Origin of the sequence: Streptomyces polyrhachis (assembly GCF_042663125.1) — a bacterium.
Classification (GTDB): Bacteria; Actinomycetota; Actinomycetes; order Streptomycetales; family Streptomycetaceae; genus Streptomyces; species Streptomyces polyrhachii.
Genome location: NZ_JBHSZO010000006.1, coordinates 113,538 through 171,208 on the forward strand (window position 1 = coordinate 113,538; position 57,671 = coordinate 171,208).

Below are 57,671 nucleotides of genomic sequence, written 5' to 3' on the forward strand. Positions count from 1 at the left end.
ACATGGGTGTCTCCCTGGACGGATAGTGCGTCCGTACCGGCCGGTGGGGGGTGGCGGCGGTCGTTGCGGACGCTTGCGAGAGGGCAACGGGCTGGTGCACTGGTCGGTGCTGGTGCCTCCGATAAACGGAAGTTGATATTCCGATTGATCGGACAGCTGTCACGAGTTGTGACGTGGAGTACATGTTGCTTTTACAACGCTAGGATATTTCTTGTCAGTTGGCACTAGGCGTGCACACAATCAGTTGCCAGACGGTAACGAACCGCCCATTACCCCCCTGCCGTGCGGCCCCGTGGAGCCGGGAAGTCCCGGTACGGCACCGGCGCGGGCCGCGGTCCTTACGTGGCCACCCCCGGCACCTCGCCCCCGTCCGCCGCCGGATCGGCCGACTTCCCCTCCAGCAACTCGGCCGCGTGCAGTGCCACCTCGATGGCGAAGCGCCGGTCCCGGTCGTCCAGTTGGCCGCCGAAGAGGCTGCGCAGGCTCCGCAGCCGGTAGTACACCGTGTACTGGTGGACATCGAGCAAGTCGGCGATCTCCTGCGCCGTACCCCGCGTCCTGAACCACGCGTTCAGGGTCTCGCGCAGCGGCTGCTCGCGCCGCCCGGGCAGTTCGTCGAGCGGCGCCAGCTCCCTGCGGGCGAGCTGCTCGGCCAGTTCGGGGTCGGAGAGGACGAAGAGGGTCGTCAGATGCTCCTCGCAGCGCAGCAGCCCGTCGGGGGCCGCCGGGGACGGGCCGCCGCCTTCGCCGTCGCCCGCGAGCGCGCCGCTGGCCGCCACCGCCAGCAGCTGCCGCGCCCAGCGCAGGGAGTCGGCGCAGCCGCCGGGCACCACCGTGAGCCCGACGGCCGCCGGAGCACCGGCCAGCGCGGTACGCAGCCGAGCCAACCGGACGTCGTCGGGACGCCCCGGGACCAGCAGCAGGGGCTGCTCCACGCCGGTCTCCAGCAGGATGTCGTCGTCCAGCGCGGCGGGGTCCGGTACCCCTCCGTCCGTCAGCGCCACCGGCGTGACGAGCGCGGGCAGCGGCCAGCGCGCGGCCTCGGCTATCTCGGCCACCGAGGGGTGGTCGATGGAGGCGTCGGAATCGGCCAGCAGCCTCACCAGTTGGGAGCGCTGCATCTCTGATCTCGAATCCGGCTCGGACGCGGCGGTCTGGTACCCCTGCCGGCAGAGCGCCTCCATCCTCTCGATGTGGGAGAAAAGGAGGTCGGCGAAGAGCGCGACCGTTTCGGAGGGGATTCCGTAGCGCTCGGTGGCGATGCGGGCCCGGCGCAGGCACACCCGCACCCCCACCCGCACCGCGGTGCGCAGCACCTCGAAGTCGCGCCCCTCCAGGGCTTCGAAGCGGCCCATGCGCCGAAACAACTCGTCATGCTCGTCGGTGCTGCGCCCCGGATCGGCGACCTGATCGGCGAAGGAGTCGAGGTTGCGCTCGACACCGGTGCGGAGCATACGGCCGAAGGGACCCTCGACGAGGACGGCGTACTCGGGGACGGCGCGGATGATCTCCTCGAAGATCTCGTCGATGAGCGTGGGCAGCTCGGGCCGGACGATGGCGGCGAGGGACTGCGTAGGGAACAGGTCGGGGTCGATGCCGGCCGCGGGGCCCGGGTCGGGATCGGCATCGGTGTCGGTGTCGGGCTGCGGTGCGGGCTGCGGCTGGGGCTGCGGCTCCGAAGGGGGACCGGCTCCTGGCATGGGCTCTCCTCGCGCGGCCTGAGCCGTGGGGTCGTCGGGGTGCGGGTGGACGTGCTGCGCCGGCGGCTCCCCGGCCGCACCGGGCGCTGGTTCGCGGCGGCTCCGCGGGGACCGGGGTCGCGGATCATCATGCGCCGTGGAACGGCCGACGGGCAGCGTCGGTAAGGGAATTGCGCACTGAGTGACAGACCGGCGGGCGGAGTTGGGAACGGGCGATAGACCTTCGACGGGGTGGGGGACCCGGGGAGGTTCAGGAGGCAGGGTGGTGCACGTGCCCGAAGCGCCGCAGTCACACCGGCCCCTCACCGGGGGACGTGGGGCCGCTTGTGATCGAGAGGAGGGCGGATGGACGGCGTCCGCGAGGAGATGTGCACTTCTTGGTAAACCGACAGGACGGCTTTTATCGCTTCTCGGTAAGGGAATGGCGTCCCGAAAAAATCATCCTGATTCTTTTGTCCGATAGCTTGCGCAGTCGCATTACTGGCTCGTAACTTCCGTGTTGAACTTCAGGAAATGATGCGAGGGTGCGCGGCCTCATCCACTGGGTGGGGAGTGATCCGCTCCCTTCGCGGAGTTCCCATGCCGATGTGCGCACAGGCACCTGCCCGGCGCGTACGCAACCAGAAAGTCCTACCGAAAGGGATGTGGACGGCGTAATGAAGTCAATCATCAAGAAGGCAGCAGTAACCGCTGGTGTGGGCGCCGCGGCGCTCGTGTTCGCCACCCCGGCGAGCGCGACGCCGTTCCCGGCGGCGACGTGGACGGTCACCCCGGCCAGCCCGAGCCCGCTGCCCGTGAAGGGCATCAACACGGGCAATGTCGTCCTCACGGCCGGCAGTATCCAGCTCACCTGCACCGCCGCGACGGCCACGGGCACGATCGCCAGCACCACCGGCAACCCGGGCCAGCTCGGGACCATCACCACGAGCACGTGGGGTCCCACCTGCACCAGCCCGCTGGGCCCGGTGAGCGTCGTGCACGTGGGCGGCTGGAAGCTCTGGGGGTCCACCTACGACCCCGCAGTCGGCTCCGGCACGACGGCGGGCTATCTCAACACCATCACCGCCAACGTGACCGCCGGTGCCTGCAAGTTCACGGTCATCGGCAAGGCGTCCGGCAAGTACACCAACAGCACCGGCGCCCTCGCGGTGAACTCGCTGGCCGGCGAGCTCTCCGTGGCGGCAAGCCCGGCGCCGGTGGGCTGTGGCGCAGTCATCACCACTGCCACGAAGCCCACCTTCAAGGGCACCTACCTGGTCAAGGTGACCAACACCACCACGATCCCCAAGATCGTCGGTAGCTGAAGGTAGGAAGCTCCAAGAGTTCAGCGCAACCGCACGACTGCACTAGCCCCGCCCGTTCGGCAGTGATGCCGGGCGGGCGGGGCCCCGCTTCAGCACCCGAGGAGTGAATCCCCTGATGGTTGGCCGTCGTACAGGTATCCGTCGTCCGCTGCGCGGTAGCGCGCGCTTGTCGGTTGCTGCTGCGTTCGTGGTGCTCGCTGCCACGACACCGGGCGCTGGCGCGGCTCCTGCTGATGCCGCTCAGCAGGTGGATGTCGAGATGCTGTACCGCTGCCAGTTCCCGATGGGGGAGCGCTCCGTGCCGGTACGAATACGTGCGGAACTGCCAGCCCGGGTGAAGCCAGGAGAGCAAATCCAGCCTACTGAGGTGACCACAGAGGTGGAGTTGGGAGAGGGAATCGCAGCGGACTTCCGCGGACGTGGAGTGACGAGCATAGCGGCGAAAACCCATCTGACGGTTGACTTCAGGCAGGGCGCGGACGAGGCAGAGGCCCAGTGGGACGGAGAAGCCGAGGTCGCTTCCCTGCCGACTGCGGGAGCGATGACCCTTAAGGCTGTTGGAGCAGTTCCGACCGCAACCCCGGGCGCAGCGGGCAAATTGACGTTGTACGCAGCAGCGTTGCGAGTGGAAATCGCATCTGCCATGCAGGCGCAGTTGACTGATCCGATTGGTATTGATTGCATGCCGGATGTCGAATTGATACTGGCCACTCTCTTGGTAGGGGAAGATTCGGATCCGGAAGTCACTCCGAGTGATGATTTCAAAACACGGCACCCTTCGAAAAATTCAAAGATCGACCATGAGTCTGCTCCGATTGGCTCTCCCATGCGCACGGGCGATGATGCAGATATACCGCCCTGTCGATATACGCAAAGCAGAATTCCGGAGCGTGCGGCTGATCCAACATTCTTGTTGGCCACATCCTATGTTGTCGGCTATGCGAATGTTCAAAAGCTGAAAGGGGCTGCCCTCCTTCCTCTTTCATGTGTTCAAATTGATTATCCACCGAAGATCGACTTCCCATTCGTACCAGAAGGATGCGATGCAGACCTCGACATGAGCGACTGTGAAGCAAATCTAATTATCGCGTCGGAAGGGATTACGTGGTTTGAGCATAAAGGGAAGTTGCGGACGGCTCCCACGCAGGCAAGTTTCCTTGCCTTTGGATTTGCGCCTGTTACTGCGACTGTGCAGTTGGAGCAAGTTGGCGAGAGCTCGCTAACGACAAAACTTAGATTTCCTCTTGATTTCAGCAATTCGTCGGGGGCTGCCGATATTGATGTGCCGTTCATCATCCGGACTTCTGCTGCTTCAGTGAACGGGACTCCAATAAATATTGGTCCTGGATGTCGGACTTCAGGGCCGGCGTACTCGCGAAATGCCAATCCGGGTCCCGGGGGGCAGGCTCGCGCTAGAGTCTCCGGATTCGCCGTAGGGGATTTCGGATACACCCTAAATGGTGGCGGAATGCTTTCCGGTGAAATTACGATACCTCCCTTTATCGGATGTGGCAAGGATGGAGAATATAATGATCTCTTCACGGCGTTGGTTTCTGGACCTGGGAATCGCGTGAAGGCGAGTCAAGGTCTGCTCTGTCTGGAGCAGGAATCCCCTGACCCTGCATTCTGTGGGACTGAGCCATGGAAGATCCCGCAGCCATTCACGGAATGGACGGTGACGCCGAATGCTGCAAGCCTTTCAATGCGCAACATCGGCCCGGTCGAGTACGGGGTTGAGGGGAGCGCATGGACCTGTCCGACTGCGAGTCTGGATGGATCGGCGTCCAGCGCCGAGGGAGCTCCTGGCGACATTGGACGGGTCCACTCCGACAAGTTCGGAAAATCGGGGTCTCCATGTGTCGGACCGATGGGTTCGCATGTCATTAAGAGCGATGGTACCCCTTGGAGGTTCCGGGCCTCTAAATATGATAGTGCAGCTGGAATCCTGACAGGTTATTTGCGGTCGGATGCGCAAATTCCTATGAATTATGAATCCTGCACTTACTGGGCGAATGGAACTATTCCTGCCACTTATGATAACTCGACCGGAATTTTGACCTTGGATTCGACGGGTGGGGAAATTGATCCGAATTCACGCCTTGCCGTATTTAATTACGAGGGCGAATGTTCCGAAGAGTTTTCGAAATCCCCACGCATTGTTTGGAAGGGGAAATATAAGGTCAATGGACCTGTCGAAATCGTCGGGCATTGAAGGTTTTTTCTCCTTTCGCTGCTCAAGTCAAGTCTGCATCTTGCGGAGTCTTGAGAGAAAGAACGCCCGGTTCGAACGGTTTTACCCTCAGACCCAAGGGGTGAAAGGCTTAATGTCCAGTCCCAGGTTCGCTGCCACCGCCGAGCGGGTGGCGACGGTGTTCGCGGCTGGTGCTGCGGCTCTTGCGCTGGCGGCGCCGGCGAGTGCGGCCCCGTTCGCGGCGACGACCTGGAAGGTCACTCCGAGTTCGCCGACCCCGCTGCCCGTGAAGATGGTCAACTCGGGCAACGTTGTCTGGACTTCCGGCGGGATCCAGCTCACCTGTACCAGCGCGACGACCACGGGATCGGTTATCAACGCCGCGGGCAACCCGGCGCAGATCGGGACCCTCACGTCGAGCACGTGGGGCCCTACCTGTACTACCCCGCTGGGTCCAAGTTCCAAAGTGCACATTGGCACTTGGAAAATATGGGCTCAGACGTACGATCCTGCAACCGGGGTGACGGCTGGCTACGTAGGTGACGTCAAATGGAATGAGACATGGGGGAGCTGCAAGTTCACCATCCTGGGCAAGATGTCCGTGAAGTACACCAACAACACCGGTGCCCTCGCGGTCAACTCGTTGGCAGGTGAACTCTCGGTGGCCGCCAGTCCGGCCCCGGTCGGCTGCGGCAGCGTTATCACTACCGCCACCAAGCCCATCCTCAAGGGCACTTACCTGACCAAGGTGACCGGCACCACAACGATCCCCAAGATCGTCGGCAGTTGACCTCTTCCACCCCAAGTTCAAGGAGTGAACGCGCTCATGGCGAGTCTTGGTTTTACTGCCGGTGTCAAGCGGGTGGTGACGGTGTTCGCGGCTGGTGCTGCGGCTCTTACGCTGGCGGCGCCGGCGAGCGCGGCCCCGTTCCCGGCGACGACCTGGAAGGTCACTCCGACTTCCCCGACCCCATTGCCCGTGAAGATGACCAACTCGGGCAACGTCGTCTGGACTCTCGGCGCCTTCCAGCTCACCTGTACCAGCGCGACGGTTACGGGGTCGTTTATCGGCGCCACGGGCAACCCGGCGCAGATCGGGACTTTCACGGCGGGCACCTGGGGGCCCACTTGCACCAGTCCGCTGGGTCCATTCAGCTTGGTTCATGTGGGTGGTTGGAAGATCTGGGCGAAGTCGTATGATCCAGTGACGGGTGTCACTGACGGGTATATAAACAACGTCACCTTGAACTGGACTGGCGGGAGTATGAAGTTCACTGTCATCGGAAAGATGTCCGTGAAGTACACCAACAGCACTGGCGCCCTTGCGGTGACCCCGTTGCCTGGGGAACTTTCGGTAATTAATCCGGTCAACTGCGGTGCGCTCTTCACCACAGCCACCAAGCCCACCCTCAAAGCCACCTACCTGGTCAAGGTGACCAACACCACTACGATCCCGAAGATCGTCGGCAGTTGACCTCTTCTGTCCTCCAGTTCAAGGAGTGAACGGCCTGATGGCGAGTCTTGGTTTTGCTGCCGGTGCCAGGCGGGTGGTGACGGTGTTCGCGGCTGGTGCTGCGGCTCTTGCGCTGGCGGCGCCGGCGAGCGCGGCCCCGATCCCGGCGACGACTTGGACGGTCACTCCGAGTTCGCCGACCCCGCTGCCTGTGAAGATGGTCAACTCGGGCAACGTCGTCTGGACTCTCGGCGCCCTCCAGCTCACCTGCACCAACACGACGGCGACGGGTTCGGCGGTCAGTGCGACAGGTAATCCGGGGCAGGTTGGGACCTTCACCGCAAGCACGTGGGGCCCCCCTGCACCAGTCCGTGGGGTCCGGCGAGCCTCGTGCACGTAGGCGGCTGGAAGCTTTGGGCGAAGTCGTACGACCCGGCAACGGGCGTGACGGACGGCTACATAAACAACATCACCCTGAACTGGACCTGGGGATCCTGCAAGTTCACCATCCTGGGCAAGATGTCCGTGAAGTACACCAACGGCACCGGCGCCCTCGCGGTCAACTCGCTGCCCGGTGAGCTCTCGGTGGCGGCCAGCCCGGCGCCGGTCAACTGCGGCGCCCCCATCACCACGGCCACCAAGCCCACCTTCAAAGCCACCTACCTGACCAAGGTGATCGGCACCACCACGATCCCCAAGATCGTCGGCAGCTGACCCCACCCCCACCCCACCCCCTCAGCCACCCACGCTCCACCCGCACCTCCGCACACTCACGCCATCCCTCTCCACCCTCAACGCCCAGGAGTCCACCATGAATTCTCGCCCCCGTACCAGACTCGCCGCTCTCTGCGGAGTCACCGCCCTCGCCACCCTCACGACCCTCGCCACCGCGACCGCCGCCACCCCCGTCCTCAACGGCGGTTGGGCGCCCTACGACCGCTGTCCCGTCGACGCCGCCGCGATGCTGGCGGCCGACGGCCTGGACCAGACGCCGCAGTGCGTCGTCGCCTCCTCGACCGGCGGTTCGATCAAGCTGGGGCGCACCGTCGTCCCCGTCGGCAAGGTGAACGTGCAGTTCGGCGCGATCCAGCACTCCGACGGCACCACCTCCGTCGTCGCCCCGACCAGCGGCGCGATAACCGGTGACACCGCGACCGTGCCGGGTGGCCTGCTGGGCCTCATGTGCCCGAGCAGCATTCCGGTGATCGGCCCCATCTGCAAGGCGCTGATCGAGGACAACTCCCTCAACAAGATCACCGCCACCGTGGTCTCCGCGGGCGCGCCCCGGGACTTCAACCAGTACGCGGCGATCGTGCCGGGCGAGCCGATCGTCACCGTGCCGATCAAGATCAAGCTCAAGAACCCCTTCCTGAGCGACAACTGCTACATCGGCTCCAACTCCAACCCGATCCTCCTCAAGCCGCGCAACGCCGTCGAGCCCGCCTTCGCCGGCGAGATCTTCAACGGCAACGGCACGCCCGCCCCCGAGGGCGAGGCCGGCGACCTGACCCGCCTGTCCTTCTCCGGCTCCCCCCTGACGGACAGCACCTTCTCCGTCCCGGGAGCCAACGGCTGCGGCCTGCTGGGCGCGATCGACCTGGCGGTCAACCTCAAGACCGGCATCCCCGCCGGCTCGGGCACCAACAGCATCACCCTCACCAACGCCCAGCTCGGTGTCATGGCCCCCTACGACGCCACCTCCACGGCGCCCAACGCGGGCCAGGCGTTCTCCGGTTACTGGCACTCCGCGGCCAACTGAGCCGGGGCGCCGCAGCAATTCCCGGCACCCCGCACCATCGCGCCCCGTGCCGTGGCCGTCCTCCCTCCCCGGCGGACGGCCACGGCCCCCGGCGCGAGCACATCCGCCGGCGTGCGAGCGCGAGCCGGCCCGGCAGCAGAAGGAAGGTAAGAGACGATGAGGAAGTCACTACTGGGACGGGCCGTGCTGTCCACAGCCGTGGGCGCGGCGGCGCTGACCTTCGCGACGCCGGCGAGCGCGGTGCCGTTCCCGGCGACGGTATGGACCACCACCCCGGGGTCGGGGCCCTTCACGGCGACCACCACGTCGGGGTTCGGACCGTCCCTGACGGTCGGCGCGGTATCGCTGAACTGCTCCATCGGCACCGCCAGCGGATCCCTGTCCAGCGCTTTGGGCAACCCGGCCCAGATCGCGGCCATCTCCCTCACCTCCTGGGGCCCGAGCTGCACCAGTGCGCTGGGTCCCGTGAGCGTGACGCAGGTCGGCGCATGGAAGGTGTGGGCGCAGACCTACGATCCGGCGGTCGGCTCCGGCACCACCGCCGGATACGTCGGATCGATCGCCGCCAACGTGACCGCCGGGAGCTGCAAGTTCACGGTCACCGGCAAGGCGTCCGCCACGTACACCAACAGCACCGGGCTCTTCGTGGTGAAGTCGCTCCCCGGTGAGCTGATCGTGTCCCCCGTCCCGGCGCCGACCGGCTGCGGCGCGGTCGTCACCACGGCCAGCAAGCCTCTTTTCAAGGCGACCTACCGGGTGAACGGGAAACCGCAGGTCGTCGGCAGCTGAGGCGCGGGCCTTCGTCACCCGCAGCCCCGGTGCGTTACCGCACACCCCCCTGAACGCCCGCCCCCGTCCCGCGCCGAAGGCAGAGCGCCGGGCCCGGGGCGGGCAGCCACTCGCCCGGCGAGTGGCCGAGCACAGCGCAACGCCCCTTTGTGGGCAGCCCGTCGCAGCCCCCGCCCGTGCTTCACGGGCGGCGGGGGCCCGTACCCGTGCGGCGGTGGTACGCGGCTTTGCGTCTCCGGGAACGGCGGCTCCTCCTTCTTCGACGCCCTCCCGGTCGGCAGTGAGCGGTTCGACGCGTGCCCGTGGCCTGCCCACGCCTTACGCGCCCGCGAACGGTGGGCGCGTCCACCCAGGCCGAAGGAGCCGTCATGAGCCACCGATCAACCTCCCGTACCCGACTGGCTGTCGTCTGCGCCGGCACCGCGCTGGCGACCTTCGCCGCCGTCGGTACCGCGACCGCCGCCGACCCCGTCATGAACGGCTCGTGGGGGCCGTTCAACCGCTGTCCCGTGGACGCCGCCGAGCTGCTGGCGGCCAACGGGGTGGAGCAGACGCCGCAGTGCGTGGTGGCGTCCTCGCCCGGCGGCACGTTCAAGATGGGCCGCATCACCGTCACCACGGGGAAGGTCAACGTCCAGTTCGGCGCGGTCCAGAACGCCGACGGCACGACCACCACCGTCGGACCGGCGGGCGGCGCGATCAAGGCCGACGCCGTGACCGTGCCGGGCGGGCTGCTGGGCATCATGTGCCCCAGCGAGGTCCCCGTGATCTCCGCCATCTGCGAGGACCTGCTGGAGAACAACACGCTCAACAAGATCACCGCGACTGTCGAATCCGCGGGCTCCCCCCGCGACTTCAACCAGTACGCGGCGATCGTGGCCGGCGAGCCGATCGTCACCGTGCCGATCAAGGTCAAGCTCAAGAACCCGTTCCTGAGCGACAGCTGCTACATCGGCTCCAACTCCAACCCGATCCTCCTCAAGACCCGCAACGCGGCCGAGCCGGGCTTCAACGGCGCGGTCTCCCTCGGCAACGGGACCCCCGTGCCCGAGGGCGAGCCGGGCGACCTGACGACGCTGTCCTTCGGCGGCACCTCCCTGACGGACAACACCTTCGCCATTCCCGGCGCGAGCAACTGCGGCCTCTTCGGCGCGATCGACCTGGCGGTCAACCTCAAGTCGGGCATCCCGGCCGCCACCGGCAACAGCATCAACCTGGGCAACGCCAAGACCGCCGTCACCAGCCTCTACGACGGCTCCACGGTCTACCCGGACGGCGGCCAGGCGTTCTCGGGCTACTGGCACTCGGGCGTCACGGGCTGACCCGGCGCGGCGCGGCTTTGTAAGCGCGCGTACCCGAAGAGCGTGGCCGCCCGGACGCCCGGGCGGCCACGCTCTTCTGCCGTGCGCCCGCCGCCGACCGACGCGAGCCGCCGCGCGGTCCCACCCGCGGGCTACCGCGCGGTCTACCAGTGGGCGACAAGATACGGGCCTGACTGCTCGCTCAGCGACAACGAAAATCCGGCCCTCCAAACGTGTTTCTTTTTCTCTGCTGTTTCTATTGTCGTCCGGGTTACCCGTGCGTAATGTCCGTCCCGCAAGTCGGCGTTGAAGCCACCCTGCCGAGCCGGGCGAATCCTCGGACGGCAAGGGATTTTCCGCTTTCGTTGTCCGCAGCCCGGACGGGCGTGCCCAGTTCCGCCGCGTCTGTATTCCCTACGGAGGGATTTCCTCATGTACCACGCGCCTCCGCGTCGCGTGCCGTGGCGGTCACGGCCACGGGTGGCCAGACGCTCATTCAGTGGTAGGAACGGGTCCCTTTCCTGTCACTCGTTGATAAGCACCGTGCACGGCCGGTGCATTGGGCGGGCCGGCGTGCTGAGCTGTGGCCGGCAGCCGTCGGGAGGGGCGTGACATGGGTATCGAGGTGCGGGTGGAGGGACTGACCAAGTCCTTCGGTCAGCAGACGATCTGGCAGGACGTCTCACTCACCCTGCCCGCGGGTGAGATCAGCGTCATGCTCGGGCCGTCCGGCACCGGCAAGACCGTCTTTCTGAAATCGCTGGTCGGACTGCTCAAGCCCGAGCAGGGACGGATCGACGTGAACGGCGTCGACATGGTGGGCGGACGCGAGCGCGACGTGATGGAAGCCCGCAAGCTCTTCGGGCTGATGTTCCAGGACGGCGCGCTCTTCGGCTCGATGAGCCTCTTCGACAACGTCGCCTTCCCGCTGCGCGAGCACACCCGCAAGAAGGAGCGGGAGATCCGCGACATCGTGCTGGAGCGCATGGAGCTGGTCGGCCTGGGCGGCGCCCAGGACAAGCTGCCCGGCGAGATATCCGGCGGCATGCGCAAGCGGGCCGGCCTGGCGCGGGCGCTGGTGCTGGACCCGCAGATCATCCTGTGCGACGAGCCCGACTCGGGCCTGGACCCGGTGCGCACCGCGCTGCTCTCGCAGCTGCTCATCGACGTCAACGCGCAGATCGACGCGACGATGCTGATCGTCACGCACAACATCGACATCGCCTCCACCGTCCCCGACAACATGGGGATGCTCTTCCGCCGCAACCTGGTCACCTTCGGTCCCCGCGAGGTGCTGATGACCAGCGCGGAGCCGGTGGTCTCGCAGTTCCTCAACGGCAGCCCCTACGGGCCGATCGGGATGTCCGAGGAGAAGGACGCCGCCGCCCTGGCCGCCGAGGAACTCGCGGGCAACGGCACCGCGTTCACCCCCCGCGAGATCGTCCCCCAGCTGGAGCCCACCGCCGGACTGCCGGCGCGCCAGGCCGTGCACCGGCGGCGCGAGCGCGTACTGGCGCTGCTGCACACCCTGCCGCCCGCCGCCCGCGACGCGATCACCGCCCAACTGCGGCCCACGCAGCAGGCGGGCGGCGAGGCGCAGGCCCCCACCCAGCCGGTCGCCCGGCCCTACATCCCGCCGCCCGCGCCCGCCCAGCAGGGCGACACCCTGGCGATCGACCAGGACCGCGTCGACCCCGCCAGCTGGGGCCGCAGGCCCGCCGCGCCCGAGGAGTCCGCATGACGGCCGCCGTGCCGCCGTCGCCCGCCGTGCCAGGCCCCCCGCCGGCGGGCGACGGCCCCCATCGGCCCGCGGGAGGCGCCGCGAAGGCGCCCGCGCGGCCGGTCCCCGGACTGGGCGGCCTGCGCCAGACCGGGCAGCTCTTCGCCCTCGCGCTCTCCGTGATCCGCCTCACCTTCAAACGGCCCTTCCAACTGCGGGAGTTCGTCGGGCAGTTCTGGTTCGTGGCGAGTGTGTCGATCCTGCCCGCCGCGCTGGTGTCGATCCCCTTCGGCGCGGTCATCGCCCTCCAGGTCGGCTCCCTCACCCAGCAGTTCGGCGCCCAGTCCTTCACCGGCGGCGCCAGCGTGCTGGCCGTCATCCAGCAGGCGTCACCGCTGATCGTGGCCCTGCTGATCTCCGGGGCCGCCGGCTCCGCGATCTGCGCCGACCTGGGCTCGCGGACCATCCGCGAGGAACTGGACGCCATGGAGGTGATGGGCGTCTCGCCCGTCCAGCGCCTGGTCGTCCCCCGGGTGCTGGCCACGATGGGCGTGGCGGTGCTGCTCAACGGCCTCGTCTCGGTCGTCGGCACCCTCGGCGGCTACTTCTTCAACGTGATCATGCAGGGCGGCACCCCCGGCGCGTACCTCTCCAGCTTCTCCGCCCTCGCCCAGCTGCCCGATCTCTACGTCGGTGAGATCAAGGCGCTGATCTTCGGCTTCATCGCCGGCGTCGTCGCCGCCTACCGGGGCCTGAACCCCAAGGGCGGCCCCAAGGGCGTGGGGGACGCGGTCAACCAGTCGGTCGTCATCACCTTCCTGCTGCTCTTCCTGGTCAACACCATCCTCACCGCGATCTACCTCCAGATCGTGCCGGCGAAGGGGAGCTGAGCCGTGGCGATACTCGACAAGGACAACCAGCCCGGCCAGCCCCCGGCCCCGCCGCCCCAGCCACCGCGGCGGCCCGCCCCGCCACCGCGCCGCGGCGGGGGCGCCGGGCGCTGGCTGGGCTGGTTGGACGCCATGGGCGACCAACTGCTCTTCTACATCCAGGCGCTGCTGTGGATACCGCGCACCTGCCGCCGCTACCTGAAGGAGATCCAGCGGCTGCTGGCCGAGGTGGTCTTCGGCAGCGGCGGCCTGGGCGTCATCGGCGGCACCGTCGGCGTGATGTTCGCGATGACCCTCTTCACCGGCACCGTCGTCGGCCTGCAGGGCTACGAGGCACTCGACCAGATCGGCACCTCCGCCTTCACCGGCTTCGTCTCCGCGTACTTCAACACCCGCGAGATCGCCCCCCTGGTCGCCGGGCTCGCCCTCTCCGCGACCGTCGGCGCCGGCTTCACCGCGCAGCTGGGCGCGATGCGCATCAACGAGGAGATCGACGCACTGGAGTCGATGGCCGTGCGCTCGGTGCCCTACCTGGTCACGACCCGCATCCTGGCCGGCGTGGTGGCGATCATCCCGCTCTACGGCATCGGACTGATCAGCTCCTACCTCGCCTCGCGGATGGTGACCGTGGTCTTCAACGGCCAGGCGACCGGCACCTACGACCACTACTTCAACCTCTTCCTCTCACCCACCGACGTACTGCTGTCGATCATGAAAGTGCTGATCTTCAGCGTGATGGTGATCCTCGCGCACTGCTACTACGGCTTCCGCGCCACCGGCGGCCCCGCCGGCGTCGGCGTGGCCGTGGGCCGCTCGGTGCGTACCGCGATCGTCCTGATCTCCGTCACCGACTTCTTCCTCAGCCTGGCTGTCTGGGGCACCACGACGACCGTGAAGGTGGCCGGATGAACACGCACACGCTCGGCCGCCGCACGGCGGGAGTGGCCTTCGTGCTGGCGCTGGCACTCCTGGTGTGGCTGTCGATCGCGGTCTACGACAAGCAGTTCACCGACACGGTGACCGTCACCGTCGAGACCGCCGAGGCCGGCAACGAGATGCACCCCTACGCCGAGGTCAAGATGCGCGGCGTCGTCGTCGGCGAGGTCCGCGAGATCGACGCCCTGCCCGACGGGCAGGGGGCGCGGCTGACCCTGGCGATGAAGCCGGGGACGGTGGACGCCATCCCCGCCGACGTCTCCGCGCGGATGCTGCCCACCACCCTCTTCGGCGAACGCTACGTCTCCCTCGTACCCCCCCAGACCCCCGGCGAGCGGACCCTGCGGGCGGGCGACACCATCCCGCAGGACCGCAGCTCCAACGCCATCGAGCTGGAACAGGTCCTCGACCACACGCTGCCGCTGCTCACCGCCGTCAAGCCGGAGAAGCTCTCCGCGACCCTGACGGCCATGTCGCAGGCCCTGGAGGGCCGCGGCGGCCAGCTGGGCGACACCCTGGTCACCCTCGACCGGCACCTGGGGAAGCTCAACCCGCACCTGCCGGAGCTGAACCGGGACATCCACGAACTGGTGGAGTTCGGGCACCTGTACGCCGAGGCCGCGCCCGACCTGATCCAGGCGCTGCACGACGCGACGGTCACCAGCGCCACCCTGGTCGAGCAGCGCGGCAACCTGGGCACCCTCTACGGGGCGCTCAGCGGCACCGCCGTCGACCTGGACACCTTCGTACGGCAGAACCAGCGCAACATCATCCGCCTCTCCGCCGACTCGCGGCCCAGCGTGGAGCTACTGGCGCGCTACTCACCGGAGTTCGGCTGCGTGCTGCGCACGATGGCCGACTTCGTGCCCGTGATGGACAAGGCGCTCGGCAAGGGCACCAAGCAGCCCGGCCTGCACGTCACCGTCCAGGTCCGCAAGGAGCGCGGCAAGTACGTACCCGGCCGGGACACCCCGCGCTTCACCGCCTCCGGCGGCCCGCGCTGCTACGGCGTCCCCTACACGGGCAAGGCCGCACCCGCCACCCGCACCACGCCCGACGAGACCGCACGGACGCTGACCGTGAAGGTCGACGGCGGACTGGGACTGCCCAACTCCCCGGAGGAGAACAAGCTGGTGAACGATCTGATCACCGCCGGTATGAAGCAGCCCCAGGAGCTGCCCGACTGGTCCAGCCTGCTCGCCGGGCCCGTCTTCCGCGGGGCGGAGGTGAGCGTGAGATGAGCACTCGGGGCACACCCGGCATGACCGGGCCGCTGGTGAAGTCGGCGGTCTTCGTCGCCGTCACCGCGCTCGCCACCACCGGCCTGGCCTTCTCCATCGCCAACACCGACGTGGGCGACACCGACACCTACCGGGCCCGCTTCACCGACACCATGGGACTGAACGCGGGCGACAGCGTCCGCGTCGCCGGGGTGAAGGTCGGCGAGGTGGAGTCGGTCAAGGTGGTCGACAGGCGCTACGCGCAGATCTCCTTCACCGTCCGCGAGGGGCGCAGACTGCCCGCCTCCTCCACCGCGGCGATCAAGTACCTCAACATGGTCGGCCAGCGCTTCGTCGAACTCGAGCCCGGCGACGGCCCGTTGGACAAGCAGCTGGCGCCCGGGGCGACCATCCCGATCGAGCGCACCAAACCCGCGCTCGACCTCACCCAGCTCTTCAACGGCTTCCAGCCCCTCTTCGCCGGCCTCTCCCCGGCCGACACCAACAAACTCGCCGGGGAGATCGTGCAGGTGCTCCAGGGGGAGGGCGCCACCGTGGAGTCCCTGGTGCGCACGGTCGGCTCCCTGACCTCCACCCTGGCCAAGAAGGACAAGGTCATCGGCGAGGTCATCGACAACCTCACCACCGTCGTCGACACCGTCAACGAACGCCAGACGGAGTTCAACGACCTCCTCGTCACCCTCCAGGAACTCGTCTCCGGCTTCGCCGGCGACCGCAAGCCCCTGGGCGACGCCCTCCAGGCCATGGGCGACCTGACCACCTCCACCGCGGACCTGGTCGGCGACGGCCGCGCCCCGCTCAAGGAGGACATCCGCCAGGTCGGCCGGGTCAGCGACCGCCTGGCAGACAACGCGCCCCTGCTGGAGGACTTCCTGGCCAAGGCGCCGGTGAAGATGCGCACCCTGGGCCGGCTCGCCTCCTACGGCTCCTGGTTCAACCTCTACCTCTGCGAGGCCAGGGTCTCCGGGGTCACCTCCACCTACGCCGACCAGAAGTCCCCCACCGGGATCGCCATCACCCAGCCGAGGTGCACCCGATGAGACGACCGGAGATCAAACCGATCCGCGAGCGCAACCCCGTCGCCCTCGCCCTCGTCGGACTGCTGGTGCTCACCCTGCTGGCGCTGGGCGCCTACCGGGTCGACGCCCTGCCCGTCATCGGCAGCCAGGGCACCGCCTACAGCGCCGACTTCAAGGAGTCGGCCGGCCTGGACGCCGGCGACGAGGTCCGTATCGCCGGCGTGAAGGTCGGCGAGGTCACCGGCGTCGGCCTGGACGGCCCGAAGGTACGGGTGGACTTCCGGGTCGAGGGCAGCTGGGTGGGCAACGCCTCCACCGCCGGCATCGCCATCAAGACCCTGCTGGGCGGCAAGTACCTGGCACTCGACCCGCGCGGCGACGCCCCCCAGGACCCCGGCAGGCGCATCCCCCTGGACCGCACCACCTCCCCCTACGACGTCACGCAGGCCATGGAGGGACTGGCGAACACCTTCGGGGAGCTGGACACCGCCGCCCTGGAGGCCGGTTTCCAGGCCATCGCCGACACCTTCCGCGACACCCCGCCCGACGTACGCAACGCCGCCAACGGCCTCGCGGACCTCTCCCGCACCATCTCCAGCCGCGACACGCAACTGGCGCGGCTGCTGGGCGGCAGCGACGAGGTGACGCGGACCCTGAAGGACCAGAACGCCCGCTTCCAGCAGCTCCTGACCGACGGCAACCTGCTGCTGGAGGAGATCCGCTCCCGGCGGGCCGCCATCCACGCCCTCTTCACCGGCACCCGCGACCTGGGCGTGGAACTGGCCGGACTGGTCGAGGACAACGAGCAGCAGATCGGCACCACGCTGGACGCCCTGGACCGGGTGACGGGCGTACTGCAGCGCAACGAGAAGAACCTGGACAAGGTGCTGGCCACCGTCGGCCCGTACTACCGGCTGCTGGGCAACACCCTGGGCAACGGCCGGTGGCTGGACGCCTACCTCTGCGGGATCGTCCCCAAGGAGTACGCGCCCAACGGCGTACCGGACCACGGGTGCATGTCGCCCAAGCGGAAGGGAGGCCGGTGATGGCGCAGGCCACGGGACTCAGGGCCCGGATACACGACGCGGCCGGCGGCTTCGCCGGGCGCGGACGCACCGTCGTCGTCACCGGCACCGCGCTGGCGGTGCTGGTCGCCGGCGGCGTGGTGTGGAGCGCGGTCGCCGACCCGGGAGGGGAGAAGGTCACCGCCTACTTCCACTCCGGTGTCGGCGTCTACGAGGGCTCGGAGCTGAAGGTGCTGGGCGTCTCCGTCGGCAGTGTGGAGTCCGTCCAGCCGCAGGGCAGGAGGGTCAAGGTCACCCTGCGGCTCGACGAGGGGGTGAAGGTGCCCGCCGACGCGCAGGCCGTCGTCATCTCGCCGAGCCTCGTCTCCGGCCGCTACGTCCAGCTCACCCCCGCCTACGAGTCGGGGCCCGTCCTGGGCGACGGCGACGAGATCCCGGTGGAGCGCACCGCGACCCCGGTGGAGGTCGACGAGATCTACGAGCAGATCACCCGCTTCTCCGACGCGCTCGGCCCCGAGGGGGCCAACGCCAAGGGCGCGCTCAGCGACCTCATCGACACCGGGGCGGCCAACCTGGACGGCAACGGCAAGGAACTCTCCGACAGCATCGAGCAGTTCGGGGACGCCACCGCCACCCTCGCCGGCCGCAGCGGGGACCTCTTCGGCACCCTGAAGAACCTCCAGTCCTTCACCACCATGCTCAAGGACAACGACACCCAGGTGCGCGACGTGGAGGGCCGGCTCAGCGACGTCACCACCTTCCTCGCCGAGGACCGCGACGAACTCGCGCAGGCACTGCGGCAGTTGGGCAGTGCGCTGGGGCACGTGCAGAAGTTCGTCAAGGACAACCGGGGCCGGATCAAGGGCAACGTCGACAAGCTCGCCGAACTCACCGACGTGATCGTGGCCAACCGGGCCTCACTCGCCGAGGCGATGGACGCGATCCCGCTCGCCGCGGACAACGTCCTGCGCGCCTACGACCCCGAAAGCCGCACCATCGACGGGCGCGGCAACCTCAACGAGATCAGCATGGGCGGCCCGCTGCTGGAGGACGACTCCCCGACCGCCGGTCTGGTGGCCGTCCCCGAGAAGCGCCTGGGCGCCCTGCCGGAGCTGCCGCTGCCCACGGTCGGGCAGGTCTACGGAACGCCGGAGAAGGCGGCCCCGCAGCAGGACGCCTCGCCGCAGGACGCCGAGAAGAACCAGACGGGAGCGGACGGATGAGACGCGACGCGAAGACCGCGTTCGTGGGCGTGGCGGCGCTGGCGCTGCTGGCGTCACCGATCCCGATCATGGTCGCCTTCGGGGAGTCGCCGGAGTTCTCCGGCATCCAGGACCTGCCGCTGCCCGGCGGCGCGGACCTGGGCTCCCACCCCTACGAGGTGACGGCGGAGTTCGAGAACGTCCAGAGCCTGGTGCCGCAGTCCTCGGTGAAGGTCAACGACGTGGCCGTGGGCCGCGTCACCGACATCGACCTCGCCGACCAGGGCTGGACCGCCGTGGTGACGATGAAGGTCAACGGGGGGGTGCGGCTGCCCGAGGGCGTCTACGCGCGCATCGAGCAGTCCAGCCTCCTGGGCGAGAAGTACGTCCAGCTCGTCGCCCCGGGCAAGGCCGGACAGCTCGACGCGCAGCCCGCCGCCGCCACCAGCGCGACCGGCGGGCGCGAGGTGGACATCCCGCTGGCCCGCACCAACCGCAACCCCGAGGTCGAGGAGGTCTTCGGCGCGCTGTCGATGCTCCTCAACGGCGGCGGAATCCAGCAACTGCGTACCATCTCGCGCGAGTTGAACAAGGCACTGGAGGGCAACGAGCCCGCCGTGAAGTCGATGCTCCACCGCGTCGACGAGCTGATGCGCAGCCTGGACGGCAACAAGAAGGACATCACCGCCGCCCTGGACTCCCTCAACCGCCTCTCCACCACCCTCGCCGTCCGCAAGACCGAGATCGGCGAGGTGCTGACCGGGCTCAGCCCCGGACTGAAGGTGCTGAAGGAGCAGCGCGGGGCACTGATGGCGATGCTGAAGTCCCTCGACCGGCTCTCCGGCACCGCGGTGGAGACCATCAACCGCAGCAAGGACGACATGGTCGCCGACCTGAGGGCACTGGCACCGATCCTGAAGAACCTCGCCGACGCGGGCCAGGCACTGCCCGACTCGCTCCAGGTGCTGCTCACCTACCCGTTCACCGACGAGGTCCTCAGCGGCGTCAAGGGGGACTACCTCAACGTGTACATGAAGCTCGCCGCACAGCCCGGGACGCAGATCATCCCGCCGATCAAGGGCGGCCCGATCACCTTCCCGACCACCCCGCCGACCTCCGAGGGGGGAGAGCAGCCGATGCGTAGCCCCCGCAGGCAGGGCGCGCCCGCTCCGAGCGCCCCCTCGCTGCCGCTGCCCTCCGTCACCACCCCCCAGGGCGGTGAGGGCTGATGGTCACGCGCAGCGTCATCGTCAAGAACCTCGCCTTCCTGGTGATCGCCGTCCTGGTCATCGGCTTCATCGGGGTCCGCTACGCGGACGCCGGCCGCTACGTGGGCGTCAAGGGCTACTACACGGTGCGGGTCGAACTCCCCGAGACCGGCGGCCTCTTCGAGCACTCGGCGGTCACCTACCGGGGCGTCTCGGTGGGTCGCGTCGGCCCCCTCCACCTCACCGACCGCGGAGTGGAGGCGGAGCTGCGGATCGACGAGGACGCCCCCGCCATCCCCTCCGACCTGGACGCCGCGGTGGCCAACTACTCCGCCGTCGGCGAGCAGTACATCGACCTGCGCCCCAAGACCGACGGCGCCCCCTACCTGGCGGACGGCTCGGTCATCGCCCAGCAGGCCACCAGCACCCCGATGCCGGTGACCAACCTCCTCAGCAGCCTGGACGCGACGGCCACCTCGGTGGACACCGAGAAGCTGCGCACCGTGGTGGAGGAGCTGGGTACCACCTTCGAGGGGCAGGGCGAGAACCTCCAGCAACTCCTGGACACCGGTGGTGAGTTCCTCGACGCGGCCGATGCCGCGCTGCCGTACACCACCAAGCTGATCATCGACGGCCGCACCGTGCTCGAAACCCAGAACCAGGCCGGGCAGGCGCTCACCTCCTTCGCGGACGGCGCCCAGCGCTTCGCCGAGCAGCTGAAGTCCTCCGACGGCGACCTGCGCAGGGTGATCACCGCCGGACCGGCGGCCGCCGAGCAGGTCACCGGGCTGCTGCGGGACGTCGACCCGAGCCTGAGCGTGCTGCTGGCCAACCTGCTCACCACCTCCGACCTGGCACTGGGCCGCCAGGACGGACTGGAGCAGCTGCTGGTACGGGCTCCGCAGCTCGTCGCGGCCGGCTCGACCACCGTGACCCGCTCGGGCGCGCGCTTCGGCATGGCGCTCACCTTCTTCGACCCGCTGCCGTGCACCGCCGGCTACGGGGCGACGAAGTACCGCAACGGCCTGGACACCACCGCCGCGCCGGGCCTCAACACGGCGGCGCGCTGCACGGCGCCGGCCTCCTCGGGCGTCAACGTACGCGGCTCGGCCAACGCGCCGGGCGGCGGCGGGGTCCCGCCCGCCGCGAAGCCGGGCTCCGGCCTCGCGCAGAACGCGACCACCCTCACCGCGCCCGACGCGGCGGCGGACGGCGCACTGCCGGGAGCGCTGGGGCTGCCCGCGCTGCCGGAGGGCGGCCCGACGGACATGAGCGGGCTGCTCGGACTGTGACAGGGAACGTGGCAGGCAGACAGGGAGGGTCCGTGATGACGACGGAGACGGTGGCCGCGAAGAGCGCGGCCGAGGGCACCCCGGATGTTCCGGAGGCAGACGTGCCGGAGGCAGCTGCTCCGGAAGCGGGCGGCGGGGAGCGTACGCCCGCCGCGCCCCCCGCGCGCCGCCGCCGGGCGCTGCTCGCGCTGCTCGTCGCGGCGGTGCTGGCCTTCACCGGGTACGCCGGCTGGTCGTACGCCACCGTCAGCGGCGACGATGACCTCGCCTTCTCCCGCGAACGCGACCGGGTGCTGCACGCCGGGCAGGCCCACCTCGCCCGCGTCAACAGCATCGACGCCGGCGACCCGGCCACCGGGCTCGCGGGCTGGCTGGACGCCACCACCGGCCCCCTGCACGAGGACCTCAGGAAGTCGAAGGGGGCCAGCACCGCCGCGCTGAAGCAGTCCGGCCGCTCGGCCCGCGCCACCGTCACCGAGGCGGCCGTCACCGATCTGGACACCCGCGGCGGCACCGCCAAGGTCCTCGCGACCGTACGCATCGAACTGAGCGGCGGCAGCACGGCGGAGGCCGTCGAACGCAAGCGCTTCGAGGCCGCGCTGCAGCGCACCGACGACGGCTGGAAGCTCAAGTCGCTCACCGCGATCACCGTGGAGAAGCCGGAGGAGGCCAAGTGAGGCGCCGCGCACTGCGGATCGCGGGCTGGACGGCACTGGCCGTCCTGCTGACGGGCGGCGTGGGGATGACGGCGCGCGCCCAGCAGTTGAGGAGCGAGCCGGCGGCGCGCAACACCGCGCTCACCGACCCGGCCGCCACCGCCACCGTGACGGGGGCGGTGGGCGAGTCGCTGTCGCGGGTCTTCACGTACTCCCCGGCGAGCACCGAGACCACCGAGGCGGCGGCGGCCGACCTGCTCGACGGACGGGCGAAGAAGCAGTACGAGACGCTCTTCGGGCAGGTCAGGAAGCGGGTCGCCGAGCAGAAGCTGACGCTCACCACCCATGTGGTGCGCGCCGGGGCGGTGCGGCTGAGCGGTGACGACGCGACGGTGCTGGTCTTCCTCGACCAGGTGACCGAACGCGCGGGGGCCGAACCGTCCAGCGTGGCCGCCCAGGTGTCGGTGACCGCGAAGAGACGCGACGGCCAGTGGCTCATCACCGACATGACGTCCCGCTGACCCCCGACCGACCTGAAGCGAACCGAAGGCAGATGACCGTGAGGCTCACCAAGAACCCGCTGCTCACCGCGGCGCTCGTCCTCTTCGCGCTGGCCCTGGCCGCCGCCGTCTGGACGGGCGGCTCCTGGTACGCGGCGGCGCAGGACTCCGACGCCGGCTTCACCCGCAGCCGCGACGACGCCGTGGCCGCCGCCCGCCACGGCGTGCGGACACTCAACACCCTCGACCACCGCCGGGTCGACGAGGGCCTCGCCGCCTGGGAGGCGGCCACCACCGGCGAGCTGAAGAAGCAGCTCACCGGCGGAAAGGAGCAGTTCAAGAAGCAGGTGGCGACGGCGAGGACCACCACCGCCGCCAAGGTGCTCTCCGTCGCCCTGACCGAGCTCAACGAACGCGAGGGCCGGGCGAAGGCGATGGTGTCCGTACGGATCACCGTCACCGCGGCCAAGGGGGCCCCGCAGTCCAAGCAGAGCCGGATGCTCGGCGAGCTGACCCGCACCCCGCAGGGCTGGAAGCTCAGCGAGCTGGCCCAGGCGCCGGTGGGGGACACCGGGGACAGCGGGGACAGCGGCGGGGACACGGGCGCCACGCCGTGAGCACCGCGCCCAGGAACGTACCGGCAGAAGAACGTGATCGCGAGAGGACGCCGCAGCCATGTCGACCACCCGTCATCTGATCAACCGGCAACGCCGGACGGCGGCCGTGGCGGCTCGGGGGCGCCTCGGGGCGGACACCCGGGCCGATGCTGCCGAGCCGCTTGCCGAGCCACTTGCCGAGCAGGCTGCCGAGCGGGCTGCCGCGTCGACTGCCGGACAGGCCACCGAAACGGCCACCGAAACGGCTGCCGAGCCAGCCGCCGAGCCGAAGATCCGCCTCCTCAAGAAGCCCGCGCCCAAGGCCACTTCGCGGCTGCGGGCACCCCTCGCGCTCGCCCTGGCCACGGTGCTCCTCGGCGGCTTCGCCGCCTTCGCCCAGATCCGGGCGGACGAGGCCCGCGACGACTCCGGCGGCAACAGCGCACTCGTTGACGCCGCACTCACCAGCGAGGTCAAGGGCGGCGTCTCGGACGCGGTGAACGCCGTCTTCTCCGTCGACTACAACGACCTCGGCCGCAACGAGGCCGCCGCCGAGAAGTACCTCACCGGTGCGGCCGTCGGCCAGCACCGCGCCATGCTCGCCGAGATCCGCGCGCAGGCCCCCCAGCAGAAGCTGGTGCTCACCACCACCGTCACCGACGCCGGCGTCGAGCTGGCCGGGGGCGACCGGGCCCGGGTGCTGGTCTTCGCCGACCAGCGCAACACCCGTACCGACAAGGACCAGACCTCCTTCGGGGCGGCCATGCTCGCCGTCGAGGCCCAACGGGTGGACGGAATTTGGAAGATCAACGATATTGAGACCTTCGGCTGAGCCGGCTCAGCCGCACCTCCGGTGCCAGGCCACGGCACCGGTTCACGGGAGGAAGGTTCATGACCTTGTTTCGCAGGGCACGCAAAGGTGCTCAGGGCACGGCGGTGTGCGCCCTCGCACTGTTCGCCCTGAGCGCCTCGCAGGCGCCGGGGCTGCTGCCGGCCGCCCATTCGCACCCGTCCGGCGCCGTCCCCCAGTCGCCGGGCACGCAGGCACTTCCACCCCTCACCTCCACCGACGGGCAGTACCACACCGAACTGCCGCCGCTGGTCCAGCCCGCGACGAGCGAGCGCCCCTCCGCCGCCGACCAGGTGCTGGCCGAGCAGTCGGGCATACCGCGCACCCTGCTGGCGTCCTACCACCAGGCCGCCGGCACGCTCGCGCGCACCGACCCCTCCTGCCGGCTGCCCTGGCAACTCCTGGCCGCGATAGGCAAGGTGGAGTCCGGCCACGCGCGCGGCGGCGCGGTCGACCTCTACGGCACGACGCGCGGCACGATCCTCGGCCCCGTACTCAACGGCGACGGCTTCGCGCGGATCACCGACACCGACGCCGGCCGCTGGGACGGCGACCTGCGCTACGACCGGGCCGTGGGCCCCATGCAGTTCATCCCCTCCACCTGGAAGCGCTGGGGGGCCGACGGCAACGGCGACGGGGTCGCCAACCCCAACAACGTCTTCGACGCGGCGCTTTCGGCGGGCGACTACCTCTGCGCGGGCAAGCGCGACCTCTCCCTGGAGGGGGGCGTGCGGGCGGCGGTCCTGTCGTACAACCACTCGGAGAGCTATCTCGCGACGGTACGCAGCTGGCTGTCCTTCTACCGCACGGGCGTCCACCCGGTCCCCGACGGCGCGGGCACGATCCCCAGGTCTCCCGGCGCGGGCAACCCCGCCAGCCAGCAGACCGGCGACTACGACGGCGACGGCGCCGCGGACCCGGGCACGACGGGCCCGGGCGGCATCGTCATCTCTCCGCCGCCGCCCACGGGGAACCCGGCCCCCCGGGATCCGCACTCGCCGCTGCCGACGACGCCGCCACTGACAACTCAGCCACCGTCCCCGTCTCCGACGGACCCGGGCACGGTGGACCCGTCTCCCACCGACCCGGGGACGGTCGATCCGACACCTACGGATCCGGGGACGGTTGACCCGACTCCCACCGACCCGGGCACGGTAGACCCGACACCTACGGACCCCGCCCCGGCTCCCACCCCAGACCCGACCACGGACCCCACGACCGACCCCACCACGGACCCGACCCCCGCACCGGAGCCCACCACGGACCCGACCGCGGATCCCGTCGTGGACCCGACCACGGAGCCCCCCACCGACCCGACGCCCGCCCCGACCGAGGAGCCCACCACTCCCTGACCGCCACCCGGCTACAGCCCGGACATCGCCGCCACGGGTCTCGGCAAACCGGCCGCAGCGCCCGTGGCGGCCGAGGGGTGAGCGCTCGCCGGTACGCGCGTCCCCGACCAGCTCCGGCACCTCCGCCGTGATCGACAGGGCGACTGAGCCGATGAGGGTCGATGAGGGCGGAGGTCTCCGCCAGCAGGTCGCGGGCGGCGTACCGCAGGGTCCGCGTGGTCAGCGGGGGCACGCAGCGGAGCGTACCCGGGCGGCCCGGGTCTGGCGGAAGGCTCGGCCCGCATGGTAAGCAGGCATATCTACGCGTGTCGCCGGCCGGGGGGCCGGGTACGCCGCTTCGGGGCGAGGGCGTGGGGGAGGGAGCGGACCCATGGACACCGAGCTGCGCACCCGGCTCACCGAAGCCCGGCAGACCCTCGCCGTCGGCGACCCGGCGGTCGCCGCCGAGAGCTACGGCGCCCTGCTGGCCGAGGCCCGCGGGCAGGGACTGGCCCAGGAGGAGGCGACCGCGCTGCTGGGGCTGGGCGACTGCGGCCTGGAGAACGGGGAGTTGGAGCAGGCGCGCGAGCATTTCGAGGCCGCCGAGCGGCTGCTCGCGGACGCGCCGGCCGTCCAGCTGGCCCGCGCGGTGCGCGGCCGGGTCGTGGCCCACCTCCTCCTGGGCGAGCTGCGCTACGCCTGCTATCTCGTCGAGACCGAGCTGCACCGCCTCGTCTCCGCCGGCTGCACCGACCCCGACGCCCTCCTCATCCTCAACACCGCGGCCATCGCCCCCCTGATGGACCTCGGCGCCCACGCCCGCGCCGCCCAGGCCGCCGAGCGCGCCCTCGCCCTGGAGCCCCTCGCCACCGACCGCGCCGCCATCGCCGCCATGCACCGCTCCGTGGCCCGCATCCTCCTCGCGGAGGGGCGCTTCGCGGCGGCCGACGTCTCGCTGGCCAGGGCCTCGGAGCTGTTCGAGGAACTGGGCATCCGCACCGACCTGGCCCACTGCCACTGGATGCGCGGCTACGTCCTCGCCCAGCGCGACGAACTCCAGGGCGCCGAAGGCGAGTTGCGCACCGCCCGCGACATGCTCGCCGCCAAGGGCGCGGTGCTCTTCGCCGCCCAGGTCGAGGTGGAGCTGGCCGACGTACTGCGCCGCCGCGGCGAGAGCGCCGAGGCGGCCCTGCTGCTGCGCGGACTGCTCGACCCCGCCCGCGCCGGCTTCGGCACCGTGCACGCGGCGGGCGCGCACCGCCTCCTCGGCCTGATCGCCGAGGCCGAGGGCCGCGACGACCGCGCCGAGGAGCACTACGTCGCCGCGCTCTCCCTACTGGAGACCGCCGGCGCGGCCGGCGACCTCGCCGACCTGTGCCGGCTGCTGGGCGACCTGCTGCGCCGCACCGGCCGCATCGACGCCGCCCTGACCACGTACCGCACCGGCCTGGGCCACCGCGCCACCCCCGGCACCACCACCCTGGGCCCTGCCCCGACGCCCAGAGCACGCACTGAACGCCGTTGCGCCGGTACGGGGGTTTCAGACACGCTCTAGACCACCCGCCGCCCCTTGCCCAGGGCGATCACGCCGCCCTCCGAGACGGTGTACAGCTCACGGTCGCGCTCGCGGTTGACGCCGATCGTCGCGCCCGCCGGGACCTCCGCGTTCTTGTCCAGCACCGCCCCGCGCACCACCGCGCCGCGCCCCACGCGCACGTTGTCGTGGAGCACCGCGCCCTGCACCACGGCGCCCTCCTCGACCACCACGCCGGGGGAGAGCACCGAGCGCGTGACCTGCCCGCGGATCACGCAGCCGGGGCTGACGATCGACTCGCTCGCGATGCCGCCCGCGCAGAACTTCGCCGGGGGCAGCTGCCCGGAGTGGGTGTAGATGGGCCACTGGCGGTTGTCGAGGTTGAAGGCCGGCTGGTCGGAGATCAGGTCCATGTGCGCCTCGTAGTACGAGTCCAGCGTGCCCACGTCCCGCCAGTAGCCGTGGTCGCGGGCCGTCTCACCGGGCACCCGGTTGCCGTCGAAGTCGTAGAGCTGCGCCTGCCCGCGCGCGGTGAGCATCGGCAGGATCGAGCCGCCCATGTCGTGCACCGAGTCCGGCTCCTCGGCGTCCAGTTGCAGGGCGTCGATGAGGGTCTTGGTGGTGAAGAGGTAGTTGCCCATCGAGGCGAAGACGTGCTCCGGGTCGCCCGGCAGCCCCGGCGGGTCGGTCGGCTTCTCCAGGAAGCCGTCCACCTGCAACCCGTCCCCGCCCGGGGTGATCACCCCGAAGGACGACGCCTCCGAGCGCGGCACGCGGATGCCCGCCACCGTGACGCCCGCGCCGCCGTCGATGTGCTGCTCCAGCATCTGCCGCGGATCCATGCGGTAGACGTGGTCGGCGCCGAACACCGCGATGTAGTCGGGCTGTTCGTCCTGCACCAGGTTGAGCGACTGCAAGATGGCGTCCGCGCTGCCCAGGTACCAGCGCGGACCCAGCCGCTGCTGGGCGGGCACGGGCGTGACGTAGTTGCCCAGCAGGCTCGACATCCGCCAGGTCGTCGTGACGTGCCGGTCCAGCGAGTGCGACTTGTACTGCGTCAGCACGCAGACGCGCATGATGTCGCCGTTGACGAGGTTGGAGAGCACGAAGTCGACCAGCCGGTACGTGCCGCCGAAGGTCACCGCCGGTTTCGCCCGGTCCGTCGTCAGCGGCATCAGCCGCTTGCCCTCGCCGCCCGCCAGGACGATTCCCAGTACCGAAGGTCCACCGCGCATGACTTGCCCCCTCTAAGAGGTGTGTTGTAGCTGCTCGTACACCGCGGCGGTGCGCCGCGCCACCGCGTCCCAGCCGAACTCCCGCACCGTGCGCTCCCGTCCGGCCGCACCCATCCGCCGCGCCCGCTCCGGATCGGCGAGCAGCGCGTCGAGCGCCGCCGCCAGCCCGCGCTCGAACTCCTCGGGCCTGCTTGCCTCGTACGGCACCAGCAGGCCGGTGACGCCGTCGTCCACCACCTCCGGGATGCCGCCCACCGCGGAGGCCACCACCGCCGTACCGCAGGCCAGCGCCTCCAGGTTGACGATGCCGAGTGGCTCGTACACCGAGGGGCAGACGAACGCCCGCGCGTGGGTGAGCAGTTGCACCACCTCGGGGCGCGGCAGCATCTGCGGCAGCCACACCACCCCGTCGCGCAGCGCCCGCAGTTCCTCGAAGAGCGCGCGGAACTCCGCGTCGATCTCCGGGGTGTCGGGGGCGCCGGCGCACAGCAGCAGCTGCGCGTCGGGGGCCACGTGCCGGGCGGCGCGCAGCAGATGGGGGACGCCCTTCTGCCGGGTGATACGGCCGACGTAGACCACGTAGGGGCGCTGCGGGTCCAGCCCGGCCCGGCGTACGGCGTCCAGGCCGGGGTCGGGGCGGTACAGGGCGGTGTCGATGCCGTTGTGCACCACCCGCACCCGCGCGGGGTCCAGCGCCGGATAGCAGCGCAGGATGTCCTCGCGCATCGCCCCGGAGACGGCGACCACCGCGTCGGCGGCCTCGATCGCGGTGCGCTCCGCCCAGCTCGACAGGGCGTAGCCGCCGCCGAGTTGCTCCGCCTTCCACGGACGCAGCGGCTCCAGGGAGTGGGCCGTCATCACGTGCGGTATGCCGTACAGCAGCTTGGCGAGGTGCCCGGCCAGATTGGCGTACCAGGTGTGCGAGTGGACCAGCTCGCAACCGCCCACGGCGGCGGCCATCGACAGGTCCACGGAGAAGGTGCGCAACGCGTCGTTGACCCCGTCCAGCAGCGGCCAGGCGGCGTGCCGCTCCACCCCGTCCTGCGCCGGCGCAGGCGTCCCGCCACCCCAGGCATGCACCTCGACCCCGACCAGCCGCCGCAACTCCCGCGCCAGGAACTCGACATGCACCCCGGCGCCCCCGTAGACATCCGGCGGATACTCCCGGCTGAGCAGCCCCACTCTCACGCAAGACCCCCGAACATCGCGGCAGTTGTCCCGTCAGGTGCCCTCATGGTCGCCCGCCGAGGGCCATAGGGGGAAGACCGCTGCGGGGGGTTGGTGGACGGTGGCAACCGGGCCGGTCGTCCCCTGCGATGGTCGTACGCCTCTCGCGCCGCCATGCCATACAGCATCGAGTGCACTGATCGGCAGGGATTGCTCTATTTTCACCCTCTCGTCATACTCTCCCGTGGTATTCACATGGCATGACACGAGCGGGGGACGCCTACACGGGGCTGCGGGCTCGGCTTGACGGACCGGTGTTGACCGTATGGGCCAAGCACGACCGGGATTCTGATGGGTGGCTGCCGCTGTGGCGGCACATGGAGGACAGCGCGGCTGTCGCCGGGCGGCTGTGGGACGAGTGGCTTCCCCGAGCCGTACGGCAGTTGATTGCCGAAGTGCTGCCCGGCGGAGAGGCCGACGCGCGCCGACTGGCGGTGTGGCTGGCGGGAGTGCACGACATCGGAAAGGCGACGCCGGCGTTCGCCTGCCAGGTCGAGCAGTTGGCGCAGCACATGCGCGACCACGGTCTGGAGATGCGCTCGCAGCAGGCGATGGGCCGGGACCGTCTGCTCGCACGACACGGGCTGGCCGGGCAGGTGCTGCTGGGGGAGTGGCTGGAGGAGCGGCACGACTGGACGGCCAGGCAGACGGGTCAGTTCACGGTGGTGGTGGGCGGCCACCACGGGGTGCCCCCCGAACACGGTCAGATCAACGCACTTGACAGCCACCTGGAGTTATTGCGGACGCCCGGCAGGAGCCGGACGCTGTGGCGGCGGGTGCAGGAGGAGTTACTCGAGGCGTGCGCGGCGGAGTTCGGCGTACGGGGGCGCTTCGACGCGTGGCGGACGGTGAAACTGCCGCAGCCGGTACAGGTGCTGCTCAGCGCGCTGGTCATCGTCTCCGACTGGATTGCCAGCAACCCCGACCTGTTCCCCTACTTCCCCCAGGATGTGCCTCGCACCAGTGAGGAGCGCATCGCTGCCGCCTGGCGAGGGCTGAACCTGCCTGGACCGTGGTGTCCGGAGAATCCGGTGGGCGACGTGCACGAGTTGTTCGCCTCCCGTTTCGGATTGCCGTCGGGGGCGAAGGTCCGGCCGCTGCAGGAGGCAGCCTTTGAACTGGCCCGGACGATGGACTCGCCAGGGCTGATGGTGATCGAGGGGCCGATGGGTGAGGGCAAGACAGAGGCTGCGCTCGCAGCTGCCGAGATCCTCGCCGCCCGGTCCGGAGCGGGCGGGGTGTTCTTCGCGTTACCGACGATGGCCACCGGCAACGCGATGTTCCCCCGCCTGCTGGACTGGCTCGACCGGTTGCCCGCACCGCGGGGCAGCCGCTACTCGGTGCTCCTCGCTCATTCGAAGGCTGCACTCAACGACGACTTCACTGGTCTGATGGACCCGAAACATCAGGTCGCCGCAGTGGAGTTGGACGCTCCACAGAAGCAACGGGAGTGGCGCCCCTCCAGCCGCAGCCGTTCTGCTGCCGCCGAGTTGGTGGCACACGCCTGGCTGCGCGGGCGGAAGAAGGCCATGCTGTCGTCGTTCGTGGCCGGGACGGTGGACCAGCTGCTCTTCGCCGGGCTCAAGAGCCGCCACCTGGCACTGCGTCACCTGGCGGTCGCCGGCAAGGTCGTCGTGATCGACGAAGCGCACGCCTACGACACGTACATGAGCGTCTACCTGGACCGGGTGCTGTCCTGGCTGGGTGCCTACCGGGTGCCGGTGGTGGTGCTCTCCGCGACACTGCCTGCGGGCCGGCGCAGGGAGCTGGTCGAGGCGTACGCGGGCAAGGTGATCGATGCGACGGCAGCTGCTTTCGACGCCGTCGCCCAGGCAGACGACTATCCGCTGCTGACGGCGGTTACGCCCGGCGGGTCACCGGTGATGCGGCAGCCGGTGGCATCCGGCCGCGGTGTGGACGTCGAGCTGGAGCGGATCGAGGACGATCTGGACGTCCTTGCCGATCGGCTGGAGGAGGAACTCGCGGGCGGCGGCTGCGTCCTGGTCGTTCGCAACACCGTGCGCCGCGTGGTGGAAACGGCGGGCGTGCTGCGGCGGAGGTTCGGGGATGCGAACGTGACGGTCGCCCATTCCTGCTTCATCGATGTCGACCGTGCCGCCAAGGATGCCGACCTGCTCCAGCGCTTCGGGCCGCCGGGCAAGACCGAGGATCGGCCGAGAAGGGCGCATATCGTCGTCGCCAGCCAGGTGGCCGAGCAGTCCCTCGACATCGACTTCGACCTCCTTGTCACCGACCTGTGCCCCGTCGACCTGCTGCTGCAGCGGATGGGACGCCTGCACCGCCACCTGCGCGGCGGCCGGGGGCAGACCGAGCGGCCCGAGCGACTGCGCACGGCGCGCTGCCTGGTCAGCGGCGTCGACTGGGCGGCGAGCGTGCCGGAGCCCGTGCGCGGCTCGGTCGCGGTGTACGGGGCGTACGCGCTGCTTCGTTCAGCCGCGGCCCTGCTTCCCCACTTCGAAGGCGCCCCGGGGTGTCCGGTAAGGCTGCCGGCGGACATCAGCCCGCTCGTGCAGCGCGCGTACCGCGACGGGCCAGACGGTCCGCACAACTGGGCGGACGCGATGGACAACGCTCGGCTGCGGCACGAGAAGCACCGCGCCGATCAGGCCGAACGGGCCGCGACGTTCCGACTCGCCGCTGCCGCCCGCCCCGGCCGCCCGCTGTTCGGCTGGGTCGCGGCCGGAGTGGGCGACGCGGACGACACCCGCGCCGGCCAGGCGCAGGTCCGTGACAGCCGCGAAAGCCTTGAGGTCATCGTGGTCCAACGCCGAGCCGACGGCACTTTGGCCACGGTGCCGTGGCTCGGGCCGGACCGCAAAGGCCGCACCCGCGCCGGGCTGGCCCTCCCCACCGACCAGGTACCGACCACCCTGGCGGCCCGCACCGCCGCAAGCTGCGGCCTGCGGCTGCCGATCCAGTTCAGCGGCGCCGAGGTCATGGACCGGGCGATCGCCGAACTGGAGGAACTGTCGCTGCCTGCCTGGCAGGAGAAGAGCAGTTACTGGCTGGCAGGCCAGCTGATCCTGCCACTCGACGAGGACTGCCGGACCCACCTGGCGGGCTTCGCTCTCCGCTACAGCAAGACCGACGGCCTTGAGGTGACCCGTGTCTGAAAGCAGCCAGAGCAGCGGCAGCGACGTGCTGTCGTTCGACCTGACCACCCGGGCGTGGATACCCGCGCTCCGACGTGACGGCCGCCAGGGCGAGTTGTCGCTGCGCGAGGTGTTCGAGCAGGCGGCCGAGCTGCATCGGATCGTCGGTGAGCTGCCCACGCAGGAGTTCGCCCTGATGCGTCTCCTCCTCGCCGTTGCGCACGATGCCCTGGACGGGCCCGCTGACATCGAGGCGTGGTCGGAACTGTGGGCCGACGAAGGCTGCTTCGCGCCGGTCGGTGCGTACCTCGACGCCCACCGCGACCGGTTCGACCTGCTGGACGTCGACGCGCCGTTCTTCCAGACCGCGGGGCTGCGGACGGCCAGGGATGAGGTGCTCTCCCTCAACCGGATCGTGGCCGACGTACCCAACGGAAAGCCGTTCTTCACCGCCAGGATGCCCACCGTCGACCGGCTCACGTTCGCCGAGGCCGCGCGCTGGGTCGTACATACCCACGCCTGGGACACCTCCGGCATCAAGACCGGGGTGGAGGGGGATCCGCGAGCCAAGGGCGGCAAGGTCTATCCGCTCGGCGTCGGCTGGGCCGGCAACCTCGGCGGTGTCTTCGTGGAGGGCGCAGACCTACGGCAGACCCTCCTGCTGAACCTGGTGGCCGCCGACACCATCGGCCTGGAGTTCGACGACACGGACGCCCCGGCCTGGCGGCGCGAGCCGTGCGCTCCGGGCGGCGCCGAGCGTGCCCCCACCGGCGTGCGCGACCTGTACACCTGGCAGACGCGACGCCTGCGACTCCACTTCGACGCTGCCGGCGTGCACGGCGTCGTCCTCAGCTACGGAGATCCGCTCACCCCGCACAACCGGCAGCACCGCGAGCCGATGTCCGCCTGGCGGCGTAGCAAGCCCCAGGAGAAGAAGCTCCGTAAGACCCCGGTCTACATGCCCCGGGAACACGACCCCGAGCGCTCCGCATGGCGCGGGATCGCCTCGTTGGTAGCCGACCGGACGGAGAAGACCCAGGGGGCGGAGGCCGCGGCCTACCTGCGGCCGGGAATCCTGGAGTGGGTGGCCCGCCTGGTGACCGAAGGGGAGCTGGAGCGCGGATTCCTCATCCGCCCCCGCATCGTCGGCGCCACGTACGGCACACAGCAGTCCGTGATCGACGAAGTGGTCGACGACCACGTCTCGATGGCTGCCGTTCTCCTCCACCAGCAGGACCGGCACTACGCCCAGCAGGCCATCGACGCCGTCGCCGACGCCGACCAGGCGGTCAACGCCCTCGGAGACCTCGCCACGAACCTGGCCCGCGCCGCCGACGTCGAGACCGAAGGACCCCGCTCCACCGCACGGGACCTCGGCTACGGACTTCTCGAGGCCCCGTACCGCAGCTGGCTCGCGCACCTGGCCGAGGCCGACGACCCGTTCGAGCGGCGCACCGACTGGCAGCGGCAGGTGTACGAGATCGTCAGCCGGCTCGGCGACCGACTCATGGCCGCGGCGGGGGAGGTGGCCTGGCAGGGCAGGACCGTGGATCTCAAGCGCGGCGGCACGGAGTGGCTCAACTCCGACCTGGCCGGCAGATGGTTCCACGCCGCCCTCGCAAGGGGCCTCGGCCATACCGGCGGTGCCGAACCGTCGCCGGACGGAAAGCCGGCATCTGAGACCACCTCGACCGAAAAGGCGCTCGTATGACGACCGTTACCGCACCTGATACCCCGCGAGAGCGGGTCGCCCGGCTTGCCCGCAGCCAGATCGGCGCCCTGCAGCAGGGCTACCTCGCCGACCGTCCCCAGGCGGTCGCGGCCCTCGCCCGGCTCCGGCGCGGCGCCGGCCGCGAGGCCGGACAGGTGCCCGACCTGTGGAGCCTTGTCGACACGGGCCCTCTGCACGACACTCCGGCCGGCGCCCGACCCATGAGCGAGAGCGAACTGGTCCGCGCCGAGGACGCCCTGCACGTCGCGCTCACCCTGTGGGCGCTGCACCAGCAGTCCCGCGGCGCCGGCATGCACCAGGCCGACCGGCCGGGCAGCAGGCGCGGGCTGGGGGCCGCCGTACGCCGGATGATGAAGCCCGGCGAGATCGACGAACCCCTGCGCAAACGCCTCGTGCGCGCCGGCACCGCCTCGGACCTGACCACCCTCGCCCAGCGGCTGCGCGACCTCGTCGTTTTGCTGCGCCGCGAGGACGTACCGCTCGACTACGCACTGCTCGCCGGGCAGCTCTACACCTGGCAGCGACCCGGCGGAACGGACACCGTCCGCCGGGAATGGGGCCGCTCCTTCCACGCCTGGCACGCGGGCACCCCCGACGCAGAGCAGACCACCCCCCCAACCCCCGGCCGCCAGCACCACGGACACCGACAAGGACGCCTCGTGAACCGCATCTTCCTCGACGTGCACGCCCTGCAGACCGTCCCGCCCAGCAACCTCAACCGCGACGACACCGGCGCGCCGAAGACCGCCGTGTACGGAGGCGTGCCGCGGGCCCGCGTCTCCAGCCAGGCGTGGAAGCGGGCCACCCGTACCTACTTCGCCAGTGAGAACCTGCTGGAGGCGAGCGAGCTCGGTGTACGGACCAAGAAGATCGTGGACGTGCTCGCCGACCGGATCACCGGCCTCGACCCCTCCCTCACCCAGGAGGCAGCACTGCGGCTCGCGGACGAGACCGTCAAGGCGACCGGCCTGAAGACCGAGGTCCCCAAGCGCAAGGCCACCGCCGCCAAGGACGGGGAGCCGGACCCGGCGCCTGAGACGAAGTACCTGGTGTTCCTCAGCGCTCGACAACTGGACGGCCTGGCCCGGCTCGCCGTCGACGGCGCCCCCGACATCACGGCCTTCCTGAAGGACAAGAAGAACAAGGACCGGGCCAGGGAGATCGCCGACACCCGCCACTCCGTCGACATCGCACTCTTCGGCCGCATGGTCGCCGACGCCGCGGACATCAACGTCGACGCCGCCGTCCAGGTCGCCCACGCCATCAGCGTCCACCGCGTCGAGAACGAGTCCGACTACTACACCGCCGTCGATGACCAGAACACCGACGAGGAGACCGGAGCCGGCATGATCGGCACCGTCGACTTCAACTCCGCGACCCTGTACCGCTATGCGGCCCTCGGCGTCCACCAACTCGCCGAAAACCTCGGCCAGGGGCTGCGCGAGGACGAACCCCTCACCACCCCGGTGCGCCGGGCCGTCGAGGCGTTCGTCCACGGCTTCGTCGCCTCCCTGCCCACCGGAAAGATCAACACGTTCGGCCACCACACGCTGCCCGACGCCGTGATCGTCAAGCTTCGCAGCACCCGGCCCGTCAGCTTCGTCGCGGCCTTCGAGGAGCCGGTGCGCGGGCAGAGCGGAGGCCACGTACGAGAGGCGTCCGAGCGCCTGGCCGAGTACGTCCCCGACATCGAACGCGCCTACGGTGACGAGGACTCCACGCTCACCTGGGTGCTGCGCGTCGGCCCCAACACCCACCAGCTCGCCGGACTCGGCAACGAGACGCAGAACATCGGCGAACTCGTCACCGCCGTTGGGCAGGCCGTCGCCGAGCGCCTGGAGAAGCCCGCATGAGCGTGCTCACCCTCCGGCTCGCAGGCCCCCTGCAGTCCTGGGGGGTCTCGGCCCGGTTCACCCGCCGCACCACCGAGTCCGCACCCACCAAGAGCGGCGTCATCGGCATGCTCGCCGCCGCAGCCGGCGTCGAACGCGGCGACGACGCCGAACTGGCACCCCTGGCCGCCTTGAGGTTCGGCGTCCGAATCGACCAACCAGGCACCCGGCTAAGGGACTTCCATACCGCCCACCACGGCTTCACCGGCATATCCATGCCGTTGTCTGAGCGCTTCTATCTCGCGGACGCTGTGTTCGTCGCCGCCCTCGAAGGCGATCGCCCACTCCTAGCCGGCCTGTACGCGGCGCTGCGTACACCGGTGTACGCGCCGTTCCTCGGCCGCCGTTCCTGCCCGCCCGCTCTGCCCGTCGAGCTCGGTCTCCACGACGAAGGGGGTCTTCAGCAGGTACTGCGCGAGGTGCCCTGGCAGGCATCGCCCTGGTACCGCAGGCAGTACCGCGACCGGGCCCAGGTCGAACTCACCGTGCTGCGTGAGGCGGATGAGGACGAGCGGCACGCCGCCGACACCCGGCGCGACCAGCCCCTCAGCTTCGCCGCCGCACACCGCCGCCACGCCCTGCGCGCCATCGTCAGCGACCACGTGACCATCCCGAACCCGTCCGCCCGGCAACTGCCGCGGCACGACCCGTTCGACGCCCTGGAGGAAGAGAGCGTCTGATGTTCCTCACCCGCTTCCGCGTGAACACCGCGCGCCCCGGATCCCGCCGCCTCCTCGCCTCACCGCAGGCCATGCACGCGGCCGTCATGTCGGCCTTCCCCACGCTGCTGCCCACCGCCGCACCCCCGCAGGATGCCCCGCGCGTGCTGTGGCGCCTGGACCACACCGCACGGGCCGAGGTCATGCTGTACGTCGTCAGCCCCGACCGGCCCGACCTGACCCATCTCGTCGAGCAGGCCGGCTGGCCCGCCGCGGCCGCTGCCGACCCGGCCGAACCCGGCTGGCAGAGTCGGCCCTACGGTCCGTTCCTCGACCGTCTGGCCCCCGGGACACGATGGGCGTTCCGGCTCACCGCCAACCCCGTCCACCACATCCGCCGCAAAGACGGGGAACCGACCAAGCGCACCGCGCACATCACCCCACTGCACCAGATGGGCTGGCTCCTCCAACGCCAGGAGCAAGGCGGCTTCCGCGTGCTGGAAAAACCGGAAGACCGACGCCTGCTGCCAAGTGGCACCACCCACTCCAAGCAGCCCCACCACGGCGACCGGTACGAACTGGCCGTCCGCGACAAACGCGCCCTGGCCTTCGACAAATCCCGCAGTGCAAGCCCCCCGGCCGCCCGCAAGCCGCACGTCAGCCTGGTCGCCGTCACCTTCGACGGCCGCCTCGAGGTCACCGACGCCGAACTGCTACGCCGCGCCCTCATCCAGGGGATCGGCAAGGCCAAGGCATACGGGTGCGGCCTGCTCACCCTGGCATCCCCTGACGCGAACTGGTGAGGCAGTGACCAGCATCTCCCGGCGCACCGCGCTCACTCCGCGCCAACTCACCAGGACCAGCGAACGGTTGTCGTTCGTCTACCTTGAGCGCTGCACGGTGCATCGCGACGCCCACGCCATCACGGCCGAGGACGCCGACGGCACCACCCACATCCCGTCGGCGACCATCGGCACCCTGCTCCTCGGCCCCGGCACCCGCATCACCCACCAGGCGATGAGCGTCCTCGGCGAGACCGGCGCCGCCGTGTGCTGGGTGGGGGAGCGGGGCGTGCGCTATTACGCCAGCGGCCGAGCCCTGACCCGCTCCTCCGCGCTCGTCGAGGCACAGGCCGTGCGGTGGGCGAACAACCGCAGCCGTCTGGCCGTCGCCCGAGCCATGTACCGCCTGCGGTTCCCCGACGAGGATCCGGCCGGCCTCACCCGCCAAGAACTCCTCGGCCGCGAAGGCCGCCGCGTCAAGGACTGCTACCGGGCCCAGTCGACCCGCACCGGCATTCCCTGGCGCGGACGCCGCTACACTCCCGGCGACTTCACCAGCGGAGACCCGGTGAACCAGGCCATCACCGCCGCCGCGCAGTGCATGTACGGCATCGCCCACGCGGTCGTCACATCGCTCGGCTGCAGCCCGGCTCTCGGCTTCATCCACTCCGGCCACGAACTGTCCTTCGTCCTGGACATCGCCGACCTCTACAAGACCGAGATCGGCATTCCGCTGGCCTTCGACGTCGCCGCAACGGACGAGGAGGACGTCGGCCCGCGTACCCGCCGGGCACTGCGGGACCGCATCAACGAGACGTCACTGCTGGACCGCTGTGTCAACGACATCAAACATCTCCTGCTGCCCGAAGCACCCCGGGCTGCCGCTACGTACGACGACCCCGACGTCGTCGCACTCCAAAGCGACGGCGGCCATACCGTCGCCGCAGGTCGCAACTACGGTGACGGGGCTGACGACCACTATGCCCATAGCGATACGGAGACGACCTGGTGACCGTCATCGTGCTCACCAACTGCCCGGTCGGTCTACGGGGCTTCCTTACCCGCTGGCTCCTCGAAATCTCGGCCGGAGTCTTCATCGGCAACCCCTCCGCGCGGATCCGCGACCTGCTCTGGAACGAGGTCCAGCAGTACGCCGGCCAAGGTCGCGCCCTCCTCGCCCACACCACGAACAACGAACAGGGCTTCGCCTTTCGAACTCACGACCACAGTTGGCATCCGGTCGACCGCGACGGCTTGACCCTGATCCACCGCCCGAGCGCCCAAGGGGATCGGAACGCTGACACGGCTGCCAGGAAAGGCTGGAGCAACGCGTCCAAGCGACGACGGTTCGGCAAAAGGTGATCATCCGATATGAGATTCTCATCCCTATTGTCGATTTCTGCGAAACTACCTCAGAATGACCTGCCGCCGTGACAAAACAGCAGGTCATAAAGTGTGCTCCCCGCGCTCGCGGGGATGGTCCCCGGCTCTCGGATCTCCTGCGAGGCCGCGGCGAGTGCTCCCCGCGCTCGCGGGGATGGTCCCGGCGAGTCCTCGGAGCGGGGGCGGTGCCGGCGGACCAGGAGCTGGTGCTCCCCGCGCTCGCGGGGATGGTCCCGGGTCGCTCACCGACCTGAGCACGGTGCCGCGGTGCTCCCCGCGCTCGCGGGGATGGTCCCGCGGTCGGTAGCTATCGGATGCTGTTCCGGCCGTGCTCCCCGCGCTCGCGGGGATGGTCCCCTGGAGTGGATGTCAGCGAGTTGGCCGCCCGTGTGCTCCCCGCGCTCGCGGGGATGGTCCCAGGGTCTGGGCGTCCTTCTTGTACGTCGACTCGTGCTCCCCGCGCTCGCGGGGATGGTCCCTTCCGGCCGGACGGGACGCCCTACGGGCAGGGGTGCTCCCCGCGCTCGCGGGGATGGTCCCTCCCGCAAGAGGGGCGAGTGGTGATGCCGATCGTGCTCCCCGCGCTCGCGGGGATGGTCCCGGGGCGACGGCGGCCTCCCAGCCCTGCGAGAGGTGCTCCCCGCGCTCGCGGGGATGGTCCCCCCACCACCGCCGCCGGACTCATCCCCGGCCAGTGCTCCCCGCGCTCGCGGGGATGGTCCGTATCGACCAACGTCGTGGACCGTGGCGCGGCCGTGCTCCCCGCGCTCGCGGGGATGGTCCCTGCTGGCCCGCCTTGTCGTCGGCCCGCCCGACGTGCTCCCCGCGCTCGCGGGGATGGTCCCGCGGGCGCGATCGCGCAGCGGCTCCAGACGTTGTGCTCCCCGCGCTCGCGGGGATGGTCCCGCGTCTACCAGGAGACATGGGGCATGTGGGCGGTGCTCCCCGCGCTCGCGGGGATGGTCCCGGCCAGGAAGAGACCGTGAAGAAGCGCCGCACGTGCTCCCCGCGCTCGCGGGGATGGTCCCAAGCCCCGGCCGATCTCGCAGATCTGAGGGAAGTGCTCCCCGCGCTCGCGGGGATGGTCCCGTGCCCGGCGGAACGCCGCCGTTCTCGAACCAGTGCTCCCCGCGCTCGCGGGGATGGTCCCCGCACCCGAAGACACCGAGGACGCGAACTCGCGTGCTCCCCGCGCTCGCGGGGATGGTCCTACGCCCCCGGCATGCGTCGCGTTCGCTCCGCCGTGCTCCCCGCGCTCGCGGGGATGGTCCCGACTCCTGCCGGTCGTCGACCTTCGTGTACAGGTGCTCCCCGCGCTCGCGGGGATGGTCCCACGGTGCGCTCGTCGATCGTGGTGGGGACGGTGTGCTCCCCGCGCTCGCGGGGATGGTCCCGTCATCACCGGCGGCGCATCCGCATCATCCGAGTGCTCCCCGCGCTCGCGGGGATGGTCCCGACCAGATGAACGGCGTGGCGAAGGACAAGGGGTGCTCCCCGCGCTCGCGGGGATGGTCCCGTGTACCGCCCGCTGACCGCCATGGTCAAACAGTGCTCCCCGCGCTCGCGGGGATGGTCCCATGTCCAGCAGAGCGGCGCCGGACGCGAGGGAGTGCTCCCCGCGCTCGCGGGGATGGTCCCGCTAGTGAGCGGCCCCCCGCGGGGAGCATCGCGTGCTCCCCGCGCTCGCGGGGATGGTCCCCCCGCCACCACCCCCGAGCCCACCGTGCGCCCGTGCTCCCCGCGCTCGCGGGGATGGTCCCGACCCACGCACCACCGAGCCCTCGGGCTCTCAGTGCTCCCCGCGCTCGCGGGGATGGTCCCACCGGCTCGACGCCGGTGATCAGCGCGGTGGAGTGCTCCCCGCGCTCGCGGGGATGGTCCCGCCGAGGTCATCATCCGCACGCTGATCAACGAGTGCTCCCCGCGCTCGCGGGGATGGTCCCTACCGGGAGGGCTGGGAGGGGCAGACGCAGCTGTGCTCCCCGCGCTCGCGGGGATGGTCCCGTGGCACGCGCCGACGGGGACAGCGCCGCCAGGTGCTCCCCGCGCTCGCGGGGATGGTCCCACCAACGGCGAGCTGACGCAGGCCGGGACGGCGGCGCTGGGTGCTCCCCGCGCTCGCGGGGATGGTCCCTGGACGGGCGCCCTGAACTGGCCGTCCGCTCAGTGCTCCCCGCGCTCGCGGGGATGGTCCGCCGACACCGCCGGGCGGGATCCAGCCGCCGGAGTGCTCCCCGCGCTCGCGGGGATGGTCCCTGCGTGCCCGCCGCCGCGTGCAGCGCCATCGCGTGCTCCCCGCGCTCGCGGGGATGGTCCCGCGCCGCCGCGGCCCGCGAATGCCTTCAGGGCGTGCTCCCCGCGCTCGCGGGGATGGTCCCACCCGCGCGGCCTCACCGGCGACCTTCCCGGTGTGCTCCCCGCGCTCGCGGGGATGGTCCCGACGGCAAGGGAGGTCGTAGCCATGGCTACACGTGCTCCCCGCGCTCGCGGGGATGGTCCCCAGCACTCCAGGATCGCCGCGGCGAACCCGGTGTGCTCCCCGCGCTCGCGGGGATGGTCCCACCTCATCGGCCAACTCGGTGCGGTTGTAGCGGTGCTCCCCGCGCTCGCGGGGATGGTCCCCCCCACCGCTGCCCCCGGCCCGCTACGGTAGAGTGCTCCCCGCGCTCGCGGGGATGGTCCCTCTTCGCTGATCAGGCGCCCGAGCGACGGGTTGTGCTCCCCGCGCTCGCGGGGATGGTCCCTGGATATTGATCATCGAGCCAACGCGGGATCCGTGCTCCCCGCGCTCGCGGGGATGGTCCCAGCGGTGCGCTGACCGAGCGGGAGTGGGAGCGGTGCTCCCCGCGCTCGCGGGGATGGTCCCCAGTCATCGGAGAACTTCTGCGCACTCAGGCCGTGCTCCCCGCGCTCGCGGGGATGGTCCCCAGAGTGCGCTTCGCGCATCGTTTAGGCCCTTGTGCTCCCCGCGCTCGCGGGGATGGTCCCCACACCGTTGCCAGCGGCAGCGATCGCATCCGGTGCTCCCCGCGCTCGCGGGGATGGTCCCTCCAGCTCCATGTCCGTCAGCGGCGCCAGGCGGTGCTCCCCGCGCTCGCGGGGATGGTCCCGTGGCCGGAGTCGACACATTGGTTGCTTCATTGTGCTCCCCGCGCTCGCGGGGATGGTCCCGGTCCGCGCACGATCCCTGACGTTTCGTAGTTGTGCTCCCCGCGCTCGCGGGGATGGTCCCGTCCCAGAGTGTGCGGCGGACCTAGATGCATTGTGCTCCCCGCGCTCGCGGGGATGGTCCCGTCATCAAGGCGGTATCGGTCGCGCGCTCAAGGTGCTCCCCGCGCTCGCGGGGATGGTCCCGAGGGAGTGGACATGCCGCAGTACATCGCGTGGTGCTCCCCGCGCTCGCGGGGATGGTCCCTTCACCATCGTCGGGCTGTTGATCAAGCATTGGTGCTCCCCGCGCTCGCGGGGATGGTCCCGGGGTGGTGTACCTGCGCCGGATCGCCGTACGGTGCTCCCCGCGCTCGCGGGGATGGTCCCCCACCTGCGATTCCGCTATACGGATCGCTGACGTGCTCCCCGCGCTCGCGGGGATGGTCCCGCAGCTGCGGTCAACGCGGCGTACGGATCGCTGTGCTCCCCGCGCTCGCGGGGATGGTCCCTCCCTCTTCAGCAGCTTGGCCCGCGCTTCGGCGTGCTCCCCGCGCTCGCGGGGATGGTCCCGTGCTGCTCCTGGGGATGGGTGGGGCTCGGTCGTGCTCCCCGCGCTCGCGGGGATGGTCCCTCCCGGCCCGGCATCAGCTGCGACAGGCGCCCGTGCTCCCCGCGCTCGCGGGGATGGTCCCGCGTCGGCGGCCACGATCCAGACCGCGCTGGAGTGCTCCCCGCGCTCGCGGGGATGGTCCTGAGACCCTGGCACTGGGGATCAATGGCCCCTCGTGCTCCCCGCGCTCGCGGGGATGGTCCCAGCAGCAAGACCATGCTGGGTGCTACCCAGAAGTGCTCCCCGCGCTCGCGGGGATGGTTCCTCTTGCCGCAGGGGAAACAGTTCGGTCAGCACGTGCTCCCCGCGCTCGCGGGGATGGTCCCTCCGGCGCGGCGGCGTCAGCGTGAACGGCGGCGTGCTCCCCGCGCTCGCGGGGATGGTCCCGAGCGCCCGGTCGGGGCCGACGCCGCCCCCGAGTGCTCCCCGCGCTCGCGGGGATGGTCCCTCGCGGGCTTTCAGTTCGGGCCTGTTGGGGTTGTGCTCCCCGCGCTCGCGGGGATGGTCCCCCCCACCCGTAACAGTGGCATGGCCTTGGATTCGTGCTCCCCGCGCTCGCGGGGATGGTCCCACGTCCACCGCCACGGGCATCGTGGCCGGCCGGTGCTCCCCGCGCTCGCGGGGATGGTCCCAGCCCTAGGTAGCGGTGCTGGAGGTCTTCGAGGTGCTCCCCGCGCTCGCGGGGATGGTCCCGGGTCAAGACCGCGATGCGGTTGCCCTTGGCCGTGCTCCCCGCGCTCGCGGGGATGGTCCCCCGGGCGACATCGTGGCGGGCGGAGTGGTGCTGTGCTCCCCGCGCTCGCGGGGATGGTCCCGCCGCGACCTGCCCCATCAGGTCGTCGCTCAAGTGCTCCCCGCGCTCGCGGGGATGGTCCCACCTGCATTTCGCCGAACTCGGTGAATCGCCAGATGTCGGTGCTCCCCGCGCTCGCGGGGATGGTCCCCGGCCCAGGTCGCCGTCGAACTTCGGGGTGCGGTGCTCCCCGCGCTCGCGGGGATGGTCCCTCTCTGACCTGCGGTTTCTCTGAGGCCGATGAGTGCTCCCCGCGCTCGCGGGGATGGTCCCTGGGACCGCGCCGTCCTGTCGCTGTGGTGCGGGTGCTCCCCGCGCTCGCGGGGATGGTCCCTCGCTGGACGGCTTCACCCAGACCCAGCGACGGTGCTCCCCGCGCTCGCGGGGATGGTCCTCATCGCCCCGTGTTCAGCAAGTGGACGCGAGAGTGCTCCCCGCGCTCGCGGGGATGGTCCCTCATCGCCGCGCCCGACCTGGACTGCCCGTCAGTGCTCCCCGCGCTCGCGGGGATGGTCCCACCCGAACCTCCGCGCGGGGGTGGCAGCGTCCGTGCTCCCCGCGCTCGCGGGGATGGTCCCGTGGAGTCCCGGGGCGGGCGAGGCGTGGTCGTGTGCTCCCCGCGCTCGCGGGGATGGTCCCCACGCCTGCATCGCGACCCTGCCACGCCCGTCGTGCTCCCCGCGCTCGCGGGGATGGTCCCGCTACTGGGACCTCGCCGACGACGCGGCCCGCGTGCTCCCCGCGCTCGCGGGGATGGTCCCGGTCTGACTTTCGCCCGTGGTGTCGAACAGGTGTGCTCCCCGCGCTCGCGGGGATGGTCCCGACATCAATTGGGCCCAGCACTTGCAGATCGGGTGCTCCCCGCGCTCGCGGGGATGGTCCCCACCCGATCACCGCACGTCCGCCGATAGCGTGGTGCTCCCCGCGCTCGCGGGGATGGTCCCTTGCTGCGCGCCGGGCCCTACCCAACGCACCGGTGCTCCCCGCGCTCGCGGGGATGGTCCCAGCCGTGGCGAAAACCCAAGCTGCCGCTGGCAGTGCTCCCCGCGCTCGCGGGGATGGTCCCAACTCCTTCGGCGCGTCGGGGGAACGCTGGCAGTGCTCCCCGCGCTCGCGGGGATGGTCCCTGGAACGGCTCGACGTCCGCCAGGACCGCCCGGTGCTCCCCGCGCTCGCGGGGATGGTCCCGCGATCGAGGCGGCCCTGTCCGCGCTGACCGCGTGCTCCCCGCGCTCGCGGGGATGGTCCCTGCGCGGGCCGGATCTTGGCAGCGCGCAGGGTGTGCTCCCCGCGCTCGCGGGGATGGTCCCGTGCGAGGAAGGGCTGTCTGCGGTCCGCGGTTGTGCTCCCCGCGCTCGCGGGGATGGTCCCGTCTCCTCATCGGCGAGTTCAGCGGTGAGGGCGTGCTCCCCGCGCTCGCGGGGATGGTCCCCGAATCCAGAATGAATCACCGGCGGCGAATGCGTGCTCCCCGCGCTCGCGGGGATGGTCCCTCCTCGGCACTCACACGCTCGGGGAACTCCTCGTGCTCCCCGCGCTCGCGGGGATGGTCCCTCAGGTACTGCGGCGTCGGGCTGCACCACGGTGTGCTCCCCGCGCTCGCGGGGATGGTCCCCTGCAACTGGGCTTCAAGTTCGTCCACCCGTTGTGCTCCCCGCGCTCGCGGGGATGGTCCCGACCAGCGAAATCAAGGAACGTGCCGCCGCCAGTGCTCCCCGCGCTCGCGGGGATGGTCCCTGGGACCGCGCGGTCCTCAGCTTGTGGTGTGGGTGCTCCCCGCGCTCGCGGGGATGGTCCCTGGACGAGAACGGGGTGTTCGTCCACCGTGAGGTGCTCCCCGCGCTCGCGGGGATGGTCCCCCGCCACGAAGACCAGGGAGGCGAAGAGGGAGGTGCTCCCCGCGCTCGCGGGGATGGTCCCGACCACTCCACCACGACCGTGTCCGTGCAGCGGTGCTCCCCGCGCTCGCGGGGATGGTCCCGGCGCCGGGTGGGCAGATCCTGCGCACCACCGGTGCTCCCTGCGCTCGCGGGGATGGTCCCGTGGCGTGAGGTCGCGCAGCGATAGCCCAATGGTGCTCCCCGCGCTCGCGGGGATGGTCCCCGCCTCGCTCACGGGTACGTCCTCCGGCAGGCGTGCTCCCCGCGCTCGCGGGGATGGTCCCGCACCGTCGTGCGCGCACGCGGACGCGCCGCAGTGCTCCCCGCGCTCGCGGGGATGGTCCCGGGGTCGTCGAGAATCCACACGCTGTCGGTGAGTGCTCCCCGCGCTCGCGGGGATGGTCCTGTCCAGAGGTCGCCGTCGCGATCCACATAGTCGTGCTCCCCGCGCTCGCGGGGATGGTCCCTCACGGCGTACGCGCGTGCGGATCGCCTGTTCGTGCTCCTCGCGCTCGCGGGGATGGTCCCGCGCGCACGCGGGAAGCTCCACCACGCGCGTAGTGCTCCCCGCGCTCGCGGGGATGGTCCCCAGTGCAGCGCGATCAACGGCAGCGCCAAGAAGTGCTCCCCGCGCTCGCGGGGATGGTCCCCAGCTCAACGCCAGCGCCCGCTCCCTGTTCAAGTGCTCCCCGCGCTCGCGGGGATGGTCCCTCAGCGGCGGCGGACACGTCGTCGCGCGCGCTGTGCTCCCCGCGCTCGCGGGGATGGTCCGTCCTCGCGCGCTTTCATCGCACCGCTGGACGGGTGCTCCCCGCGCTCGCGGGGATGATCCTGGGATACGGAGCCAGGTCAGCAGCAGAGCGACGTGTTCCCCGCGTTCGCGGGGGTGAGGGAGGGTGGGGAAAGGACACCGCCGGGCTTGGTCGGCGGTGATAACCGGGCCGGTCGTCCCCACCCCCTGCCGCCCTCACCCCTTGCGGTAGTCGTACGCCTCCCGTGCTGCCGACTCCACCGCCTCCAGATCGCCGCCCGCCGCCGCCGTGACCACCGCCGCTACCGTGCCCTCCACCAGCGGGGCGTCCAACAGGCGGGTGTCGGGCGGGAGTTCGTCCTCCTCGGTGAGGAGCGCCTGCACCGTGAGGACCGCGCTGCCCAGGTCGGCGAGGATCGCCACCCCCGCGCCGGCGTCCACCGCGTGGGCCGCCGCCGTGATGCGGTCCGCGTCCGTGCCGAAGGAGCCGTCGGCCGTGCCGCCCGCCGACGCGATTCGCTCGAAGCCGCCGCCCGCGAGTGCCACCGCCATCGCCGCCACCGACTCGGCGACCGCGGCGCTGTGCGAGACGACCACCACCCCCACCCGCTCACTCACCGGCGCCCCCGTCCGCCTCGGCGGCCGTCCGCGCCAGTGCCGCGACCAGCAGCGCCGCCGACGTCGCGCCCGGGTCCTGGTGGCCGACACTGCGCTCGCCCAGGTAGCTCGCGCGCCCCTTGCGGGCCCGCAGCGGGACGGTGGCGAGGGCGCCCTCCTCGGCGGCGGTACGGGCCGCCGCGTACCCGTCCGTGAGGGCCTCGACCGCCGGGGTCAGCGTGTCGATCATCGTCTTGTCCCCGGGCGCCGCGCCGCCGAGCTTCGCCACGGCCGCCACCCCGGTGGCGAGCGCCTCGCGCAGCTCCGCGTCGCTGACCCGCGGCGCCTCGCCGAGCGCCTTGCCCGTCGCCCGCAGTAGCGTGCCGTACAGCGGCCCCGACGCGCCGCCGACCTTCGAGATCAGCTGCCGTCCCGCCGTCGTGAGCACCGCGCCCGGAGTCTGCGGCGGCTCCGCCGCCAGCGACTGCGCGACGGCGGTGAACCCCCGCCGCATATTGACGCCGTGGTCGGCGTCGCCGATCGCGGAGTCCAACTCGGTGAGCCGGTCCGCCTCCTGGTCCACCGAGGCGGCCATGGCGAGCAGCCAGCGCCGGACGAACTCCGCGTCACGCACGACGGCGTCCCCTCCCCGCTCGGGGCCGGGCCCCTGCTCCGTACTCACATGCCCCACTCACATGCCCCACCGCAGCGCCGCCGTCCGCACCGGCGCGTCCCACAGCCGCAGCAGTTCCTCGTCCGCCCGGCAGAGCGTCACCGAGCAGCCGGCCATGTCCAGCGAGGTGACGTAGTTGCCGACCAGGGTGCGCGCCACCGGCACCCCGCGCTCCCGCAGCACCCGGTGCACCTCGGCGGCGAAGCCGTACAGCTCCAGCAGCGGCGTCCCGCCCATGCCGTTGACCAGCGCCAGCACCGGCCCCGCGCCGCCCAGGTCGGCCAGCACCGCGTCCACGGCGAAGTCCGCGATCTCCGCCGAGGTCATCATCGGACGGCGCTCGCGGCCCGGCTCCCCGTGGATGCCGACGCCCAACTCCAGCTCACCCGGCGGGAGATCGAAGGTCGCACTGCCCTTCGCCGGGGTCGTGCAGGCGGCCAGGGCCACGCCGAAACTGCGGGAGGACTCGTTGACCTGCCGGGCGAGCGCCTCCACCCGCTCCAGCGGCGCGCCCTCCTGGGCGGCCGCGCCGGCGATCTTCTCCACGAAGAGGGTGGCCCCGGTGCCGCGCCGGCCGGCGGTGTAGAGGCTGTCGGTGACGGCCACGTCGTCGTCGACCAGCACCTTGGCGACCTGGACGCCCTCGTCCTCGGCCAGCTCGGCGGCCATGTCGAAGTTGAGCACGTCACCGGTGTAGTTCTTCACCACGAACAGCACGCCCTGCCCGCTGTCCACCGCTGCCGCCGCCCGCGCCATCTGGTCGGGGACGGGCGAGGTGAAGACCTCACCGGGACAGGCCGCGTCCAGCATCCCCGGCCCGACGAACCCGCCGTGCAGCGGCTCGTGCCCCGACCCGCCCCCGGAGACCAGCCCCACCTTGTCCGCCACGGGCGCGTCCCCGCGGACGACCACCCGGTTCTCGACGTCGACCGTCAGCTCGGGATGCGCGGCGGCCATCCCGCGCAGGGCGTCGGCGACGACGCTCTCGGGCACGTTGATGAGCATCTTCATCGCTGCCTCCGGCTGCTGGGGGAACGGGGGTACGGGGGTACGGGGCGCTGCGCGCCATGACCGGTCCAGTATCACCACGCGGATGTGGCGCAGGCCACACCCGTGCAGGGGGCGTCGTGGCCCGTACGCACCCGCCCCGCCGCCTTGCGGAAGCCGCGCCCTCAGCGGATGCCCCATGTCGGCGGGCGTCGTAGAGTGGAAGTGGAACTGAGCTGCACCTGTGCCGCACCAGTAGGGGGCAGCCCGTGGCTGACCCGAAGGGATTCCTCACCACCCCGCGCCGGGTCTGGGCGCGCCGTCCCGTGGACGAGCGCGTGCTCGACTGGCGGGAGGTCTACGCGCCGCCGGGTGGAGCGTCCGGGCGTGAGCTGCCGCAGGTCAGCGTGCAGGCGGGGCGCTGTATGGACTGCGGGATCCCCTTCTGCCACCAGGAGTGCCCGCTGGGCAACCTCATCCCCGAGTGGAACGACTACGCCTACCGCGGCGACTGGCGCGCGGCGAGTGAGCGCCTGCACGCGACGAACAACTTCCCCGAGTTCACCGGGCGGCTGTGCCCCGCCCCCTGCGAGAGCGCCTGCGTGCTGGCGCTGGACGGGGCGCCGGTGGCCATCAAGAACGTCGAGCAGGCCATCGCCGACGAGGCGTGGGAGCGCGGACACACCGCCCCGAGGCCGCCCGGCCGCCACTCCGGCCGTACGGTCGCGGTGATCGGCTCGGGCCCCGCCGGGCTCGCCGCCGCCCAGCAGCTGACCCGCGCCGGGCACACGGTGGCGGTCTACGAGCGCGAGGACCGCCTCGGCGGGCTGCTGCGCTACGGCATCCCCTCCTTCAAGATGGAGAAGCACCACATCGACCGCCGGATCGGGCAGATGCGCCACGAGGGCACCAGATTCCGCACCGGCATCGAGATCGGCCGCGACCTCGACGCCGCCGGCCTGCGCCGCCGCTACGACGCGGTGGTCGTCGCCGTCGGAGCGGGCGCCTGGCGCGAACTGGCCGTCCCCGGGCGCCACTTGGACGGTATCCACCAGGCGATGGAGTTCCTGCCGATGGCCAACCGCGTGCAGGAGGGCGACTACGCCACCTCCCCGGTCAGCGCCGCCGGCAAGCACGTCGTCATCGTCGGCGGCGGCGACACCGGCGCCGACTGCCTGGGTACGGTCATCCGCCAGGGCGCCGAATCGGTCACCCAGCTCGACATCCACCCCATGCCGGGCGAGGACCGCCCCGCCCACCAGCCCTGGCCCGTCCACCCCAAGGTGCTGCGCGTCGAGCCCGCCCACGAGGAGGCCGGCGCCACCACCGGGCGCGGCGAGCACGGCCGCGTCTACGGGGTGGGCACCCTGCGCTTCGAGGGGGACGCGGCCGGCCGGGTCCGCGCGGCGTACCTGGCCCGGGTCGATCCCGCCGACCGTACGCCGCTGCCCGGCACCGAACGGGAGATCCCCGCCGGCCTCGTCCTCCTGGCCCTGGGCTTCGACGGCCCCGAGCCGGCCGCCGGACTGCTCGACGGGCTGGGCCTCACCCTGGCGGCGGACGGCTCCTTCGCCCGCGGGGAGGACTACACGGCCGGCCGCGAGGGGGTGTTCGTCGCCGGGGACGCGGGGCGCGGGCAGTCGCTGATCGTCTGGGCCATCGCCGAGGGACGGGCCTGCGCGGCGGCGGTCGACGCGTACCTCACGGGGGTGAACTCCCTGCCCTGGCCGGTGAGTCCGGGCGATCGGCCGCTTGCCGCCTGAGGGCTGCCACGTCACCGTCGGGTACGCGCACAACGCCCTCCCGAGCCCCCGGAGCCGGGGCGGTTCGCCCGCGAGGGCCGCGGGAAGATATCGGATGCCCTAGACCAACCCTGGAGGCACCCCATGGACCGCGACCCCGGTCTCTTCGGCCCGCACTCGGTGACCTGGCAGCTGCACAGCGACCCGGTGATGTGGATCGCCGGGGTGCGCGCGCTGTACCTCCAGGCGCTGCATCCGCGCGCGGTGCGCGGCGTCACGCAGAACTCCGACTTCCGCCAGGACACCTGGGGGCGGCTGATGCGCACCGCGGGCTTCGTCGGCACGCTCACGTACGGCACCACGCGGGCCGCCGAGCGAGCCGGGGCCAGGGTGCGCGGCATCCACCGCAGGCTCGACGCGCTCGACCCGGCGACGGGGGAGCGCTACCGGGTGGACGAGCCGGAGCTGCTCCTGTGGGTGCACTGCGCGGAGATCGACTCCTACCTGCACGTGGCACGCCGCTGCGGACTGCCGGTGAGCGACGCCCACGCCGACCGCTATGTGGACGAACAGCGCGCCGCCGCCCGGCTGGTGGGCCTCGATCCCGGAGAAGTGCCCGCCACCGAAGGGGAGTTGGCCGACTACTTCGAGAAGGTACGTCCCGGCCTCGCCGCCACGCAGGAGTCGGCGGACGTCTACGACTTCCTCCGGCGCCCCCCGATCCCGCCCCTGCTCGTACCCCTGCGCGAGGCCCTGTGGACGAAGCTCTCCGCCGTCGCCTACGGCACCCTCCCGCCCTGGGCCCACGCGTTGTACGGCCACCCGGCCCCGCCCCCCGCCACCGTCACCCGGCGGCTCACCGCCGTCGGCCGCATCCTGCGCGCCATCCCGCCGGAGGTGCGCTGGCGGCTGCCGCCCCGGCACATCCTGCGCGCCATGGACCGCCTCGGCCCGCACACCCGCCCCTCGCCCTCCCGCCTGCGCCGGGACCCCGCCATACTGGGCGGTGCTGTGCATGGGGCAGGCGGGGGAGACCTGTCCTCGTAGCAGGGGGGACGATGGCGCAGACCAGGCTCATCCAGGGCCGCTACCGGCTGATCGAGCTGATCGGCCGCGGCGGCATGGGCGAGGTCTGGCGGTCCCTGGACGAGTCGCTGGGCCGCCGGATCGCGGTGAAGGTCCTCAAGCCCGCCGGCGCGCACCGCGAGGAGCGCGAGGGGGCGGCCTTCACCACCGTGGTCCGCGAGCGCTTCCGGCGCGAGGCGCGGGTCGCCGCCGGGCTGCAGCACCGGGGCATCACCGTGGTGCACGACTTCGGCGAGGACCCCGGCAACGGCGGACTGCTCTACCTCGTCATGGAGTTGCTCGACGGCGCCAACCTCAGCCAGGCGCTGAGCGACGTCGGCGGGAAGCAGGGGCTGCCCGTCGGGGAGGTCGCCGACATCGCCGTGCAGATGGCCGCCGCCCTCGCCTACACCCATGACCAGGGCATCGTGCACCGCGATCTCAAGCCCGCCAACATCGTGCGCCTCGCGGACGGTTCGGTGAAGATCTGCGACTTCGGCATCGCCCGCCTCGCCCACGACATCGGCTTCACCGCCCGCGTCTCGGGCAGCGGGGTGGCGATGGGCACCCCGCACTACATGTCGCCGGAGCAGATCGCCGGCTCCGGTGTGGACCACCGCAGCGACCTGTACTCGCTGGGCTGCGTGCTGTACGAACTGGCCACCGGCGCCCCGCCGTTCGACCTGGGCGACTCCTGGTCGGTGCTCGTCGGACACCGGGACACCGAGCCCGTACCCCCGCGCACCCGGCGCCCGGAGGTGCCCGCGGAGCTGGACCGGCTGATCCTCGACCTGCTCGCCAAGGAGCCGCAGGACCGCCCGGCGGACGCCCACGAGATCGCGGGCAGGCTCGGGGGTGCTGCGAGTCCTCCCGCCGTGCCGCAGGCTCCCGCCGAGCCACCGCTGCCGGCCTGGGGCGCCGCCCTCACCGGCGGCCCCCACGCGCACGCCCGGCGCACGGGCGCCTCGCCGCCGGACTCCCTCGCCGGCCTCACCGCGCTCTGGACCCCGCCCGGCGGCATCCCGGCGCGCGGTGAGCGGGCCGGCGACACGCCCGACGACCGGACCCACGGGCTGCGTGAACGCCACGAGGCAGCCCTGGAGTCGGGCCGCCGGGGGGACTGGGCAAAGGCCCTCGGCAGCTTTCGCGAACTGGCCGGCGACTGCGAGCGCGAACTCGGCGCCGGACACACCGCCACCCTCGCCGCCCGCTACGAGGTCGGCATCTGCCTCGGCCGCACCGGCCACCTGGCGGAGGCACTGGAGCACTACGAGCGCCTCGCCGCCGACCGGGCCCGCCACAGCGGCCCCCACCACCCCGAGACCCTGCGCGCCCGCCACGGCCTGGGCGTGGCGCTGGGCCGCCTGGGCCGCTGGGAGGAGGCGCTGACCGCCGCCCGCGAGGTCGGCGCCGACCGCGAGGCGGCCCTCGGCGCCGACCACGACGACACGATCGCCAGCCGCCGCGAGACGGCCGTGGCGCTGGGCTGGCTGGGCCGCTGGCCGCAGGCCCTGGACAGCTACCGCGAGGTCGCGCGCGCCCGCGAGCACACCCTCGGGCCGCGCCACCCGGAGACCCGCGCGGCGCTGGCCGACGAGGCGCGCTGCCTGGAGCAGCTGGGGCGCGAGGCGGAGGCGAGGGAACTGCGCGGACGGCTGGCGGCGGCGGAACGGTGAGGTGGGCGGCGCCTACGGGGTGGGCGTCCGCCGCCACCCCGCCGACCCGTAGCCAGAAGTGATCTCCCCGTGCTACCAAGGGCCATGCCCACCTCGTACGACGTCGTGATCGTCGGCGGAGGCCACAACGGCCTGGTCGCCGCCGCCTACCTCGCCCGCGCCGGACGCACCGTGCTGCTGCTGGAGCGGCTCGGCCGCACCGGCGGCGCGGCCGTCTCCACCCGGGCCTTCGCGGGCGTGGACGCGCGCCTGTCGCGCTACTCGTACCTGGTGAGCCTGCTGCCGCGGAAGATCGTCGACGAGCTGGGGCTGGACTTCGCCGTCCGCAAGCGCCGCGTCTCCTCCTACACCCCCGTGCGGCGCGACGGCCGCGAGAGCGGGCTGCTCGTCTCCGGCGCCGCCGCGACCCGCGAGTCCTTCGCCCGACTGACCGGCACCGACCGCGAGTTCGACACCTGGCAGCGCTTCTACGCCATGACCCGGCGCGTCGCCGAGCGCGTCTTCCCCACCCTCACCGAGCCGCTGCCCGAGCGCGCCGAGCTGGAGCGCCGCATCGGGGACGCGGAGGCGTGGGAGTCCCTCTTCGTACGGCCCCTGGGCGAGCGTATCGAGGCCGACTTCGCCGACGACCTGGTCCGGGGGGTGGTCCTGACGGACGCCCTGATCGGCACCTTCGCCGGCGCCCACGACCCCTCCCTGCGCCAGAACCGCTGCTTCCTCTACCACGTCGTCGGCGGCGGCACCGGCGACTGGGACGTCCCCGTGGGCGGCATGGGCTCCCTCACCGACGCCCTGGCCCGCGCCGCGCGCGCGGCCGGCGCCGAGCTGCGTACCGGACATGAGGTGACGGCCCTGGCCACCGACGGGCGCCGCGCGGAGGTCACCTACCGTACGGCCGACGGCGAGGCGACCGTCGGCGCCGGGCAGGTGCTGGTCAACGCCTCACCGCAGGCGCTGGCGGAGCTGCTGGGCGAGGCGGCGCCCGAGCCGGCCGAGGGCGCGCAGCTGAAGGTCAACATGCTGCTGACCCGGCTGCCCCGGCTGCGCGACCAGGGCGTCGACCCGCGCGAGGCGTTCGCCGGCACCTTCCACATCGCCGAGGGGTACGGGGCGCTGGAGACCGCCTACCGGGAGGCCGCCGCCGGCCGGCTGCCCACCGCCCCGCCCTCGGAGATCTACTGCCACTCGCTGACCGACCCCTCGATCCTCGGCCCCGAACTGGCCGCCGCCGGCTACCAGACCCTCACGCTCTTCGGCCTGCACACCCCCGCCCGCCTCTTCGCCCGCGACAACGCGGCGGTACGCGAGGAACTGCTCAAGGCGACCCTGGCCCAGCTCGACGCGGTCCTGGACGAGCCCCTCGCCGACTGCCTGGCGGTGGACGCCGAGGGGCGCCCCTGCATCGAGGCGAAGACACCGCTGGACCTGGAGCACGAGCTGCGGCTGCCCGGCGGCAACATCTTCCACCGCGACCTCGCCTTCCCGTACGCGGACGCGGAGGCGCCCACCGGCCGCTGGGGGGTGGAGACCGCCCACGCCAATATCCTGCTCTGCGGCGCGGGCGCGGTCCGCGGCGGCGGCGTCAGCGGCATCCCCGGCCACAACGCCGCGATGGCGGCGCTGGGCCGGTAACGCCTCTGCCCGGTAAGCGACTTCAGTCGCTTGAGACCGTCCAGCCCACGGCCTCGACGCGGGCGGCGTCCGCCTGGCGGGCGTCGGAGAAGGCGAGGGTGTCGCCGTCCTCGACGCGCACCTCGTCCACGTACACCCCGCGCCCCACGTAGCGCAGATCCGTGGTGTAGCGCCAGCGCAGCCGCACCGGCCGGCCCCGCCAGGCGGCGAGGGGGGCGCTCGCCCGGTGCCAGACGCGGCCCGCGTAGCCGTCCGCGCTGCCGGCCGGGTGCGCCACCGCGTCGGCGCCCGGCGCGGCGGTGGAGAACGGCACCGGCGTCCAGGTGGCGCCGCCGTCGTCGGACGCCTCCAGGACGACCGGGTCCCAGACCGGCTCGGTGTCCCACCACAGCGCGAAGCCCAGCCGCGCGCCCGGCCCCCGCACGGTCAGCTCGGGGAGGGTGAGGGTCGCCGTGGTCTGGCTGGCCGTCCCGCTGAACCAGGCGCCCCCGCCGTCCACCGGAGCCACCGGCACCGCGCGTGCCAGGTTCGTGCCCGCAGCGACCCGGGGGGCGCTTCCGGAGCGCCAACTGCGCACCGGGTGGACGGAGTTGCCCAGCACGATGAGGAAGCTGTCCGTGCTGGGGTCGATGACCAGGCTCGTCCCGGTGAAGCCCGTGTGGCCGGCGGCTTTCGGGGTGGCCATGGCGCCCATGAACCAGTGCTGGTACAGCTCGAAGCCGAGCCCGTGCTCGTCGCCGGGGAAGGCGGCGTTGAAGTCGGTGAACATCAGCCGCACCGACTCCTCCGCCAGGACGCGGACCTGCCCGTACGCCCCGCCGTTGAGCAGCGTGCGGCACAGGACCGCCAGGTCCCAGGCGGTGGAGAAGACCCCCGCGTGGCCGGCGACGCCGCCGAAGGAGTAGGCGTTCTCGTCGTGCACCTCGCCCCAGACCAGCCCGCGCTCCAGCCCCGACCAGGGCAGCCGCGCGTCCTCCGTCGCGGCGATGCGCGGCTTCCACTCGGCGGGCGGGTTGTAGCGGGTGTGGCGCATCCCGAGCGGCCCGGTGATGTCCCGCGCCAGCAGCTCGTCCAGCCTGCGGCCGGTGATCCTCTCCAGCACCAGCTGCAGGGTGATCAGGTTGAGGTCGGAGTAGAGGTACCTGGTGCCCGGCGGGTTGAGCGGCTTCTCGTTCCACAGCCGCTGCAGCTTCGCCTCCCAGGTCGGCTCGCGGAAGAGCGGGATCCAGGAGGTGAACCCGGAGGTATGGGTGAGGAGTTGGAGGATCGTGATGTCCTGCTTGCCCGCCGCGCCGAACTCCGGGAGGTACGAGGCGACGGCCGCCTCCAGCTCCAGCGCGCCGCGCTCGATCTGCTGCACGGCCAGCAGCGACGTGAACAGCTTGGAGACGGAGGCCAGATCGAAGACCGTGTCCATCGACATGTCGATCTGCTGCTCCGCCGGGAACTCCACGCCCGTGTCGGTGGCCTCGTCGTAGCGCTCGTAGCGCAGCGCCTTGCCGATGGCCTGCTCCAGCGCCACCGTGCGCCCGCGCCCGGCGAGGAGCACCGCCCCCGCGTACCAGGGGTGCTTGGGGCTCGGGTCCAGATAGGCGCGGGAGTCCGCCACCAGCTTGTCGAGGTACGGGGCCAGCAGCCGCGCGTCCTGGGCACTGCCGCGCCGCAGCACAGGGGTGGCGGCGGGGTCCCCGGCCGCGGCGCTGTCCAAACCTGCCGCCACCGCAGGGGTGTTGCCTCCCAGCACCATCAACCCTCCACCCAGCGCGACGACTCCAGCCCCCATCCCCGCCCCGAACTGCCTACGGCTGATCCCTCGACCCGTAGCCGCCTCGTCCACGATCCCACCCCACGTGTGAAATTTACTTTCGCCGGTCGGAGTTCCGGTGAAACTTTCTTCCGGCCGGGGCGCGCTGTCAAGGAGTCGAAACGATCTGATCGGGGCGTGGCGACCCACGACCCCGCCCCGCCTCCCGCTCCCGCGCAAAGCAGTTGGCCCGCCGTGCCCCGACCTGGCACGATCCGCGGATGCACATCTTCACCGCACCCGACGGCACCGAGCTGGCGTACCACGTCAAAGGCCGGGGCGAGCCGCTGATCTGCCTCCCCGGCGGCCCCATGCGCGCCAGCGCCTACCTGGAGGACCTGGGCGGACTCGACGCCCACCGCCGGCTGATCCTCCTCGACCTGCGCGGCACGGGGAAGTCCGCCGTCCCGGAGGATCCCGCCACCTACCGCTGCGACCGGCAGACCGGCGACGTCGAGGCGCTGCGTGTCCACCTCGGCCTGGAGCGCGTCGACCTCCTCGCCCACTCCGCCGGCAGCAACCTGGCCCTGCTGTACGCACTGGCGCACCCCGCACGCGTCCGCCGGATGGCCCTCCTCGCCCCCGCCCTGCGCGCCCTCGGCCAGGTCTCCTCGATCGACCGCTGGCGCGAGCACACCGAGCACCGCGCGGGGGAGCCCTGGTACCCGGCGGCGCGCGCCGCGCTGGAGCGGATCGCCGCCGGCGCCGACACCGACGAGGTGTGGGACGCCGTCGGCCCGTTCTTCTTCGGCCGCTGGACGGACGCCGCACGCCGCAGCGAGGCCGGCGCCGCCGCGCAGGTCAACGAGGCCGCCGCGGAGGTCTACTACGAGCCGGGCACCTTCGACGTACCGGCGATCCGCACCGCCGCGGCCGCACTGCCCGTCCCGGTCCTCCTGCTCTCCGGCGCGTACGACTGGAACCCGCGTCCCTCGGACGCCCAGGACGCCGCCGCGCTCCTGCCGGGCGGCCGGCACGTCCTGCAGCCCGGGGCGGTGCACATGCCCTGGGTGGACGACGGGCCCTTCGTGGCGCGGCAGGTGGAGTCCTTCCTCGCGGAGTGAGCCGATCCGGGGGCGGATCCGTCGCGCCCGCCCGTCAACCTGCCGAAGCAGGGGGCGCGTTGGAGGGGAAGCGGGCGTGTGACCTGTCGCACACGGGGTGTGCTGGATAGGCTGGCGGCCGGAGTTGGACCGGGAGGAGTAGGCACGTGGCCGAGAGCACCACTGAACACCCCGTGGCGGGGCGGGAGAAGCCGCAGCTCGACCTGTCGGACGCGCAGTGGCAGTCCGGCAGCCAGGGCGTGGGCGACGTCCAGGTCGCCTTCGTCGAGGGCTACATCGCCATGCGCGACGGACGCAACCCGCAGGGCCCGGCGCTCGTCTTCACCCCGGCGGAGTGGCGCGCCTTCGTACTGGGCGCCAGAGACGGCGAGTTCGACCTCACGTAGGGGTGGGCGCGGGGTCCGCGTCCGCGCCGGATCGGCCGTGCACCAATCCCCTCCGACGGGTCACCGCCGCGTACCCGGAGGCGTACGCTCAGTGCTCACGCACAGGCGTACACACCTCCGTGTACGCGGCGTAGCGAGTCGCGGTGATGCCCTCATGTCCGACAACCGGCTGCTCGAACGTGAACCGGAGCTGCGGGCCGTCGACGAGGCCCTGCACGCCCTCACCGGGCTGCGCGACGCCGGCCGCCCCGCCGCCCGCCGCGGCGGCGTCCTCGCGGTGGCCGGGCACGCCGGATTCGGCAAGACCACCCTGCTGGCCCACGTCCGCGACCGCGCCGCCG

45 protein-coding genes, 2 pseudogenes and 1 CRISPR repeat array (2 of these 48 cut by a window edge) are annotated in these 57,671 nt (G+C 71.4%); of the genes and pseudogenes, 38 read left to right on the forward strand and 9 right to left on the reverse strand.

From position 1 onward, the window contains the following. Both ACFQLX_RS05825 and ACFQLX_RS05830 read right to left on the reverse strand, forming a co-directional pair. On the reverse strand, positions 1-4 hold the beginning of the coding sequence (locus ACFQLX_RS05825) for a PucR-like N-terminal domain-containing protein (RefSeq protein ID WP_386412703.1). Its footprint begins 1,238 nt before the window's first position; only the first 4 of its 1,242 coding nucleotides appear in the window; it begins with the start codon at positions 2-4; the stop codon falls past the left edge of the window. 334 nt (positions 5-338) lie between these two features. Beyond that, positions 339-1,700 (reverse strand): PucR-like N-terminal domain-containing protein, encoded by a 1,362-nt coding sequence (locus tag ACFQLX_RS05830; protein ID WP_386412706.1) that lies wholly within the window; start codon positions 1,698-1,700, stop codon positions 339-341. 656 nt (positions 1,701-2,356) lie between these two features. On the opposite strand from ACFQLX_RS05830, the gene ACFQLX_RS05835 reads away from it, so the two are divergent. Together ACFQLX_RS05835 and ACFQLX_RS05840 are read left to right on the forward strand one after the other, a co-directional pair. Continuing rightward, the gene (locus tag ACFQLX_RS05835; protein ID WP_386412709.1) at positions 2,357-3,004 is read left to right on the forward strand and encodes a hypothetical protein; all 648 of its coding nucleotides are present in this window, start codon (positions 2,357-2,359) and stop codon (positions 3,002-3,004) included. 103 nt (positions 3,005-3,107) lie between these two features. Next, entirely contained in the window at positions 3,108-5,216 is a 2,109-nt protein-coding gene (locus ACFQLX_RS05840; protein WP_386412712.1) for a DUF6801 domain-containing protein, read from the forward strand. An 87-nt stretch (positions 5,217-5,303) separates the two neighbouring features. Here ACFQLX_RS05840 and ACFQLX_RS05845 read toward each other — a convergent pair whose 3' ends face one another. Beyond that, a complete protein-coding gene (locus ACFQLX_RS05845) occupies positions 5,304-5,618 on the reverse strand; it encodes a hypothetical protein (RefSeq protein WP_386412715.1) in 315 nt (104 codons plus the stop codon). A gap of 172 nt (positions 5,619-5,790) precedes the next feature. Here ACFQLX_RS05845 and ACFQLX_RS05850 point away from each other — a divergent pair, with 172 nt between their 5' ends. From ACFQLX_RS05850 to ACFQLX_RS05950, 21 genes and pseudogenes are all read left to right on the forward strand, one after another. Further along, positions 5,791-5,985: a hypothetical protein gene (locus ACFQLX_RS05850; RefSeq protein WP_386412717.1), complete on the forward strand. Its 195-nt coding sequence runs from the start codon at positions 5,791-5,793 to the stop codon at positions 5,983-5,985. A gap of 36 nt (positions 5,986-6,021) precedes the next feature. Then, positions 6,022-6,669: a hypothetical protein gene (locus tag ACFQLX_RS05855; protein WP_386412720.1), complete on the forward strand. Its 648-nt coding sequence runs from the start codon at positions 6,022-6,024 to the stop codon at positions 6,667-6,669. 423 nt (positions 6,670-7,092) lie between these two features. Continuing rightward, positions 7,093-7,362 (forward strand): hypothetical protein, encoded by a 270-nt coding sequence (locus ACFQLX_RS05860; protein WP_386412723.1) that lies wholly within the window; start codon positions 7,093-7,095, stop codon positions 7,360-7,362. Between the two features lie 97 nt (positions 7,363-7,459). Then, positions 7,460-8,407, forward strand: a complete 948-nt coding sequence (locus ACFQLX_RS05865) for a hypothetical protein (protein WP_386412726.1) — start codon at positions 7,460-7,462, stop codon at positions 8,405-8,407. Positions 8,408-8,563: 156 nt separating this feature from the next. Continuing rightward, positions 8,564-9,196 carry a hypothetical protein gene (locus ACFQLX_RS05870; protein ID WP_386412728.1) on the forward strand — a complete coding sequence of 211 codons (633 nt, stop codon included), beginning with the start codon at positions 8,564-8,566 and terminating at the stop codon, positions 9,194-9,196. 368 nt (positions 9,197-9,564) lie between these two features. Next, positions 9,565-10,518 (forward strand): hypothetical protein, encoded by a 954-nt coding sequence (locus ACFQLX_RS05875; protein ID WP_386412730.1) that lies wholly within the window; start codon positions 9,565-9,567, stop codon positions 10,516-10,518. A gap of 592 nt (positions 10,519-11,110) precedes the next feature. Then, positions 11,111-12,238, forward strand: coding sequence for an ABC transporter ATP-binding protein (locus ACFQLX_RS05880; RefSeq protein WP_386412733.1), 1,128 nt, complete (start codon positions 11,111-11,113; stop codon positions 12,236-12,238). Further along, on the forward strand, positions 12,235-13,107 hold the full coding sequence (locus tag ACFQLX_RS05885; protein ID WP_386412736.1) for an MlaE family ABC transporter permease: 873 nt from the start codon (positions 12,235-12,237) through the stop codon (positions 13,105-13,107). The genes ACFQLX_RS05880 and ACFQLX_RS05885 overlap by 4 nt, the downstream gene beginning before the upstream one ends. Before the next feature lie 132 nt (positions 13,108-13,239). Beyond that, positions 13,240-14,016 (forward strand): MlaE family ABC transporter permease, encoded by a 777-nt coding sequence (locus ACFQLX_RS05890; protein ID WP_386412866.1) that lies wholly within the window; start codon positions 13,240-13,242, stop codon positions 14,014-14,016. Continuing rightward, positions 14,013-15,284, forward strand: coding sequence for an MCE family protein (locus tag ACFQLX_RS05895; RefSeq protein WP_386412739.1), 1,272 nt, complete (start codon positions 14,013-14,015; stop codon positions 15,282-15,284). The genes ACFQLX_RS05890 and ACFQLX_RS05895 overlap by 4 nt, the downstream gene beginning before the upstream one ends. Next, a complete protein-coding gene (locus ACFQLX_RS05900; RefSeq protein WP_386412741.1) occupies positions 15,281-16,324 on the forward strand; it encodes an MCE family protein in 1,044 nt (347 codons plus the stop codon). The genes ACFQLX_RS05895 and ACFQLX_RS05900 overlap by 4 nt, the downstream gene beginning before the upstream one ends. After that, a complete protein-coding gene (locus ACFQLX_RS05905; protein WP_386412744.1) occupies positions 16,321-17,349 on the forward strand; it encodes an MCE family protein in 1,029 nt (342 codons plus the stop codon). Before ACFQLX_RS05900 ends, ACFQLX_RS05905 begins: the two co-directional genes overlap by 4 nt. After that, entirely contained in the window at positions 17,349-18,551 is a 1,203-nt protein-coding gene (locus tag ACFQLX_RS05910; RefSeq protein WP_386412747.1) for an MCE family protein, read from the forward strand. Before ACFQLX_RS05905 ends, ACFQLX_RS05910 begins: the two co-directional genes overlap by 1 nt. Further along, positions 18,548-19,759 (forward strand): MCE family protein, encoded by a 1,212-nt coding sequence (locus tag ACFQLX_RS05915; RefSeq protein WP_386412750.1) that lies wholly within the window; start codon positions 18,548-18,550, stop codon positions 19,757-19,759. The genes ACFQLX_RS05910 and ACFQLX_RS05915 overlap by 4 nt, the downstream gene beginning before the upstream one ends. Next, positions 19,759-21,030, forward strand: coding sequence for an MCE family protein (locus tag ACFQLX_RS05920; protein ID WP_386412752.1), 1,272 nt, complete (start codon positions 19,759-19,761; stop codon positions 21,028-21,030). The genes ACFQLX_RS05915 and ACFQLX_RS05920 overlap by 1 nt, the downstream gene beginning before the upstream one ends. A gap of 35 nt (positions 21,031-21,065) precedes the next feature. Continuing rightward, positions 21,066-21,707 (forward strand): hypothetical protein, encoded by a 642-nt coding sequence (locus tag ACFQLX_RS05925; protein ID WP_386412755.1) that lies wholly within the window; start codon positions 21,066-21,068, stop codon positions 21,705-21,707. After that, positions 21,704-22,207 carry a nuclear transport factor 2 family protein gene (locus tag ACFQLX_RS05930; RefSeq protein ID WP_386412758.1) on the forward strand — a complete coding sequence of 168 codons (504 nt, stop codon included), beginning with the start codon at positions 21,704-21,706 and terminating at the stop codon, positions 22,205-22,207. The genes ACFQLX_RS05925 and ACFQLX_RS05930 overlap by 4 nt, the downstream gene beginning before the upstream one ends. Before the next feature lie 32 nt (positions 22,208-22,239). Next, complete coding sequence (locus tag ACFQLX_RS05935; RefSeq protein WP_386412761.1) at positions 22,240-22,803, forward strand: hypothetical protein; 564 nt, start codon at positions 22,240-22,242, stop codon at positions 22,801-22,803. A gap of 58 nt (positions 22,804-22,861) precedes the next feature. Continuing rightward, positions 22,862-23,614, forward strand: a complete 753-nt coding sequence (locus ACFQLX_RS05940) for a hypothetical protein (RefSeq protein ID WP_386412764.1) — start codon at positions 22,862-22,864, stop codon at positions 23,612-23,614. A gap of 59 nt (positions 23,615-23,673) precedes the next feature. Beyond that, entirely contained in the window at positions 23,674-24,984 is a 1,311-nt protein-coding gene (locus ACFQLX_RS05945; protein WP_386412767.1) for a lytic transglycosylase domain-containing protein, read from the forward strand. Between the two features lie 307 nt (positions 24,985-25,291). Continuing rightward, positions 25,292-26,518 (forward strand): annotated as a pseudogene (locus ACFQLX_RS05950) (tetratricopeptide repeat protein); the annotation flags it as partial. On the opposite strand, the gene glgC reads toward ACFQLX_RS05950, so the two are convergent. After that, a complete protein-coding gene (gene glgC / locus ACFQLX_RS05955; protein ID WP_386412770.1) occupies positions 26,515-27,732 on the reverse strand; it encodes a glucose-1-phosphate adenylyltransferase in 1,218 nt (405 codons plus the stop codon). The pseudogene ACFQLX_RS05950 and the gene glgC overlap by 4 nt on opposite strands. A gap of 12 nt (positions 27,733-27,744) precedes the next feature. Then, entirely contained in the window at positions 27,745-28,914 is a 1,170-nt protein-coding gene (glgA, locus tag ACFQLX_RS05960) for a glycogen synthase (RefSeq protein ID WP_386412868.1), read from the reverse strand. Positions 28,915-29,213: 299 nt separating this feature from the next. Here glgA and cas3 point away from each other — a divergent pair, with 299 nt between their 5' ends. From cas3 to cas2e, 8 genes and pseudogenes are all read left to right on the forward strand, one after another. Further along, the gene (gene cas3 / locus ACFQLX_RS05965; RefSeq protein WP_465270544.1) at positions 29,214-32,093 is read left to right on the forward strand and encodes a CRISPR-associated helicase Cas3'; all 2,880 of its coding nucleotides are present in this window, start codon (positions 29,214-29,216) and stop codon (positions 32,091-32,093) included. Next, on the forward strand, positions 32,086-33,783 hold the full coding sequence (casA, locus tag ACFQLX_RS05970) for a type I-E CRISPR-associated protein Cse1/CasA (RefSeq protein ID WP_386412772.1): 1,698 nt from the start codon (positions 32,086-32,088) through the stop codon (positions 33,781-33,783). The genes cas3 and casA overlap by 8 nt, the downstream gene beginning before the upstream one ends. Further along, positions 33,780-34,319 (forward strand): annotated as a pseudogene (casB, locus tag ACFQLX_RS05975) (type I-E CRISPR-associated protein Cse2/CasB); the annotation flags it as partial. The gene casA and the pseudogene casB, both read left to right, overlap by 4 nt. Before the next feature lie 144 nt (positions 34,320-34,463). Beyond that, positions 34,464-35,657: a type I-E CRISPR-associated protein Cas7/Cse4/CasC gene (gene cas7e / locus ACFQLX_RS05980; RefSeq protein ID WP_386412873.1), complete on the forward strand. Its 1,194-nt coding sequence runs from the start codon at positions 34,464-34,466 to the stop codon at positions 35,655-35,657. Beyond that, a complete protein-coding gene (gene cas5e / locus ACFQLX_RS05985; RefSeq protein WP_386412775.1) occupies positions 35,654-36,376 on the forward strand; it encodes a type I-E CRISPR-associated protein Cas5/CasD in 723 nt (240 codons plus the stop codon). The genes cas7e and cas5e overlap by 4 nt, the downstream gene beginning before the upstream one ends. After that, entirely contained in the window at positions 36,376-37,158 is a 783-nt protein-coding gene (gene cas6e, locus ACFQLX_RS05990; protein ID WP_386412778.1) for a type I-E CRISPR-associated protein Cas6/Cse3/CasE, read from the forward strand. The genes cas5e and cas6e overlap by 1 nt, the downstream gene beginning before the upstream one ends. 4 nt (positions 37,159-37,162) lie before the next feature. Next, the gene (gene cas1e / locus ACFQLX_RS05995; RefSeq protein ID WP_386412781.1) at positions 37,163-38,149 is read left to right on the forward strand and encodes a type I-E CRISPR-associated endonuclease Cas1e; all 987 of its coding nucleotides are present in this window, start codon (positions 37,163-37,165) and stop codon (positions 38,147-38,149) included. Then, a complete protein-coding gene (gene cas2e, locus ACFQLX_RS06000; RefSeq protein WP_386412784.1) occupies positions 38,146-38,499 on the forward strand; it encodes a type I-E CRISPR-associated endoribonuclease Cas2e in 354 nt (117 codons plus the stop codon). Before cas1e ends, cas2e begins: the two co-directional genes overlap by 4 nt. Positions 38,500-38,592: 93 nt before the next feature. Further along, positions 38,593-45,786: a CRISPR direct-repeat array (repeat unit 29 nt; unit sequence GTGCTCCCCGCGCTCGCGGGGATGGTCCC). A 134-nt stretch (positions 45,787-45,920) separates the two neighbouring features. Here cas2e and ACFQLX_RS06005 read toward each other — a convergent pair. The 3 genes from ACFQLX_RS06005 to dhaK are packed head-to-tail and all read right to left on the reverse strand — an operon-like array spanning position 45,921 to position 47,985. Then, positions 45,921-46,322 (reverse strand): PTS-dependent dihydroxyacetone kinase phosphotransferase subunit DhaM, encoded by a 402-nt coding sequence (locus tag ACFQLX_RS06005; protein WP_386412787.1) that lies wholly within the window; start codon positions 46,320-46,322, stop codon positions 45,921-45,923. Continuing rightward, positions 46,315-46,935 (reverse strand): dihydroxyacetone kinase subunit DhaL, encoded by a 621-nt coding sequence (dhaL, locus tag ACFQLX_RS06010; RefSeq protein WP_386412790.1) that lies wholly within the window; start codon positions 46,933-46,935, stop codon positions 46,315-46,317. The genes ACFQLX_RS06005 and dhaL overlap by 8 nt, the downstream gene beginning before the upstream one ends. Positions 46,936-46,992: 57 nt before the next feature. Then, complete coding sequence (gene dhaK, locus ACFQLX_RS06015; protein ID WP_386412793.1) at positions 46,993-47,985, reverse strand: dihydroxyacetone kinase subunit DhaK; 993 nt, start codon at positions 47,983-47,985, stop codon at positions 46,993-46,995. Positions 47,986-48,230: 245 nt separating this feature from the next. Here dhaK and ACFQLX_RS06020 point away from each other — a divergent pair, with 245 nt between their 5' ends. From ACFQLX_RS06020 to ACFQLX_RS06035, 4 genes are all read left to right on the forward strand, one after another. After that, on the forward strand, positions 48,231-49,724 hold the full coding sequence (locus ACFQLX_RS06020) for a glutamate synthase subunit beta (RefSeq protein WP_386412795.1): 1,494 nt from the start codon (positions 48,231-48,233) through the stop codon (positions 49,722-49,724). Between the two features lie 123 nt (positions 49,725-49,847). Beyond that, positions 49,848-50,750, forward strand: coding sequence for an oxygenase MpaB family protein (locus ACFQLX_RS06025; RefSeq protein WP_386412798.1), 903 nt, complete (start codon positions 49,848-49,850; stop codon positions 50,748-50,750). An 11-nt stretch (positions 50,751-50,761) separates the two neighbouring features. Beyond that, positions 50,762-52,444, forward strand: a complete 1,683-nt coding sequence (locus ACFQLX_RS06030; RefSeq protein ID WP_386412801.1) for a serine/threonine-protein kinase — start codon at positions 50,762-50,764, stop codon at positions 52,442-52,444. Between the two features lie 84 nt (positions 52,445-52,528). Continuing rightward, entirely contained in the window at positions 52,529-54,076 is a 1,548-nt protein-coding gene (locus ACFQLX_RS06035) for a phytoene desaturase family protein (RefSeq protein WP_386412804.1), read from the forward strand. A gap of 22 nt (positions 54,077-54,098) precedes the next feature. Here ACFQLX_RS06035 and ACFQLX_RS06040 read toward each other — a convergent pair whose 3' ends face one another. Further along, the gene (locus tag ACFQLX_RS06040; protein WP_386412807.1) at positions 54,099-55,859 is read right to left on the reverse strand and encodes a serine hydrolase; all 1,761 of its coding nucleotides are present in this window, start codon (positions 55,857-55,859) and stop codon (positions 54,099-54,101) included. 242 nt (positions 55,860-56,101) lie between these two features. Between ACFQLX_RS06040 and ACFQLX_RS06045 the strand changes: the two genes are divergently transcribed. The 3 genes from ACFQLX_RS06045 to ACFQLX_RS06055 all read left to right on the forward strand — a co-directional run. After that, on the forward strand, positions 56,102-56,944 hold the full coding sequence (locus ACFQLX_RS06045; RefSeq protein ID WP_386412810.1) for an alpha/beta fold hydrolase: 843 nt from the start codon (positions 56,102-56,104) through the stop codon (positions 56,942-56,944). 146 nt (positions 56,945-57,090) lie between these two features. Then, on the forward strand, positions 57,091-57,330 hold the full coding sequence (locus tag ACFQLX_RS06050; RefSeq protein WP_386412813.1) for a DUF397 domain-containing protein: 240 nt from the start codon (positions 57,091-57,093) through the stop codon (positions 57,328-57,330). A gap of 154 nt (positions 57,331-57,484) precedes the next feature. Further along, positions 57,485-57,671, forward strand: the start of a protein-coding gene (locus tag ACFQLX_RS06055) for an ATP-binding protein (protein ID WP_386412816.1). The gene runs 2,675 nt beyond the window's last position; the window shows 187 of its 2,862 coding nt (coding positions 1-187); its start codon is at positions 57,485-57,487; its stop codon lies beyond the right edge, outside the window.

Bases quoted from the DNA above. Each gene is read 5' to 3' on its own strand.
- ACFQLX_RS05830 (WP_386412706.1), bottom strand. From the start codon at position 1,700: ATGCCAGGAGCCGGTCCCCCTTCGGAGCCGCAGCCCCAGCCGCAGCCC.
- ACFQLX_RS05835 (WP_386412709.1), top strand. From the start codon at position 2,357: ATGAAGTCAATCATCAAGAAGGCAGCAGTAACCGCTGGTGTGGGCGCC.
- ACFQLX_RS05850 (WP_386412717.1), top strand. From the start codon at position 5,791: ATGTCCGTGAAGTACACCAACAACACCGGTGCCCTCGCGGTCAACTCG.
- ACFQLX_RS05855 (WP_386412720.1), top strand. From the start codon at position 6,022: ATGGCGAGTCTTGGTTTTACTGCCGGTGTCAAGCGGGTGGTGACGGTG.
- ACFQLX_RS05865 (WP_386412726.1), top strand. From the start codon at position 7,460: ATGAATTCTCGCCCCCGTACCAGACTCGCCGCTCTCTGCGGAGTCACC.
- ACFQLX_RS05870 (WP_386412728.1), top strand. From the start codon at position 8,564: ATGAGGAAGTCACTACTGGGACGGGCCGTGCTGTCCACAGCCGTGGGC.
- ACFQLX_RS05875 (WP_386412730.1), top strand. From the start codon at position 9,565: ATGAGCCACCGATCAACCTCCCGTACCCGACTGGCTGTCGTCTGCGCC.
- ACFQLX_RS05880 (WP_386412733.1), top strand. From the start codon at position 11,111: ATGGGTATCGAGGTGCGGGTGGAGGGACTGACCAAGTCCTTCGGTCAG.
- ACFQLX_RS05885 (WP_386412736.1), top strand. From the start codon at position 12,235: ATGACGGCCGCCGTGCCGCCGTCGCCCGCCGTGCCAGGCCCCCCGCCG.
- ACFQLX_RS05890 (WP_386412866.1), top strand. From the start codon at position 13,240: ATGGGCGACCAACTGCTCTTCTACATCCAGGCGCTGCTGTGGATACCG.
- ACFQLX_RS05895 (WP_386412739.1), top strand. From the start codon at position 14,013: ATGAACACGCACACGCTCGGCCGCCGCACGGCGGGAGTGGCCTTCGTG.
- ACFQLX_RS05900 (WP_386412741.1), top strand. From the start codon at position 15,281: ATGAGCACTCGGGGCACACCCGGCATGACCGGGCCGCTGGTGAAGTCG.
- ACFQLX_RS05905 (WP_386412744.1), top strand. From the start codon at position 16,321: ATGAGACGACCGGAGATCAAACCGATCCGCGAGCGCAACCCCGTCGCC.
- ACFQLX_RS05910 (WP_386412747.1), top strand. From the start codon at position 17,349: ATGGCGCAGGCCACGGGACTCAGGGCCCGGATACACGACGCGGCCGGC.
- ACFQLX_RS05915 (WP_386412750.1), top strand. From the start codon at position 18,548: ATGAGACGCGACGCGAAGACCGCGTTCGTGGGCGTGGCGGCGCTGGCG.
- ACFQLX_RS05920 (WP_386412752.1), top strand. From the start codon at position 19,759: ATGGTCACGCGCAGCGTCATCGTCAAGAACCTCGCCTTCCTGGTGATC.
- ACFQLX_RS05925 (WP_386412755.1), top strand. From the start codon at position 21,066: ATGACGACGGAGACGGTGGCCGCGAAGAGCGCGGCCGAGGGCACCCCG.
- ACFQLX_RS05935 (WP_386412761.1), top strand. From the start codon at position 22,240: ATGACCGTGAGGCTCACCAAGAACCCGCTGCTCACCGCGGCGCTCGTC.
- ACFQLX_RS05940 (WP_386412764.1), top strand. From the start codon at position 22,862: ATGTCGACCACCCGTCATCTGATCAACCGGCAACGCCGGACGGCGGCC.
- ACFQLX_RS05945 (WP_386412767.1), top strand. From the start codon at position 23,674: ATGACCTTGTTTCGCAGGGCACGCAAAGGTGCTCAGGGCACGGCGGTG.
- glgC (WP_386412770.1), bottom strand. From the start codon at position 27,732: ATGCGCGGTGGACCTTCGGTACTGGGAATCGTCCTGGCGGGCGGCGAG.
- cas5e (WP_386412775.1), top strand. From the start codon at position 35,654: ATGAGCGTGCTCACCCTCCGGCTCGCAGGCCCCCTGCAGTCCTGGGGG.
- cas6e (WP_386412778.1), top strand. From the start codon at position 36,376: ATGTTCCTCACCCGCTTCCGCGTGAACACCGCGCGCCCCGGATCCCGC.
- dhaK (WP_386412793.1), bottom strand. From the start codon at position 47,985: ATGAAGATGCTCATCAACGTGCCCGAGAGCGTCGTCGCCGACGCCCTG.
- ACFQLX_RS06025 (WP_386412798.1), top strand. From the start codon at position 49,848: ATGGACCGCGACCCCGGTCTCTTCGGCCCGCACTCGGTGACCTGGCAG.
- ACFQLX_RS06030 (WP_386412801.1), top strand. From the start codon at position 50,762: ATGGCGCAGACCAGGCTCATCCAGGGCCGCTACCGGCTGATCGAGCTG.
- ACFQLX_RS06035 (WP_386412804.1), top strand. From the start codon at position 52,529: ATGCCCACCTCGTACGACGTCGTGATCGTCGGCGGAGGCCACAACGGC.
- ACFQLX_RS06040 (WP_386412807.1), bottom strand. From the start codon at position 55,859: ATGGGGGCTGGAGTCGTCGCGCTGGGTGGAGGGTTGATGGTGCTGGGA.
- ACFQLX_RS06045 (WP_386412810.1), top strand. From the start codon at position 56,102: ATGCACATCTTCACCGCACCCGACGGCACCGAGCTGGCGTACCACGTC.